The organism is Pedobacter alpinus (assembly GCF_042684645.1).
Classification (GTDB): Bacteria; Bacteroidota; Bacteroidia; order Sphingobacteriales; family Sphingobacteriaceae; genus Pseudopedobacter; species Pseudopedobacter alpinus.
In genome coordinates this window covers 69,374-127,044 of sequence record NZ_JBHULV010000022.1, presented here as the reverse complement: position 1 = coordinate 127,044, position 57,671 = coordinate 69,374, and the positions used below count along the sequence as shown (strand labels likewise).

The following is a 57,671-nucleotide window of genomic DNA, read 5'->3' as shown; positions in this document are numbered from 1 at the left end:
TTGTATTCTTAATTTCCGACATTACAAAAATACTATGTATATGTGCAACAGTGGGCAATACAGATAATTTTTGCTGGTAAAAGGCATTATAACTCTCCATATCTTTAGTAATTACTTTTAACAAATAATCGTACCCACCAGAAACAATATTGCATTCTACTACTTCTGAGAATTTTAAAATACTCTCTTCAAATTCCGAAAAATTATATTTGGTCTGTTTATCCAATGTGATATTGCAAAAAACCATTAAAGAGGCATTTACCAATTTCTTATTAATCACAGTAACATACTTCTCAATAATCCCTTCTCTTTCCATTTTTTTTATCCTATCATGCACTGGTGTAACAGAAAGATTTATCTTTTGAGAAATTTCTTTAAAGGTTAACTGCGCATTTTCTTGCAAAAGCTTTAAAATTTTAATGTCTGTATTGTCAATCATGCCAGTTGGTTAAAGAAAAAAAATCTGCTTGAGAATAAGTTCGTTACAAAATATAGTTTGTTTTTTCTGTTTTATACTATCAAAACTACTTATAAATTCTTCTTTTTCAGAATAAATGTAATAAATATTCTATAATCTTATGTTTGCATAATATTTTATATTGTTATGATTGTAGGAATTCCTAAAGAAATTAAAAATAACGAAAACCGAGTGGCTATTACACCAGCAGGTGTAAAAAGCTTTGTTAATCAAAAACACACTGTTTTTATACAAAAAGGAGCTGGATTAGGTAGCGGTTTTTCTGATGAGGAATATCAGATAGCTGGAGCAGAACTATTAGATACCATTGAAGAGGTTTATGCTATTGCAGAAATGATTTGTAAGGTAAAGGAACCTATAAAAGAGGAATATGATTTAATAAAAGAAAATCAGTTGATTTTTACTTATTTCCACTTCGCATCTTCGCGGGCTTTAACCGAAGCCATGATTGCCAAAAAAGCAATTTGTTTAGCTTATGAAACAGTAGAATCTGATGATAGATCATTACCATTATTAACGCCAATGTCTGAAGTGGCCGGAAGAATGGCGATACAAGAGGGTGCTAAATATTTAGGTAAACCTACCGGAGGACGCGGAATTTTACTAGGTGGCGTGGCTGGTGTTAAGCCTGCGAACGTGTTGATCTTAGGCGGTGGTGTTGTAGGTACCGAAGCAGCGAAAATGGCAGCAGGTTTAGGTGCTAATGTAACCATTATGGATATCAGCTTAAAGCGCTTACGTTATTTGAGTGATGTTTTACCTGCAAACGTAGATACGGTTGCATCAAATCCATATTTAATTGAAGAGGCGATTAAAACATCTGATTTAATTATTGGAGCAGTTTTAATTCCAGGAGCTAAAGCGCCACATTTAATTACCAGAGACATGTTAAAATTAATGCGTAAGGGTACGGTTTTAGTGGATGTAGCTGTTGACCAAGGAGGTTGTATTGAAACTTGTAAGCCAACAACTCACGAAGATCCTATTTATATTATTGATGATGTGGTACATTATTGCGTAGCCAATATGCCGGGTGCTGTGCCTTACACTTCTACAATGGCATTAACCAACGCAACCTTGCCTTATGCCTTACAATTGGCTAATAAAGGTTGGAGAGTAGCTTGTGCAGAAAATGAAGAATTAAGAAAAGGATTAAATATAGTTGTAGGTAAAGTAGTTTACAAAGGTGTTGCAGAGGCTTTCGATTTACCTTTAGTAGAGCTTTTTTAAAAGTTTAGATTGTTGTTTAGGTTTCAGGAGCCCTCTTTGGAGGGCTTCTCTTTTTTAACCAATTTTAATTAAAATAGATCTTGAGGTATCCAAGCTAGTTTTTGTTTAACTCTTTTTTCAAAAAAGCTGTCAAATTTTGTGCTTCCACTTACTTTATCATTTGGATAAACAACCTCTTGAAAAATATAACGCTTTTGCTTTTGCCCGTAAGCGTTATTGTATTCAAACATATAAATCCAATCGTTTTCTGCGTTAGTTTCTTGATAGTTTTTGTTAACTATTTGAGCAGATTTAACAAATTTGGTTTCTATAGTTCTAGAAAACTCTTCCGGATTTTCTTCATACAATTTTCTAGAATCAAGAATAACAGACTTTGTTGTTTTTTTTATAGTTTTTTCTAAATCGCCGTAAGGAGTATCATAAAATGTTATTTTTTCACCTTTTGAATTATAACTAGCAAAAAGCTTCTCTTTACTGTAATAATATGTTGTAGTATCAATAGTAGTTTTTTTGTTCGATTTAGAGATGTTTATCTCCTCCACATAATTTAAAATATTGTGTTTATAATGGTAGTTACATTCAATTTTGTTGTTAGAATTTGGGTATGTACGTAAACTATTCACTAGCTTATTGTTTTGGTATGCAAAAAAATCTGTGTAGTTAGTATAATAACCAATACCATGGCTTTTAACTATTTTACCTTCCTTGTTATATTCAAAGTGAACATCGTTATTAAAGTTTTTAGCACTTGCTCTTGTTTTAATAGAATCTAACAGTCCATTTTTATATATGTAGTAAGTATAGGTTTGGCTAGCATATTTTCCTAAAATCTTGATGTATTTTTGGGTAATGTTACCTTTATCGTTAAACAAATAACCTTGTTCCATTGTTGCTGTAATTTTTAAACTATCTTTTAAGTAATAAATCGAAACTGCCTTTTTTACAATGTTTTTAAAACCATAATCTTTATAACTAATCACCGGAAGGTTTGAATGCGCTGCTTCTTGCGCTTTTAAATGATTAAGTGAGAATATGAGGATAGTAGAAAAAATTAGGGTTTCGAAAATTTTCATTGTTAGTGTATTATTAAGCTTTAGTGGTAACTAAGTTAACAAAAGCAAAAAACCGTATATACCCAAAAACCCGTAAAGGTTTTATTTACGGGTTCTTTTTTTGTGTTTTAAAGGGCTATTTTAGAGCGTGTTTAAAATTTATCTAATAATTTGTTTATGCTTTTTTTGGATACAAATTTAAACAGGCTCTTATTATTCTTTAAAAAGATTTATCTTATAATCCAGCAAATCTAAGCTACCAATTTTACAATGTCTTGGAATTACTGTTTGTGAATTTAGCGCTTTACCTTTTTAACAGTTTGAGCCCAGTTAGTAGTTTCAGCATCAGCTAAATTACCTTTATTTGCTCCTAAAGCTTTAACCCTGCAACCCCAAAAAGTATTTTCTATGATGGAATATAACTCACAATATTGTCTTTGGTATGTGCGCCTCCAAAAAAGTGAATTTCTATAGTTTTATCACTAAATTTTATTGAAGCCATTTTTGGGAACTTCCACAGCATTTATTTTTGAGGAATAGATATTTCAAATACAGTTCCTTCATTTAGCGTAGAATTTATATTTAATGTACCTTTTAAACTTGCTATTAAATGTTTCACTAAAGCTAAACCAAAGCCGTAACCAATTTCCCCACTTGTACCGTCAGTAGAAACAGCTGTTCCATCTAAAATTTCTGCAATAGCTGCATCATTCATGCCAACGCCAGTGTCAGAAACTTTGATTTTTAAATGCTTGTGATTATCTTCTTCAGCTAAATTTAAATCAACCTTTATAGTTCCATTTAATGGGGTAAATTTAATGCTGTTTGAAATTAAATTGCCAATAATTTGTAGTAGCTTATTTTTAAAAAACGGAACTTCAGCAATTTCTTTATTAATGTTAATTTCAAAATTAATACACTTATTATAAACCTGTGGAGCATACAAAGTCTCCAGTTTCTCTTTTAACATTAGTAAGTTAAATTCGTCAGATTTTATTTTGTTAAACTGCTCAACACTTAAAATTTCGTCTGCTAATTCTAATAGTGTGTTGCCACTTTTTTGTATCAGATTTATAAACATTAAAACTTCTTCAAGGTTGTTTTCCTCTCCCTGCATACTAATAACTTGCGCTAAACTAATGATACCGCCAATTGGGCCTCTTATATCATGCGCTACTCTTTTATGTGTTTCTGTGTTTTCTTGTATTTTATTTTTAAGATTTTCTATTACTTTTATTGCTTTTAGTTTATTTACAATTTCATCAGCAATAATTTTAAGCAATTCAATTTTTTCGGGATTTATAGCTTTGGCAAAATCATCCAATACACATAAAGCACCAATATTATGACCTTTATCTGTTGTTAATGGTATGCCAAAATAGTAACGTAAGTTAAGGGTATCTTTAACGTAAAATTTCTCTTTAAATCGGTCGTCAAGGCTTAAATCATTAATTTCAAACGGAACATTATCTAGTATAGTGTATTGACAAACAGAGTCTTCTCTTTCCATTTGTTTAAGATCAATACCATGTGACGATATGGTCCATTGCGTTAATGAATCTACGATATTTATGAGTGAAATTTCTGTTCCGGCAATTTTAGCAGCTAATTTTGTTAAATCCTTAAGGCTATCTTCTAAATTACTGTAATCTAAATCAAATTCAGAAAGGTTTAAAAGCCTATCTAACTCATTATTCGTGTATTTAATCATGGATTTTTATTTTAATACAAGATACGAATTATTACAAAATAACTCGTTTAGCAAAACTTTACACTTAATTTTTACGTTTGCCTAACAAAATAGTTTTATAACGTTCAAAATTTTATTAAAACTAAAATTTATATAATTGCGTAGTACAATTATTAGTTTTTATGTTTTGTACTTTTAATTCAAAATTTACGATGTATTTAATATGAATACCATAATGATTTAATCAGTAATGCTATTAAAAATTTTTTGAAAATCTTTTTTATAAAGGTTTTTATTATCCAAAGTACTTGAACAAATTATCTTGTAAAAAGATTTTGATGTTTCTACAATTCCAATAAAATGGTAGTAATAAATCATAGTTTCATCGTCCAGATAAGTTAAATCTGTACATAAAAATTTTGCAGTTCCGTTGGTACTATTAATTGGACTCGTGATTTTTCTTTCTTCTTTACTTGCTAAAAAGTCTTTAATAAATTCGTCATAAACATCATTTATGCTTTTGTTAGATGGGTCATCAAATAATTTTACAGTTTTTTCTTCTTTAATTACATAGCCCGAAATATCTCTAACCATGTTTCTGAATTGAATAGCTGCATTGTTATTTAATCCTCCGGTTTTACTCATATAGTAAGGCAAACTAATTTTAAATTCTTCTACCGTATATTTTTCCATTAGTGTTTGAGAATTAACTGTTTTGCAAAAAACAAATAGCAAGAAAATTATAAAGTATGGTTTCATTTAATTAAGAATTTTTAAGCAGTAATTTTAATATTTTATAAATATAGAAATATGATTTCAAATTTATTTTATGTGTTATTTGAATTAAATAATTCATCTTCTAAGTCAACAACGTTGTTTTTCTTAATATAAGAAATGTAGCTGGCATAATGAAATAGAGAATTATGTTTTGAAAATAACTAGTAACAAATCCTAATCACTTACTAGCGTTAAAAAATCACTCATAAATTAAAACCAAATTATACAATAAAAAAATCTGATAAATTAGCACCAAAATTCTACTGCTTAATTTGGGTTTAATTTTATTCGCATTAGGGATAATAGTGAAAATCCTTTATTCCTTTTTCGGGAATAAAGATTGTAACGTATAGCCCGACCCGCTCTTTTGCGGGTAATGCCCTTATAATAAATATCTTTTTTACATTAACCTTACCAGTAATTACTTTCATTTTATTAATCGCTTATTTATTGTGAATTAATAGCCTTATTTTTGCGCATAAATTTTTGATGATGTTGGAATTAGCAGGAGAATTGCAGAGAGAAAGATAATGATAGAAGAATTAGATCCACAGAAAAATATTATAATTAAAGGTGCGAGGGTACATAATCTTAAAAATATAGATGTTGCTATCCCTAAAAATAAATTGGTGGTTATTACCGGAATGTCGGGTTCTGGCAAATCATCTATTGCTTTTGACACTTTATACGCCGAAGGGCAAAGGCGTTATGTTGAAAGTTTATCATCATACGCTAGGCAGTTTATGGGCCGTATGAATAAGCCAGATGTTGATTATATTAAAGGTATTGCGCCAGCAATTGCTATAGAGCAAAAAGTAATTACTTCAAACCCTCGTTCTACGGTTGGTACTTCAACAGAAATTTACGACTATTTAAAACTCCTTTTTAGTAGGGTTGGAAAAACCATTTCGCCAGTGTCTGGAAATATGGTTAAAAAAGATTCAGTTACAGATGTTGTAAATTATTTAACTGCTTTGCCCGAAGAAAGTGTAGTTACGGTTTTATGTCCGCTTTACCCGCATAACCAACGTACTTTAAAAGAAGAATTGGCTGTTTTATTGCAAAAAGGTTTCTCTAGAATTATGATGAATGATACCATCAGAAAAGTAGAGGAGGTTTTGGAAGATGCTACAGTAGAAAATGTAGAAATTGAAGACGAACACAAGGTTTTAATTTTAATAGATAGAATTGTAACCAACCAAGAAGAGGAAACTTTAAGCCGCATGGCAGATTCTGTGCAAACAGCTTTTTTTGAAGGTAAAGGAGATTGCTATGTAGATTTTGAAGGCGAACGGAAGCATTTTTCGGACAGGTTTGAGTTAGATGGGATGAAGTTTGAAGAGCCAACTCCTAATTTTTTTAGTTTTAACAATCCTTACGGTGCTTGCCCAAAATGTGAAGGCTTTGGAAAAGTGATGGGTATTGATGAGGATTTGGTTATTCCAGATAAATCTAAATCTGTTTACGATGGTGCAATTGCGCCTTGGCGTGGCGAAAAAATGAAAGAATGGGCAGATGAATTGATTAAAAATTCGTCGAAATTTGATTTTCCCATACACCGCTCTATTAGTGACCTTACCCAAACAGAGAGAAAGTTGTTATGGAAAGGTAATAAGTATTTTAAGGGACTAGACGCTTTTTTTACATTTTTAGAAGAGCAAACTTATAAAATACAGTACAGGGTAATGCTATCTAGGTATCGTGGTAAAACCAGTTGTCCAGATTGTTTGGGAAGTAGGTTAAGGCATGATGCTACTTATGTTAAAATTACCAGCCATTCTATAACCGATTTGGTTTTAATGCCTTTAAAAAAATTATTGCCCTTTTTTGAAGATATACAGCTTGATGAAAGAGATCAAAAAATTGCTAAACGTTTATTGCTAGAAATTAAAAACAGAATTTTGTTTTTGAACGAGGTTGGTTTGGGTTATTTAACTTTAAATAGATTATCAAACACTTTATCTGGTGGCGAATCGCAACGTATCAACCTAGCGACTTCTTTAGGCAGCTCGTTAGTGGGTTCTGTGTATGTTTTAGATGAACCTAGTATTGGTTTACACCCGAAAGATACCAACAGATTAATTGGCGTATTAAAATCGTTAAGAGATGTTGGAAACACTGTTTTGGTGGTAGAGCATGAAGAAGAAATGATGCAAGCTGCTGACCATTTAATTGATATTGGCCCAGAAGCTGGTACTTTAGGTGGCGAATTAATTTTTGCTGGTAATTACGAAGAGATTTTAAAAGACGAAAAAAGTTTAACAGGTAAATACTTAAGCGGACGTGAGAAAATTGACATTCCGCAACGCAGAAGAAAACCTATTGATTTTATTGAAATAAAAGGCGCAAGGGAAAATAACCTTCAAAATATTAATGTAAAATTTCCTTTAAACGTTTTATGTGCCGTTACGGGTGTTTCTGGTTCAGGTAAAACATCTTTGGTTAAAAGGATTTTATTGCCGGCATTGCAAAAAATTATAGGAAATTATAATGGAGAGCAAACGGGGTCTTATGATGGTATAGAGGGTGCAGTAAATCACATTACTGGGGTAGAAATGGTGGATCAAAACCCAATTGGAAGGTCTTCTCGTTCAAACCCGGTAACTTATGTAAAAGCTTGGGACGAAATTAGGTCTTTATATTCCTCGCAATCATCGGCGAAAGCAAGCGCATTAAAACCAGCAGCTTTTTCTTTTAATGTTGAAGGTGGCCGATGTGATGTTTGCCAAGGAGAAGGAGAAGTGAAAATAGAAATGCAGTTTATGGCTGATATTTATTTGCCATGCGAGTCTTGTAACGGAAAGCGTTTTAAACAACATGTTTTAGATGTTACTTACAAAGATAAAAACGTTGCAGAAGTTTTAGAAATGACGATTGAGGAAGCTTTAGAATTTTTTAAAGACGAACATAAAATCACAAACAAACTACAACCTTTGGTAGATGTTGGTTTGGGTTATGTACATTTAGGGCAGTCTTCAAATACCTTATCTGGTGGGGAAGCACAACGTATTAAACTGGCTTCTTTTTTAATTAAAGGTAACAATAGCTCTAAAACATTATTTATTTTTGATGAGCCAACCACTGGTTTACATTTTCACGATATTAAAAAACTACTTAAATCTTTTGAGGCTTTAATAGAACAAGGGAATACCATTATTGTAATTGAACACAATATGGATGTGGTAAAATGTGCAGATTGGGTGATTGATATTGGCCCAGAAGGTGGAAATGAAGGTGGTAAGTTGGTTTTTGAAGGTACGCCGGAGGAACTTGCTAGTAGTAAAGAGTCTTATACTGGAAAATATTTGGCGGGAAGGTTATAGTTTTAAGGAGTTCATTAGTAGTGGGAGTTCATTGGGCTTTGTTTAGTGGGAATAAAAAGTTCATTAGTAGTGGGAGTTCATTGGGCTTTGTTTAGTGGGAATAAAAAGTTCATTAGTAGTGGGAGTTCATTGGGCTTTGTTTAATGGGAATAAAAAGTTCATTAGTAATGGGAGTTCATTAGGCTTTGTTTAGTGGGAATAAAAAGTTCATTAGTAATGGGAGTTCATTAGGCTTTGTTTAGTGGGAATAAAAAGTTCATTAGTAATGGGAGTTCATTAGGCTTTGTTTAGTGGGGATAAAGAGCTCATTAGTCATAAGGCTTAGTTAGTGGAAAGAAAAGGAGTTTATAAAAGGAGGGGGATTAGTTTCTAAATTAGTCATATAGCAGGCACTAATGAACTATAATTAAATTGGCCATAAAGTGAGACTTTTAAACCAATGAACTAATTCGACTGACGGACTTTAACAAGTTACCATAATGTAGGACTAATGAACCAATGACTAATTCAACTAATGAATTAGCCATAAAACAAGCCTCATCAACTAATGAACCAGTGAACTTACATTGAACTAAAATTATGAGTTTTAATAATCTTGATGATTTAGAAGTTTACAAAAGGGCATTTGCTTTATCTGACTTGGTGAGGAGTGAAGTATCAAATTGGAAAGACTTTTTTCTTAAAGACACTTTAGGAAAACAACTCGTAAGAGCCGCAGACTCTATTGATGCGAATATTGCAGAGGGGTATGGAAGATTTCATTACAAGGAAAACAAAAACTTTTGTTATTATAGCCGAGGTTCACTATTGGAAACAAAAGGCTTCATCAATAAGTGTAAAAATAGAGGATTAATAGAAACAGATAAAGCTGATTTAATTTTGAATGAAATAGATCAAATTCACAAAATGTTAAATGCTTATATCACTTATATTGGAAAGAAAAAACAAGAAATTTAAATGACTAATGAAATTTTTCTTATCACAAATTAAGATACTAATGAACCAATGACTAGTGAACTCAATGAACTTTTTTCTTGCCACAAATCAAAATACTAATGAACCAATGACTAGTGAACTAAATGAACTTAAAAAACAATGAAAGAAGAATCAAAACTTATACGTACGCAAGCAAAACGTTCTGAAAACAGAGAGCATTCTGTGCCTTTATACTTAACTTCAAGCTTTATTTTTGAAGATGCAGAGCAAGGCAGGGCAATCTTTGCTGATGAGCAAGAGGGGAATATTTACTCTCGCTACTCTAACCCTAATACAACTGAATTTATAGATAAAGTTTGTATGTTGGAAGGTGCAGAAGCTGGTTTGGCATTTTCATCGGGGATGGCAGCAGTGTTTGCTTCTTTTGCAGGATTGTTAAAATCTGGCGATCATGTGGTTTCTTTCCGTTCTATATTTGGTTCAACACATCAATTATTAACAACTTTGTTTCCTCGTTGGGGCATCACTTCCACTTATGTAGATGCTGCAAATCCTGATGCTATAGAAGCAGCTATTTTACCTAATACCAAAATGATATTTTTGGAAACACCATCTAACCCTGGTTTAGAATTGGTGGATTTAGAATGGTTATGCAAAATCAAAGAAAAATATCCTCAAATCATTATCAATGTAGATAATTGTTTTGCTACGCCTTATTTGCAAAAACCTATTCAATATGGTGTTGATATCGTAAGTCATTCTGCAACAAAATACATGGATGGGCAAGGAAGAGTTTTAGGTGGTGTTGTTTGCGGCAGAGCAGATTTGATCAAAGAAATGATGTTTTTTATTCGCCATACTGGGCCAGCAATGTCGGCTTTTAACGCTTGGTTATTAAGTAAAAGTTTAGAAACCTTGCCATTACGTATGGACAGGCATTGCAGTAATGCTTTGGCTTTGGCCGAGGCTTTAGAGCAAAACGAAGAAGTAGAGGTGGTACGATACCCCCATTTACAATCTCACCCACAGTACGAATTGGCTAAAAAGCAAATGAAGCAGGGTGGCGGCATTGTTACTTTTGTAATTAAAGGTGGATTTGAAAGAGCAAAACGTTTTTTAGATGCTTTAGAAATGTTTTTAATCACTTCAAATTTAGGGGATAGTAGAAGTATAGCTACCCATCCATCATCAACAACACACTCTAAACTAAAAGAAGAAGAAAGAAACCAAATTGGTATATTTCCGGGAACAATTAGACTTTCTGTTGGTTTAGAAAATGTGGATGATATTGTTGGTGATGTTTTAAGGGCTCTGGAGAAATCTAAATAAATTAGTTCATTAGGCTTATTAGTAAGTGACTAAAAAAATTAGTTCATTAGGGATTAGACATGTATTAGTTATAAAAAAGAAGTTTTTAAATTGTTTTGAGTTTGCAAGGTTCTCCTATCTCACATCTCAATACTCAAATCTCAGATAAAAATGAAAATAGAATTAAATAGATTAAACGACGCTGTACATTTTGAAGCAAAAGGCAGCGGAGAAGTAAAAGTTCATATAGATGGCTCTGAAGCTATTGGCGGACAAGGTTTGGGTGTGCGCCCAATGGAATTGGTTTTAATGGCTGTAGGTTCTTGCAGTGCCTTAGATTTAGTGAGCATTTTAAAGAAACAAAGACAAGAAATTACAGATTTTTCTATTGATGTAACTGGAGATAGAAGAGAGGAAATTCCCACAATATTCACAAAAATTCATATCTTATTCAAATTAAAAGGAACTATAGACAAAGCTAAAGCAGAGAAAGCTGCGGAATTAGCGGTTAAAAAATACTGTTCTGTACATGATATGTTGGTTTCTGGAGGTGTTGAGGTAACCTATACTATTGAAATTAATTAGAGAAGAGATGTAAGGTTTAAGGATTTGCTTAATTCTTTGATTAAAAATTATTTTGCCATCTTGTAAAAGTATTCAATCATTTAAAACTAAATCATTCAAAATTAATTAACACACTTGTTATCTAAAAAAACTAAATACGCCATTAGGGCATTAATTGCATTAGGAGAAGCTTTTGGTGGCGAACCACTGAATATTCTATCTATATCTCAAAAAGAAAAAATTCCCAAGAAGTTTTTGGAACAAATTCTTTTGGAAATGCGTAATGCTGGTTTTTTATATAGTAAAAAAGGTGCTGGTGGTGGTTATTCTTTATTAAAAAACCCCGCGGAAATTAATTTGGTACAAGTGATGCGGTTAACAGGTGGACCAATAGCACAATTACCTTGTGTAAGCTTAAATTTTTACCAGCGATGCGATGAATGTAAAGATGAAGAAAGTTGTGGGATTAGAGATACATTTAGAGATGTGAGAGATGCAACCTTAAAGATTCTTACAGAAACAACCATTGCTGATTTGATTAATAAGGAGAAAAATTTAGCAGAGAAAATGATCTCTCTATAAATTTTAAATATGCCGCTATTCGGCTTAATTTAACTTTTTATGCTATTGATGGATTAAGTTTGATTTTGCTTAAGGAGTTAAATTATCAATAATTGTATCATTAACATTAAAATAGGGTAGTGAAATAAAGTAAAAAATTATGCTGCTCTTTGCCTATTACAGCAAGAGCAGCATAAAATAAAAAATAGAAACTATTATTAAATGGTATTTGGCGTATAAACCTTTACAACACCATCTCCCTCGCTACTAATTACCAACAAGCTCTTTTTAGTAGGGCTATCTTTAGCAGGAATAAATAACACCCCTTCTGGCGCATCTCCACATTTTAAAAGTTGTAAAAACTTTGGTGCTGTTGGATTTGTAACATCATAAACAGCAACAGCATCAGCTCTTTCTAAACCTACAAATGCAATGTTTTTATTTCCAACTTTCCCAATAGCTATACCTTCTGGCTCAACTGATTTATCATCGCTACGTCCATCATCATAAACATTAGCTTCAATGGCTTTCTGGTCTAGTTCGTTTTTGCTATCAAATACAATTGCACCTGTATTGCCATTCCACACGCTAAAAGAACGAGCACCAAAAGAATAAAGTGCGTCTAAATCTCCATCATTATCAGTATCCCCTAAATTAGAAATTAAGTTTAAACGACCTATTTGTGCATCTGCTCTTAAAGTTGCAAAATCTGGAAAAATAGTAGGATCTAGCTTTAAATCCTTCATTCTTTTAACATCTGTTAAGCCAGTATATTCCCTTGCAACGCCTTCATTTGCAGTAAAAACGTACGGAGTTCCGTTATGGGTTAAAACAGCTTAAGCATCTGGCATATAAGTTCCTTTAATATTCCATTTTGCCAAAGCAATTTTACTGTCTCTATCACTGATATCCACTTCGTTACCAGCTAAATTATAATCTTTAAATCCTAAAGGAAATATATTGGTAATGGTTTTAGTTTCTAAATTAACTTTAGCAATTCCATTATTTTCTTGTAAGGTTATCCAAGCGGTTTTAGAGTCCTCTGAAATGGTTACATACTCAGGCTCAATGTCCTTTGCAAAATCTGCAACCGAAATCCTTAACCCTGCTGCAACTAAAGCAACTTTTTGAGTAGCAAATGATGCAAAATTTAAAGTTGTTACCGCATATCCATTTTCTACAGAAATAATAGAAACAGTACCTTCGGGATTGTTACTTAAATCGTCATTAGGTTCTCCTTCATTGGCTGTAACAATGTATTTTCCGTTTGGCGAAAAAGTAACCATATCCGGCATTGCACCAACTTCTACTACTTTTATTTCGCTATTATCGGTAGTATTAAGAACAACAACTTTTCCATTAGCTTGTTTATTGATAGCCTCTATAGCAGCAGCTATTTTGCCGTTACTTACCGCAACACTATTTACATAGCCACCGTAAGGTGAGGTGCTGATGGAGGATAGTGTTTTAATACTTGTTGGATTAGAAAAATCTAAGACATCAATTTTATTTTGAGTAGCATTATTAACCACAAAAAGTCTTTTCGTAATTGGATCATAAGCAGATATTTCTGCAGCACCAGTATCACCAATATCAATGGTTCCTATTTCAGCAAAAGTTGCTGCATCTTCATTAATAAAAAACTCTGGTTCGGTACTTTCTTTCTTGCATGCAGTAAATAATGCGAATGCCGTTAAAACAGTAAGTAATTTTAGTTTCATAATTTATTTTTTTGTGCGAATGTAAAGCAGTGAGTTTATCTCAATTTTACTTAAGCATTAATAAATTATCAAATTATAAAGCCTTGCAAATTCTTAATTTAACTTTGAGCATATTACCCCTTTTTATGGCAAAGTTTAACTAAACAAAATTTATTCAAGGTGTTAAACAAAAAAGACCTGCAATCTATTCAAGTGCAGGTCTTTTAATTTAGATTTAGAAAGCGCTAAAATATCGCCTTTGCAATATTGTAAGTTTGTTCTGGTTTACCCATGGTGTAAAAGTGCAGTACTGGCACACCAAAATCCATTAATTCTTTACATTGCTGTATCATAAATTCTGTACCTACTTGCTTAACATCTTTTGGGTTTTTACAATCTTGAATAGCCTCGCTTAAATCTTCTGGTAAGTCTATATGAAATATTTTAGGTAAGGCAACCAACTGCCCAATTGCACTAATTGGTTTTAAACCTGGAATAATAGGCACATTTATATCGTTTTCTCTACATTTTTTCACAAAATCAAAATACTTCTGATTATCAAAAAACATTTGCGTAACAATAAATTCGGCACCCATATCTACTTTCATCTTCAAGTATTTGAAATCTGTTTTCAAATTTGGAGCTTCAAAATGTTTTTCAGGATAACCAGCAACGCCTATACAAAAGTCGCTTTTAGCGCTAATCTCAATATCTTCGTGTAAAAACTTACCTGCATTATGATTTTTTACATGTTGTAAAAGATCTGTAGCATAATGATGTCCACCAGGAGTTGGTACAAAACCCGAATCTGCTTTTCTTGCATCTCCACGTAAAACCAAAACATTATCTATGCCTAAAAACTGTAAATCTATTAATGCGTTTTCGGTTTCTTCTTTGGTAAAACCACCACAAATTAAATGCGGAACAGCATCTACTCCATACTTATTAATAATGGCGGCACAAATTGCAATGGTACCAGGGCGTTTACGGTACGAAACTTTTTCTAATAGTCCGTTATCTTTCTGTTTATAGATATAATCTTCTCTTAAAGAAGTCACATCAATAAACGGTGGTTTAAACTCCATTAAGGGATCAATAGCATCGTAAATCCATTGGATGCTTTGCCCTTTCATTGGTGGCAAAAGTTCAAAAGAGAAAAGTGTTTTACCCTTTGCGTTTTTTATGTGATCTGTAATTTTCATTTTTTTAGGTGGTTGGGTGGCTAATTGGTTAGGTGGTTAGACTTTTTATAGTGGTTAGATAGTTTGTTTTAAATGGTAGACCACTCTATAGTCTATCCTTTAATTGCTTTTTCTCTATAATGTCTAATTAAACCATTAATCAATTTACCAACGCTTTCAATTTTTGCTAAAAAATCCTCAAGTTGATTTTCTGTAATATATTCTAAATCCTTTGAAATATATATTTGTGTTTCTAATTCATATAACCAACCAATTGCGATTGATAAAAAGTGCATTGTTTCTTTATCATGTTGTCTGCCACAACCCTCAGCAATATTTGATGGAACAGAAACTACACATCTTCTGATTTGTGAGATTATACCAAATTGTTCTGCTTTTGGAAAAGAGGCAGTTAGTTCGTAAACGCATGAGGCTAATGCCCTCGACTGTTTCCAAACATCTAAATCCGTATATTTCTGATAACCTGACATTTTCTATAGTTTGTTGGTTTGTTAGATGGTTAGTTTGCTAGACTTTTATAGTTTGTTGGCTTGTTAGACATTATATAATGTCAATATGCGATTTAATGTTCACACTAAATAAAGCCTAACCATCTAACAAACTAACCACCTAACCATCTAATACCCCAAATTCGGACCCATCCACCTTTCTACGGTTTCTATGTCCATTTCTTTACGTAATGCGTAATCTTCTATTTGATCTTTATTGATTTTACCTAAACCAAAATAACGAGATTCTGGGTTAGCGAAGTAAAAACCACTTACAGCTGCTGTTGGGTACATGGCGAAACTTTCGGTAATTTGCAATCCAATTTCTGTATCGGCTTTCAAAAGCTGCCATAAAGTGCCTTTTTCTGTATGATCTGGGCAAGCTGGATAACCCGGTGCAGGACGAATACCAACGTATTTTTCTTTAATCAAATCTTCGTTACCTAAAGTTTCCTCTTTATCATAACCCCAATAATCCTTACGCACCATTTCATGCAATTTCTCGGCAAAAGCTTCAGCTAATCTATCAGCTAAAGCTTTAGTCATAATGCTGTTGTAGTCATCGTAATTTTTCTCAAACTCGGCGACTAATTCATCACAACCATGTCCTGTTGTTACTGCAAAACCTCCAAAATAATCTTGTATTCCTGTTTCTTTTGGTACAATAAAATCTGATAATGCGTAATACGGTTCGCCTTTTGCTTTTTCTGCCTGTTGGCGGAGGGTATGGATGGTAGCCTCACCTCGACCCTCTCCAAGGTAGAGGGAGATGTCGTCGCCTACGGCATTTGCTGGCCAAAAACCAAAAACTGCTTTAGCGGTAAATAATTTCTCATCAACAATGCGTTTTAATAATTGTTGCGCATCATCAAATAACTTTTTGGCTTCGTCGCCTACAAATTTATCATCAAATATTTTTGGATAAGAACCTCTTAATTCCCACGTATGGAAAAAAGGAGTCCAATCTATATACGGCACTAATTCTTCTAAAGGATAATTATCAATCACTTTAGTACCTGTAAATTTAGGTTTAACAGGCGCTAAGTTTTCTAAATTGATTTGATACTTATTGGCTCTAGCTTGGGCAATGGTTAAAAAGTTCTTATCTACTTTCTTTCTATTGTAATTATCTCGAGTTTGTAAATAATCGTTTTTTAGAGTTTTAGTGTATTCGACTTTGGTTTCTTTATTTAATAAATTGCTACAAACACCCACGCTTCTAGATGCATCTAAAACATGAACAACCGCACCATGATAAAAAGGGTCAACTTTTACTGCGGTATGAATACGAGAAGTTGTTGCGCCACCAATTAATAAAGGGATGTCAAAGCCTTCACGTTCCATTTCTTTAGCAAAATGTACCATTTCATCTAAAGAAGGAGTAATTAAACCACTTAAACCAATAATATCTACATTGTGCTTTTTAGCTTCGTCAATAATTCTTGCTGCAGGAACCATTACACCGATGTCAATTACCTCGAAATTGTTGCAGGCTAAAACTACCCCAACAATATTTTTTCCGATATCATGAACATCGCCTTTTACAGTTGCCATTAATACTTTTCCGGCACTGCTGCTACTTCCAACAACTTTACCAGCTTCAATATAAGGCATTAAAATAGCTACAGCTTTTTTCATTACCCTTGCAGATTTTACTACCTGTGGTAAAAACATTTTCCCTTCGCCAAATAAATCACCCACAATGTTCATCCCGTCCATTAACGGACCTTCAATAACTTCAATCGGTTTTTCGTATTGCAAACGAGCTTCCTCAACATCCGTATCTAAATAATCTATAATTCCTTTAATTAAGGAATGAGATAAACGATTCTGAACAGTTCCGTTACGCCATTCTTCGCTTTTAACAGCAATTTTTCCTTTGTTTTTTACAGTTTCAGCATAATCCACCAAAATTTCTGTTGCATCTGGTCTTCGGTTTAGCAAAACATCTTCTACTTTCTCTAATAGCTCTTTTGGAATTTCCTCATAAACTTCTAACATTCCAGCATTCACAATCCCCATATCTAAACCCGCTTTAATGGCGTGGTATAAAAATGCAGAGTGCATAGCCTCACGAACGGTATTGTTTCCTCTAAAAGAGAAAGAAATATTAGAAACACCACCACTTACTTTAGCATAAGGAAGGTTTTCTTTGATCCAGCGGGTTGCATTTATAAAATCAACTGCATAGTTGTTATGCTCTTCTAATCCGGTGGCAACTGTTAAAATATTAGGATCGAAAATGATGTCTTGAGGAGGAAAACCCACCTCATTTACCAAAATATCATAAGAACGTTGGCAAATCTCTTTTCTACGTTCAAAATTATCGGCTTGGCCATCTTCGTCAAATGCCATTACTACTGTTGCAGCTCCGTATTGTTTAATTTTATGAGCGTATTCTTTAAATTTTTCTTCTCCCTCTTTTAATGATATAGAGTTCACAATTCCCTTACCTTGCAAACATTTTAAGCCCGCTTCAATCACTGTCCATTTAGAAGAATCTACCATGATAGGCAGTTTAGAAATATCAGGCTCTGATGCAATCAAGTTTAGGAATTTGGTCATTGCAGCTTCAGAATCAAGCATACCTTCATCCATATTTACATCAATAACCTGTGCACCACCTTCTACTTGCTGACGAGCAATTGATAAAGCGCTATCAAAATCGCCACTTAAAATAAGTTTGGCAAATTTTGGAGAACCGGTAACGTTAGTACGTTCGCCCACGTTTACAAACATGGTATCAGGCTTTATAACAACAGCTTCTAAGCCAGATAAACGCATAAATGGTTCAATTTCTGGTATTTCTCTTGGCGGATATTTAGCCGCTATAGTTGCCATTGCTTTAATGTGCTGAGGCGTTGTGCCGCAACAGCCACCAATAATATTTATAAAACCAGAAGCCATAAAATCTTCTACCAAAACTCCAGTTTCTCTTGCAGTTTCATCGTACTCACCAAACTCGTTAGGTAAGCCCGCATTTGGGTAAGCAGAAACAAACATTTCTGATTTTGCAGAAAGCTCTTCAATATGCGGACGCATATCTTTTGCACCTAAAGCACAGTTTAATCCGATAGATAATAAATCGCCATGACGCATTGAATTTAAAAAAGCTTCAACCGTTTGCCCAGATAAAGTTCTTCCAGATGCATCGGTAATGGTACCGGAGATCATGATGGAGAGCCTCACCCTCGGTCCCTCTCCGAAGGAGAGGGATGCCTGTCCTTGTTGATAAACTGAGGACGATAAGTTGGAAGGAAGCTCTTCTGAGTTCTTTATTTTATCATTGAGTTCTGCTTCATACCTTTTAATCGCAAAAATTGCGGCTTTGGCATTTAAAGTATCAAAAATGGTTTCTACCAACAATAAATCAGAACCACCATCTACTAAACCACGCACTTGTTCATAGTAAGCTTCTTCTAATTGCTCAAAAGAAATGGCTCTATAACCTGGATCGTTTACATCTGGCGACATAGACAAAGTACGGTTGGTTGGACCAACTGCACCAGCCACAAAACGAGGTTTATCAGGATTTTTTAATGTATATTCTGTAGCAATTTCTTTCGCAATTTTTGCACCCTCAAAACTCAATTCGTACGATAAATCTTCCATTCCATAATCGGCCATGGAAATACGTTGCGTACTAAAAGTATTTGTTTCAATAATATCTGCTCCAGCATCTAAATATTCGGCATGAACTGCCTTTATCACATCTGGACGAGTGATATTCAATAAATCATTATTACCCTTTACATCAGATGGGTGATCTTTAAAACGTTCTCCACGGAAATCTTCTTCAGTTAACTTGTAGCGCTGAATCATGGTTCCCATTGCACCATCTATAACTAATATTCGTTTTTGTAATTCTTTTCTGATATCCATATTTTTTATTAGATATGAGAAGTGAGATAGGAGATATGAGACTTTGCAAGATTGCAAAAAAGCTTTCTTTCAAATCTTCCCAAAAGGATGCCTATGGCACAAATCAATATTCTCAAATCTTTTATCGAGAAACATAATGAAGACAAAAAAGATTGCCACAAAGCATTCTCTCAAATCTCGTATCTGTAATCTCAAATCTTTAAAAGCTTAGAAGAAAAGTCGGGGTAGGTAATTAGGACTTCAACTTATCTTTTCCGTCTGCTAGTTAGCTAGTGTCCGAATAGAATTTAGCACCTTGTTTGCACAGGTTGCTAAGACTTCGCAGGGTCTAATCCCTCCGTCTTTCTTTATAAGCGATGCAAAAGTCGTGATATTTTTAATCAAAAACAAATTTCCTTTCCTTGAGAAAATGGTAAAAATCAATTAAAAAATACAGATCTGTTATTTAGAATTATTATAAATAAAATTTGAATGTTTATTTAATAGCTCTATATTTGCATTGTTTATAATTAGTCTAAATAAAAATTATGTTTAAAAAAGTAAATGCTTGGCTACATTTATGGTTAGGAATTAGTTCGGGGATTATTGTAGTTATTGTTAGTATAACCGGTTGCATTTATGTGTTTGAAAATGAAATAAGGGGTTTATATGAACCTTGGCGCTTTGTTAAAGTACAAAACAAAACATTTGTTAAACCATCGGAATTATTAGCTGCTGCATCACCTTTTTTAAAAGATCAAAAACCAACTAGTATTATTTATAATCCTAAAGGAGAGTCTTCAGAAGTAGCTTCTTATAATAGAAAAGAGGGAAGCTTTATTAATATCTATGTTAATCCATATACAGCTAATGTATTAAAGGTAAAATCTGGAAGCAGGAGAAACTCAGAATTTGATTTTTTCAGATTTATATTAAACGGACACCGAGCTTTATGGCTACCTTATCCTATTGGCAGACCCATAGTTGGTGTTGGCGTACTTATTTTTGTTTTTCTTTTAATCTCGGGCCTTATTTTATGGTGGCCTAAAAAACTCAACAAGTCAAATATCAATAAAAGCTTTAAAATTAATTGGGGAGCAAAGTTTAAACGAGTAAATTATGATTTCCATAATGTTTTGGGTTTTTATAGTATGATTTTCTTATTATTTATCTCTTTAACTGGATTGGTCTGGAGTTTCGAGTGGTTTAGTAAATCCCTTTATTGGGTAACTACGGGCGGGAACACTTTGGTAGAAAGAAATCGATTAAAATCAGATACTACTAATTTAAGTGATTTTCAAACATCGAACATAGATAAAGTTTGGTTTTCACTCAGCAAAAAACCTAACGAAGGGATGTATATTACGGTACCTAAAAAACCTGCTGATGTTTTAGGTGCAACTTTATATTTAAGATCTGGGACATATTATAAAACAGATGTTTACAGTTTTGATCAAAAAACATTAAAACCTTTAAAATCATCTGGTCCTTTTGCAGGAAAATATGATCAAGCAAGTATTGGTGATAAATTAAGAAGGATGAATTATGACATTCATATTGGTGCTATTTTAGGAATTCCAGGTAAAATCATCGCTTTTTTAGTCAGCCTGATTTCAGCAAGTTTGCCTATTACAGGTTTCGTTATTTGGTGGGGTAAAAACAAAAAAAGCAAAAGAAAGACTAAAAATCACAAGGATGAAAGGTTAAAAGCAATATCGGAAGAGCAATTAAACATCAAACATACTCCTCCAATAAAAAGAAGAAACGTAGCCATCACTCAATTAAATATTAACAAACAATAATTACATGAAAAACCTTAAACACATTTTATTCACCTTATTAATTACCATTGCAACTCAGCAGCTATTTGCCCATGCATTATGGATAGAAACAAAATCGACTGGAAAAATTGGTCAAACCCAAGAAGTTAAAATTTTTTACGGTGAATTTGTTACCAACGAAAAAGATTCAGTTGCTAAGTGGTTTTCTGATGTTAAAGAATTCTCTTTATGGCTAACATCTCCAGGAAAAGGAAAAATTAAACTAAATACGACCGCCGGTGCTAATTTTTACAGCGCTTATTTTACCCCAGAAAAAGATGGTGTTTATATCTTAAGTGTTGTACATGAGCCTAAAGAACTAGGTGGCACAACAAAATATGAGTTTTCATCATTAGCTACAGTTGCTGTTGGAAAAACTAGTGCAATAAATACTTCTGAAGTTTCGAATGCAATTTACACTTCTGTTAGTGATTCTAAAATTTACAATGCAGACGTACCCGTAAAAATTAAAGCAGTTTTAAACGGAAAACCCTTAGCAAACAAAAATATTTCTGTTTTTTCTCCGGAAGGATGGAGTAAAGAATATACTACTGACAAAAACGGTGAGATTGAATTTTCTCCATTATGGGCTGGTAGATATATTTTAGAAATAAGTAATTACGAAAAAACAAGTGGCGAACATCATAATAAAAACTACACTGCTTTTTGGCAATGTGGTACATCAACTTTCGAAGTCAAATAAAAAATATTAAGTCCTGTTTGCTCTTGCTGGTTGCTGAGAGCATTCAGTCACAAATTATAAAATGATTTTAGAACGGCAATTTTAAAATCATTTTAAAAAACCGTACGGCGGCAACCGTACGGCTAAATAACCGCTGCAAAGCGGCATCCTTTAACCTGAAAATTAAATTAATGCAAATTAAAAAAAATTTGCTGATTGGAGCATTTTGTTTATTCCAATCATTTTTATTCGCTCAAAATAAGTCGGCTCAAATTACTGGTAAAGTAGTTGATCCAGACGGATATCCTATTCCAGGGGCGTTGATAAAACTTCAAAACACAAATCAAACTTCGATAACAGATGTTGATGGATCTTTCCTATTGCAAAAACTAGCAGCCGGAAAGCATCTGTTAAAAATTTCATCCGTGGGGATGATTCCTCAACAAAAAGAAATTACCATTAAAGCTGGAGAATCCCAAACGTTAACCATCAAACTGGCAGAAAATATACAACAATTAGAAACCATTGAAGTTTTTGGCAGAACTGAAACCCAAGAAGTTAACAGACAGGCATTTAATGTTACCGCTATTGATGCTAAAAAACTTTACAATACTACGTTAGATATTTCAAGCGCTCTAGATAGGGTTGCGGGAGTACGAGTGAGAGAATCTGGTGGTGTAGGATCTAATTTTGACCTTTCAATCAATGGGTTCTCAGGTAATAATGTAAGGTATTTTATTGATGGAATTCCAATGGATAATTTTGGGTCATCTTTCCAAATCAATAACATTCCCATAAATATTGCAGAGCGAATTGAAGTTTACAAAGGCGTTGTTCCCATTTGGCTAGGCTCTGATGCATTAGGCGGAGCTGTTAATATTGTAACAGCAAATCGTCAGAAAAACTATGTAGATGTATCATATTCTTACGGTTCTTTTAATACACATAGAAGCGTAATTAATACGGCTATAACATCAAAAAAAGGTCTTACTTTTCAATTAAATGCTTTCCAGAATTATTCGGATAATAACTACAAAGTTCAGGTAGAAGCTTCTAACAACTATACTGGAGCTTACGCCCCATCCGCCACTTTAAGAAGATTCCATGACACCTATCATAACGAAGCATTAATTGCAAATGTTGGTGTAACTAATAAAAGTTATGCTGATAGACTCCTTTTTGGAATTACACTAGGACAGAATTATAAAGAAATCCAAACAGGCGCAAGAATGGCTTCTGTTTTTGGGGGTTGGCACCGAAGAGGCAACATCATTATGCCCACCTTAAAATATAAAAAAGACGATTTAATTAAAGGCTTAAGTGTAGCTATAAACGCCAACTACAATTTTGGTAGCGAAAGAAACATTGATACCATGAATGTCCGGTTCGATTGGTACGGCAATAGTAAACCTAATGGTTCTAGCGGAGAGCGTTCTCGCAGTTTGTACAAATACAACAACAATAATGGTCTAGCTACTGCTATGGTTAGCTATAAAGTTAATGAAAATAGCTCCTTAGCTTTAAGTAATAACTTTAGCACTTTTGATCGAAAAGGAAATGACCCTTTAAATTCCGCAAATAACGAAACACCTAGAAAAACCAATAAAAATGTTTTAGGCATTGGCTATACTTTTGCCATTGAAGATATTTGGAGTGTTAACACTTTTGCTAAATACTATTATCAAGTTACTACAATTGGCAATTTAGCCAATAGAACAACCAATATTGATAAGTTAGGATATGGTGCTGCCTTTAACTACTTTATCAATAAAAATTTACAAATAAGAACTTCTTATGAGCTAACCAATAGACTACCAGAGGCTATTGAAATATTTGGCGATGTAGAAAATCAAGAAGGAAATCCGAATCTTAAACCCCAAGAGAGCGATAATATTAATATTGGGGTAATCTATAATTTCGCTATTAATAAAGGCAATTCTTTTTCTGTTAATGTAAATGGTGCTTACCGTTACGCAACAGATTTTATTTACACCAGGCTGAATCAAAATCAATCTAAAGTTGTTGCAGACAATAGAGATGGTGTAAATACTTGGGCGGTAGATGCGGAACTAAGATATACGCATAAGCAATGGTTAAATGCTGGTTTTACATTAACATACCAATACCTAAAAAATCTTCAAAAATTTGAGATAGACCCCAGTACAGGGCAATATTACTCTATGCAAAGCTTATTGTATTTAAATCAAATGCCAAATATTCCTTTTCTATTTGGAAATTTTGATGCCACCGCAACAATAAAAAATATTGGAAATAATGGCAGCAACTTAAGCTTTGGGACAAATTTATTGTACATAAACAATTTTTACTTGTACTGGCCAGCATACGGAGGGGTTAAAGGTAAATATGGCATTCCATTGCAAGTTGCATTAGATGCCAATGTTGTTTACAGTTTAGCAAACGGCAAGTATAATATAGGTTTAGAAGCAAAAAACATTACTGATGTTTTAATGTACGATAATTTCAGTCTTCAAAAACCTAGCAGAGGCTTTTACTTAAACCTCAGATATTTCATTAGCAAAAAATAAATCCTCATAAATAATAATCTTAATTAAAAATAACATGAAAACTACAATTACAAAGACTCTTGCAGCAATCGCATTAGTAACAACATTAGCTTCTTGCGCTAAAGAAGATGGAGTTAAAAATCCAGGAAATTTTATTTTAGCGGTTACTCCAACAGCATCTACTGGCGTAGCAGATTATTTAGTTACTGCTGGAAGTTTAGATACCGGTAAAGTTTCTATTTTAGGCAATGGAGTAGAACAAGACGGTACCTATCGTTATTATTTGACCACCAATAATAAATTTTTCAGCATGTTATATGGTCAAGGTAACCCTGGCGCCGTAACCGCATATAGTATTCAAAATGGAGATTTAACTAAAATCTCAAATTTTCAAACCGAAACTGTTCAGGCTTTTGCACCTGTAAATTCAGATATCTTATTAACTAAAGTACCAAGATCAATTAATTCTGCGGGAACATACTATACTTATTATCAAGTGAATACAAATACGTTACAAATTGCTAAAGAAGGTACTTTAGATGCAATGGCTCCAGGTAATAATGGAGAGATTGCTCATTTTAGTTGGTTGCAACAAGTAGGGAATAAAGTTTATGCTCCGTTTTTCAGTATTAAAGCAAATAACTTTAGCTCTGCTTATCATGATCAAGCTTGGATAGCTGTTTACTCTTATCCAGATATGACTTTAGAAAAAACTATTAAAGATGACCGCACCAGTTTTATAGGAAGATACTTTACGAATGGGTTAGGGGTAGTAGAAAATGGAGATGTTTATGCTTTTTCTAGTTCTGTAGCTACAGACCGTATTACAAATAGTGATGCGACAACTACTACTATTTATACAGATACTAAGCCAGCTGCAATCACCAGAATTAAAGCTGGAACTACTGAATTTGACCAAAGCTATTATTTTAATATAGAAGCTGCTTCAGGAAATTACTATGTTACTAATTGGATTTATATTGGTGCAAATAAATTTGTTGCTCACATTCAACCTAAAGCTGAAAAAGGTGCATATACTGCGGGTAAAGAATTAGCGATTGTTGACGTTGCTTCAAAAACCGTAACTAAAGTAACTGGTTTACCCGCGAAAGCAGAAATTAGCGCTTTAACAGTAAATAATTATACCCCCAAAGATGGCAGAACCGCGTACATTGGTTTAAACCTTGTAAATACAGAATGCTATGTTTACAAAATTGATGCTGCTAACGCAACAGCATCCAAAGGCTTGAAAGTTGAAGGTGGTAAAATAACCGCAGTTCAGCATTTAGATTAGAAACAACTAAGTCTGCATTTCCTAATAAATGGGAAATGCAGACTTTTAAAAACACTTCTAACATGTGTCAAAAAATCACATTAAGTAGAAAAGGAGCAGCTCATATTAGCTATTGTGCGCAATGTAAGTTCATTTACATCTGGCATAACAACCTTATGCTCATCTTTTCTCTTCCTCAATTCAAATCTTTCAAAAAATACACAGAAAGTCCAAATTTTAATGAAGATTTTTACAGCTTTCCTGATGGAGAAAATAGATTGATTTTACGTACTCCAAACTCAGATATTTGCTTTTCATTTACAGAAGATGAATGGACAAATTTTTATGCCGCAATGGAAGAAGCAGAGTACATGCAAGGAGTTTATCAACTTATATATTAAAAAGTATTTAAGCAAAAAAGGTTGCTCCATTTAAATGAAACAACCTTAAATAATTATTTAAAGATAATTAGCCTTTTAAATGAACCATTAACTCATGCACCTTTACATTTAAACCTTGTGCAATACCCATTCCCAAGTCTTCATCAACCCTAAAGCAGTAACAAAGCTGGCAACCAATAAATAAATCTCTTTTTTTTACCAGTAATTAAGCACATTACTCCAACAATATGATTAATGGTGTTTTGCTTTTGTTCAACATTTATTACTTTTCTAAAAAGGACCCCAGGTTGGCTTTAATGGTAAGATGTACCCTATTACTCATTAAAATCAATACTAGCTGTAAACTTTCCTAGTTAAACCACCAATAATTCCACATCATAATTGGGCTTTTCATATTAGTTAAAGGGTTCTTTTCTGAGAACGTATAAAATTACCAAATTTTAAAAAATAAGATTTCTTGCACTATAATTGAATTAGATAAATGATTATATTTAAACAATGGATGAAACTTCTACTACCCCCAAAAAAAAGCACAAAACAATAAAATGGATTTTCGCATTATTAGGCATAATTACAATTATTGCTTTAGGTGCCGCTTGGTACATCAATAAAAAATGGAAACCTTTACTTACAAATGCGATTCAGAACACCCTTATAGATGCTAGTGATAGCTTATATACAGTAAAATTTTCTGATATTAAAGTAAATATTTTGGTAGGTAATGTTACTGTTGATAGTATTGAATTGATTCCTAATTTAGATGTTTATGATAAACTTAAGGCAAAAAGAATTGCGCCAGAAAACATCTTTCGTTTAAAAATATACAAACTCTCTCTTAAAAACATCAAACCATTTAAAGTTTACAGAGAGAAAAAGTTAGATATTAAAAATATTACTTTACAAAACCCAGAGTTAACTGTCTTTTATACTAAACTTAAAAATCAGATTCAGAAAAAAGAAGATAACAGAACACCCTATCAGCGTATAAAAAATACGTTGAAAGAGTTAAAAATTACCAGTATATTTTTAACAGATGTTAAGTTCAAATACGTTGATCAATCTTATGAGAAACCTAAAATTACTTCGTTTGATCAAATGAATATCAGGTTAAACGATATTTTGATTGATTCTTTAGCGCAATATGATAGCACCAGAATTTTTAGTACTAAAGATATTATTGCAGAAATTAACAACTACTCTTATGCTACACCAGATTCAATGTATAAAATTAACATAAAACATGCATTTGTATCTTCTCAAAACAAACAGTTTAAAATTGGTGGTATTGCCCTTGAACCAAGGTTAAAAGAAATGGCTTTTACAAACAGTTTTAAAAGACAGCAAGAACGTTATAAATTATCTTTTGATTCTGTTTTGGTTAATAACATAGATTTTAACCAATTAATAGATAAAAGAACAATTAAATCTTCTAAAGTTTCTTTACTAAACGGAAACTTAGCCGTATTCTTAGATAGAGGCAAACCTGCTAAACTGATTGATAAGGGCAAAAATTTCCCGCATTTAGCTTTAAGAAGAATTAACTGGGATATAATAGCAGATACCATTGTTATTAAGAACACAAATATATCTTACGCAGAATATAATCCTAAAACAGAAGCTAAAGGCACTTTGTATCTCAAAAATTTAAACGGTCGCATTTTTAATATCACTAATGATTCTTTAGCATTAACTAAAAACGGTTTTGCGAATGCCTATTTGCAAACTTATTTAATGGGTAAAGGTAAATTAGATATAAATATTAGATTTAATTTAACAGATGCTAAGGGTGGCTTTTCTTACAAAGGAACGCTAGGTAGTATGGATATGACAGTTCTTAACTCCCTAACAAAACCTTTAGCTATGCTGAGTACAAACACCGGTAAAGTAAACAGTATGGAGTTTGACATAAAAGGGAATGTTGATGGAGCTAAAGGGAAAGTAATTTTGAGGTACGAGGATTTAAACATTTCTATCATGAAAAAAGATGATGAAAATGATAAACTCAAAAAATCTGGTTTAGTATCTTTAATAGCAAATGCTTTGTTGGTAGATAATGCTAACCCAAAAGGGAAAGACCCATTAAAAGTTGCATATCCATCTTACTCCAGACCTAAAGAAGGTTCTTTTTTTAATTTAATGTGGAAAACTATTTTTGAAGGACTTAAGGTTAATGTAGGTATTACTAAAGAAAGAGAAGATAATCTGAAAAAAAGAGCAGATAACTTTTCACAAGCTAAAGCCGATAGAGAAGAGCGAAAAGAAAAACGAATTAAAAGACGAGAAGAAAGAAAAAATAAATAGATGATAAAAATAAATCATAATTACGGCAAATATTTTGGGTTGTTCCTTTGCGGAGCATTTTTAATTTCTGCTTGTTCAGAAAAAATCACTAACGGGTTAACAGTTGCTACAAGCCTTAAAAAGTTAAGTATTGAAGAAAAAAACTTAGAAAGAATTGATAGTTTATTAGCAACAGCATTAATAAATAATTGGATGGCTGGTGCTACCGCATTGGTAGCGGTTGATGGAAAAATTATTTATGGCAAAGGTTTTGGCTTTAGGGATAGAGAAAGTAAAGCGATGATGCGCCCAATGGATGAGTTTAGAATTGCTTCTATGACAAAACCAATTGTAACCGCTGCTGCAATGAAGTTGATTGAAGAAGGTAAATTAAACCTGCAAGACCCAGTTTCAAAATTTATACCCGAGTTTAAAAACCCAAAAGTTTTAGCCACATTTAATGCAAAAGATACTACCTACACAACAGTTGATGCAAAAAAAGAAATCACAATTGAAGATTTAATGACGCATACTTCTGGTATTGGATATGGTTTTGCAGACCCAAGATTAGCTTTAATTTACAAGAAAAATGGCATTCCTGATTTAGCTTTAGCAGATAGTGTTAAAGTTTTAGATAAAATGAAAAAACTAGGTACTTTACCTCTAGGTGTTCAGCCAAATTCTCGGTTTTATTATGGTTTAAGTACAGATGTTTTAGGAGCTGTAATTGAAGTAGCAAGTGGTAAGAACTTAGGCGAATATGTAAATGAAGTGATATTAAAACCTTTAGGGATGCTTAATACCTATTTCTTTTTACCAGCAGATAAACCAAACAGATTAGCTGTTATGTATGGCGAAACAACAACAGGTAGGTTAGAACGTTTGCCAATTGTTAGCCGAGGTTATAATGTAAATTTCCCTGTTACAGGAGCAAAAACATATTATTCTGGCGGTTCTGGCTTATCTTCTACCATTGAGGATTATGCTAAATTTTGCCAAATGATATTAAACAACGGCAGCTTTGATGGCAAACAAATTTTAAGTGCCATATCTGTTAAAGAAATGACCACCAACCAAATTGGAGACTTAGAAGTAAGTAAAAATAAATTTGGCTTAGGTTTTCAAATTGCAACTGCCGAAGGCTTAAAAAACGGTGCTAAAGTTGGCAAATTAAACTGGGGTGGTGCATTTAATACCATGTTTTGGATTGATCCTGAAAGAAAATCTATTGCTATATTAATGACCCAAGTTTACCCTGCAATACATAAAAACGAATTGTTTAACCAGTTTGAACAACTAGTTAATGATGCTTTGGATAGAAAGCCTACGAAAAAATAAAAATATTAAATCAGGTTAAGCAATTGCTTAACCTGATTTTTTACAATTAGTCAAAATCCATCATCCTTAATATTTTTCTCTATTACCTCGCCATATTTGCCAACTATATCTTTAATATCAGCAGTTTTACCTATAAACAAAAACTGTAATTGGTTATTAGGGAAGTATTTAGCAATAATTTCTTTTGATTTAGCTGTTGTTAAACCATCAACATTTGTTTCAAAGTTATTGATATAACTTTCATCAAAACCGTACCAAAACATTTGTGTTAATAACGAAGCTAACTGTCCGGCTGTTTCATAATCTGGAGGAAACTGACCTTTCACATAGTTTTTAGCAGATGTTAAAGTTTCTTCATCAATTCCTTTTTCTTTGAGTTTCTGTAAAACCTCTAAAGCTTTATCAATTGTAGGTTGTGTTGTTTTGGTGGCTGTAAATGTTGAAACATAAAAGGTTCCCCCATTTTTTAAAGACGAAAAACTACTTCTAGCACCATAAGTTAAACCCGAATTTACCCTTAGCTCATCATTTAGCCAAGATGTAAATCTACCTCCCAAAACCGTATTTATTACTTGTATAGCCACTTCATCTGAGTTGTTTTTACTAATCCCTTTACCGCCAATAAACATAGTTGTTTCTCGGGCATCATCTTTATTAACCAACAAAACTCTGGCCTTTGAGGGCAATGCTGGTACAGCAGCAATTTGAATGTTATTATCTTTTCCTTTTTTCCAATCCGCAAAAAGTTTGGTGATTTTATCTTGCATTTGCTTACTACTAAAATCGCCAACTATGGCTATGGCCGCGTGGTTTGGCTGGTAGTTCTTCGCGTAAAATACCTTTAAGTCCTCAACATTAATATCAGTAATGGTACTTACTTTACCCGATGTTGGGTTACCATAGGGGTGCGCTCCGTAGATAAATTGATCCCAAAAATTTTGAATCACGTTTCTTGGGCTTTCTGTAGCCCTTTGTAACTGTTGTATGCCTCTGGCCTTTTCTTTTTCAAACTCGTCCTTATTAAAAACAGGAGTTGTTAAAACCTCTTTTAAAATGCTGAGTACTTGGTCTTGGTCTTTCTTAGCAAATTTAGCAGATAAGCCCGCTGATTCTTTATTGACATAAGTATTTAAAGAAGCTCCTAAAAAGTCTAAATTTTCTTCAATTTGAGATTTAGTAAAACTTTTAGTTCCGTACATTAACCCGTCAGCAGTTAAAGCAGCCAAACCATTTTGTGCACCGTCATAAACAGCACCAGCAGGTAATACAGCAGATACACTAATGGTAGGCACTTCATGTTGCTCCATTAAATACACAGTTAAACCATTTTTTAAAGTAAACTTCTGATAGGCGGGCAACTTAAAGTTTCCCTGCGCTTGAGTTATAAATGCCGATGCTATTAAAGCAAAAAGCAGTGTTATTGAAAATATTTTCTGCATGTTTTTTTATTTTAATTGATTATCGAGATTCAACTAAGTTCAAACTTGATACTTGATACTTGATACTTTTAAACTTACTCCTCTACATTACTTTTTAACACTCCAACCGTTCTGTTACTTTTCTTAAAATATTCATCGGCAACTTTTTTTATGTCTTCAACCGTTACTTTAGCATATTCATCTGGTGCACTAAATAACTTTTTATAATCGCCAAAAAACAGTTCATAAGTACCTAAATTATTAGATTTTCCGTCAATAGTTTCAATATCGGCATAAAATTTCATCAATTTTTGATTCTTTATTTTTTGCAATTCATCAGCTGTAATCCCCTCTTTTGCAATTTTATTTAGTTCCTCATAAATTAATTTTTCAGCCTCTTCGGTTGATTTATCAGCACTTAAAGAAACATAAATAGAAAAAAGATTTGGGTCAAAACTTTCAGAAAAATCTGTGAAGATATTAGTTGCCACTTGCTTATTATCCACTAAACTGTGGTATAACCTTGATGTTTTTCCGCTACTTAAAACAGAACTTAAAATATCTAAAGCATAATAATCTTTAGACATAGTTTCTGGTACATGAAAAGAAACCATCATATAAGGTGATGCTACTGTTTTTTGCACTGTAATTCTGCGTTCACCAGTTTGTTTAGGTTCCACTAAATGCACTTTAGGTCCGGGTTTTTGGGCTGGAATTGATGCCATATATTTATCGGCTAAACGCTTAACCTCTGCTAATTTTACATTACCAGAAATTACCACAGTACAATTATTTGGCGCATAATATGTTTTATAATAATATTCTAAATCCTCTTTAGTCCAGTTTTTAATATCCTCTTCATAACCTATCACGCTCCAACGGTAAGGGTGTTCTAAAAATGCAACACCATTCACTTGCTCGCCTAAAGTACGCCAAGGTGAGTTTTCTAAACCCGTACTTCTTTCAGACAGTACAACTTCACGTTCAGAATCTACATATTTAGGGTCAATACTTAAGTTTTCAATCCTGTCGGCTTCTAAATCAAACATAGTTTCTAAAGCTGTTGCCGGAAACCAATTTGAATAAACTGTTACATTTTGGGTGGTGTAAGCATTGTTAGAACCGCCATTAAATTCCATGGTTTTATCAAACATTTTAGGTCCGTATTTTTTAGCTCCGTTAAACATCATGTGTTCAAAAAAGTGCGATAAACCTGTTATCCCAGGATGTTCATTTCTAGAACCTACTTTATAAAACAAATACATATTTGCATTAGGGATTGATGCATCTTCTAACACCAAAAACTTCATCCCGTTGTTAAGTGTAAATGTTTTTACATCATCTACTTTGTTTTGGGCAAATGTTTGCAAACTAAAGGTTAGCAATAATCCAACTACTAATTTCTTAACCATAATTTCAATTTAAGCGAAAAGCAATTTAACAAAAACTCAATATCAATCCTACTTTACTGTAATATGTCTTAATAATTTTGCAATCTTTTGGTTTTAAGGCTGTATTTTTTCTTAAAATTTTATCTTTACAAAAAAAACAACCAAAATATGCTTTCCAAAATCAATTTCACACAAACGCAAGCTTACGAATATCTGATAGATCACTTAGTTGATATGGCAGATGTTCACATGAAAGAACTTTTTGAAAAAGACCCACAGCGTTTTAACAAATTTTCTATTCAATTTAACGATATTTTTGTTGATTATTCTAAAAACAGAATAGACGAAAAAACCATGGCTTTGCTTTTAGAGCTTGCTAAAGAGTGTAAATTAGATGAAGCTATAAAAGCCATGTTTGATGGTGATGTGATTAACGAAACCGAAAACAGAGCTGTTTTACACACCGCTTTACGTAACCGCAGCAATACACCAGTTTTGGTTGATGGTAAAGATGTAATGCCAGATGTAAACGAAGTTTTAGGCAAAATGAAAACTTTTTCTGAAGCCATTATTTCTGGCGATTGGAAAGGATACACAGGAAAAGCAATTACTGATGTTGTAAATATTGGTATTGGAGGTTCAGATTTAGGACCAGTTATGGTTACCGAAGCATTAAAAGCGTACAAAAATCATTTAAACTTACATTTTGTATCTAACGTTGATGGTACTCATATTGTAGAAACCTTAAAAAATGTAAATCCAGAAACTACTTTATTTTTAGTAGCCTCTAAAACTTTTACCACACAAGAAACCATGAGCAATGCACATAGCGCTCGTAATTGGTTTTTAGCAAGTGGCGCTGCCGATGCTGACGTGGCTAAACACTTTGCTGCACTTTCTACAAATGCAGATGGTGTGGGCAAATTTGGAATTGACACCAAAAATATGTTTGGCTTTTGGGATTGGGTTGGTGGACGTTACTCTTTGTGGAGCGCCATTGGTTTGCCTATTGCCCTTTCTGTTGGTTACGATAATTTTGAAGAATTACTAACTGGCGCACATGAAATGGATAACCATTTTAAAACTGCCGAATTTGACCAAAACATTCCTGTTGTTTTAGCTTTATTAGGTATTTGGTACAACAACTTTTTTGAATCTGAAACACAAGCCATTTTACCTTACGACCAATACATGCACCGTTTTGCAGCTTACTTTCAGCAAGGCGATATGGAAAGTAATGGTAAATACGTTGACCGTACAGGAGAAAAAGTTAATTACCAAACCGGCCCAGTTATTTGGGGCGAACCTGGCACCAACGGGCAACATGCTTTTTATCAATTAATTCACCAAGGTACCAAGCTTATCCCTTGCGATTTTATTGCCCCTGCGAAATCTCACAACCCATTAGGAGAGCATCATAACATGCTTTTATCTAACTTTTTTGCGCAAACCGAAGCATTAATGAATGGTAAAACAGAAGAAGAAGTGATTGCCGAGCTAGAAGGAAAAAGCCAAGAAGAAATTGATACCATTGCACCATTTAAAGTGTTTGAAGGTAACCGCCCAACCAATTCTATTCTGGTTAAAAAAATAACTCCTAAAGTATTGGGTTCCTTATTAGCCATGTACGAACATAAAATATACACACAAGGAGTAATTTGGAATATTTTTAGTTTTGATCAATGGGGTGTAGAGTTAGGCAAGCAATTGGCTGGCAAAATTTTACCAGAGCTAAAAGACGATACAGAAATTGATTCTCATGACGCTTCCACAAATGGCTTAATTAATTTATATAAAGCTTGGAGGTAATAAATTAATGGCGTTCCCGCCTGCTTAGGCGGGAACGCTTTACGTTCATACGCCTTAATTTAGACTATAGCTACTAAAGATGATACCCTTTTAGAAATTACAGCATAAAGTAAAACTGTTTCCAACTTAATTTATGATTTTTATCTATTTTGTAGATAATATAATGTCTAGAATTTACAGGCATATTCCCATTTAAAAATCGCAATACTTCCCAATTTTTTATACTTTTTGAGACCTCAAGAGCATCAACTTCAAACTCATTTTCAGGCTTTCTATATTCTTTATTTATAATGTCGTAAACATAAATTTCAGGATCAATTTTATTAAATTCACTATTTGTTGTCTCCCAAAAATTACTTTTTATAACGTTGCCATTTGTATCAACATCAAACATAATAATCACACCACCTACAAAATTCCCATAATCTTTGTTTTTAAGAGGAAGCGTTAAACTATCAATATTAGTAATAGGTTTTGCAGCTTTAAATAATGTATTATTAAAGTTAAAGTGGTAGTTATAAATATTAAAATTTTTAGCTGCTTTTAAAGCAGAAATATTACTAACACTCATACCGTAAAAAGAACTGTTAGAACAATTTAGCCCAAAACTTAGCTTACCATTTTTCTCTTGAGCAAATACCAATAATTTATTCCCTATGTTAACATCATAATCGCAACTGCTAATTCCTTCTTTTCTATATCTTGCCTCGGCTGGCCAAGTAAAACTTAAATATTCTGGTTTATTCAATTCTTTAAAATACTCTTCTATTTTAAAGGTAAATGTGTATGTTAATGAATCTTTAGGATAGTTCTTGGAAATAATCTCTCCATAAAAAACATATTTAGAAATATGATACTCTAAGAAAATGTTTGGAGGGGGACAAACACATGCAGTTGAGAATTTACTTAATAAAGTAAAAAGAAAGCATAGTAGAATGTACTTTTTCATGTTTAAATTTAGCAATTTAATACAATGTTTGAAATTCTTTAAGCGCAGGATTACCTAAGTTAGATCTTGCTTTTACTTAAAATATTTAACGGCAGGATAATTGACTAACCCTATTCATCAAATTTTATTTTAAACCTAAATTCATGGAAAAATCAAACATCACTCTTTTTGCATGCACACTGTTGTGTGTTTGCTTTCTATACGCTTGTAATTCTAATAAACCAACAGAACCTGAAGTAAAAAAAATGGAGGAATTTCAGGACAGTTTGAAAAAAGAAGAAGCTCAATTAAATAAAGATATTGAAACCGTTCAAAAATCTATGCAAGATTTAGATAAAGAATTTAAAAAAACAAACTAAGATGAAAAAGCAAAGATATTTATTAAGCATTGCCATACTCCCTTTTTTAATGATGATTTCATTAAACTATAACCAAGGAAAATCTAATGGTAAAGGAAATCAAAAAGAAAAGTCCGATAAACATCAAGGAAAAAATGATAATCATAATGAAAAATATAATGACCATCCACAAAACAAAAATTCCAATAAATCTTATGAGAAAAAAGGTAATGCTGGCAATAAAATTAAAAACAAAGATTTAAATGGAAAAAATGCTAAATGGAAAGTGGATGAGCGTTGGGATGATAAAAAATGGGATGATAACCGTTTTGATACGAGAATGGGTAAAATAAAAGATTTTAAAAAATCAAAATGGGTTAATTCAGTTTATTATCCTGGTATTGTTTGGTTTACAGGAGATAGTTATAACGATGTAAAATATCCTAAAAATCAAAAAAAGGTTAGTGTTTGCCACAAACCTAATGGCTCTAATAATCCTGTTCAAATTGAAGTTTCTGTTAATGCGCTAAAAGCACATTTAAACCATGGTGATTACGAAGGACAATGTAATGATTACGATAGAACCAGATACAGTGATGTTTATTTTGATACAAGAGAAAGCTATTATACACAATACACACAAACTACTGAAACGCTTTCTTTAGGCGAACAGTTATTAGCTTTAGCAATAGATAAACTTACAAACTCTAGACAGCAATTAAATTCACAAAGAACAATATTAACTCCACAAGAAGTGAGTAGAAAAGAAGTGGCTATTATTAACTTACAAAACGATACTTACGTTTTACAAAACTCTTTAGAAAGAGGAAATACAAGAGTTACTCAGGTTAACTATGTGTTTTAAATAAGATAGCATTCCATAAAGTCCAATTAGCGGTTATTAAGCTAATTGGACTTTTTTTTGAGAAATTATTTTTCTAAAATAGCCAACTGCCCAAAATATCATTATGATTAATAAAGTATTCGCTATTTCCTCTTATGGCTTTAAAAACTTGGTCAAATAGTAATTTATAATCTCCGGTTTCTGAAGGAATTTTTTCTTCTACCACATTGCTATTTTCATCAAAAGTGTAAAGCATGCCTTCATTACCATCTTTTTCTTTACCATAAGCTGGAGTCTCCGTTTGGCGCAAGTATTTAGCATTAGCATGTGAAGGGGCTACTTGTGCTTTTATATTTTAAGGCACAAGAAACCCTCGCCCTTTCCCTAATCCCTCATTCTTGTGCCAAACGGGGGTTTACATATTTAAACGCCTGTTCTTTAAGATAAAGAACAGTAAGCCCAGAATTATTGATAAGCAAACTAACACTAAATATGGATAAGATTCTTTAAGTGCAAAAAATTTAGTTTCTGTTTTTTTATTATTTCTTAAATCTAATATATCTGATTCAAGTTCGCTCAAAGCTTTTTTTATGGCTAATTCATTATCGGGTTGTTCTCCTGCTAAAGGAGGAGATGGAAAATTTTCGCTATTAATTGCATAGGGGTTTGCAAAACTTCGAGACCATCCACAATGGCTAACAAAAAACTTATTCCCTTGACCTTTTTTAGAGTACATCAGCCACAATTCGCCAAGCTTTGGATGCACAGAGCAATCATCAATAGTTTCGATTAGAGTGTTTCTACGTTTTCTCCTTTGTATATTTCTTGTACAAATACTTCGATATAAGAATTATAAACATTCCTGACTTGTCCCAAAAAAACGTAATCTGAGTCTTGAAAGTCCTTTTCTTTGGTTACAACTTTACAGTCGCATGCAAATAAATTAAAAGAAGCTATCAAAATGGCGAAAAGAAAAAATAGTTTCATTAGTTTATTTTCTATATTTAAAATACATTGATTGATAAGGTTCTGGCATAGCTTTATTGCCCACCTCTTTGAAATAATAAGTCCACATTCCTCTTACCGTGTGCTTCTTAAATAATTGACTAGTCTCAGCCCAGTATTTACTGTCAATTACCGCAAAATAAGCTTTATAATGATTTTTAAAGCCATCTCTATATCCCATAATGCCATGACCGTAACCTTCATGTATCATTAAACCTCTGATATTAGCCCTCGTGATTTCAAAATCCCCGATATCAAACCCTATGCGATATTTCCCATTATTAAATCCTAAATACTTAGCATTTGCTCCCGGATAATTATTTAAGCTTTTATCCACTCTTCATTCTTGCGCCAAACGGAGAACTTGTTGAGGCCATTAAGACTAATATTATTAAAGTTAATTATATCATTATATCATTATTTTTTTTCATCTCTTCGAAGAGTCTATTATAAAATTCTTTAAATTCATCTTTACTTTGAAGAATATTTAAAATATCGTTTTTAAAAAAAACAACTTTATCTTTCATTTGCAAACTATTTTTATTTTTCGACTCCAAATCTTTAGAAATTACTATAGAAGATTTTAAATTTTGTTGATCCCATATTTTGATTTCACATATTTCAGGCGGCATTTTCATTAAGCTGTCTAAATAGAGATTTTCCCCTTTTACTAAATAAATATTATTGACGACAAATGATCTCTTAACTTTTGCATCTTCTATATCTGTTAACTTAATTTTTTTTTTAAGATTTAATTTTCCATAATTAAGGTTTAACATTCTACTGTTTAAATCATAACTCAAATAAGAATTATAAAAGAAAACAACTTTATAATCGATCATGTTCTTTTTAGTCAATTCGGAACACGAAAAAAAAACTAATAACACAAAAAAGAGGTGCTTTTTTATCAGGGTTTTATCCATAATGGTATAATTTTATAAAAATTTCTCCATGAAAATTCCGAAGGATACGTACCAAGGTTTCTATAAACATTATTCGGTATACTTAATCCAAAAGCTTTCATATAAACACCAGTAAAAGTTGATGTCGCCTTTTCACTATAAATTCCGGAATTCGCAAAATTCATGTTTATATGCCATGAATGCATAAATTCATGTTTAAAAACCAAGTTTCTAAAAACTAATGATTGCCCCTTTAATGCTGGAGCAATTCTTACAATTGAATTATATCGATTTGCAAAACCTCCTCCATAATATCTACTCGTTTCACCCCATGCTGGACCATCAGATGTCATTATGTTCCCATCTTTGATATTATCAATTGCTAAGGTTACTCTAGTGTTCAACTTATCTTCAATTTGTTCAAGACTTAAACCATCTCTTGATCCTATATTATTATCATAATCAAGTCTCATTTCATCCATAGAATTATAGTTTTCTCCGCTTAATCCGCTTCCATCACCATAAAAATACTCAGCTTTTCCCATACCTTTTCCTGTCCAAAAATCCCTTCCATCATTCATTGCATTGATCCCACTTAAAGTCCCTCCTATCAAACCCCCTCCTAAAGCACCCCAAGCGCCTCCTTTTAAACCACTTCCCAAAGCTGAGCCGAAACTTGATCCATTAAGTAATGCGTTGCCGAATCCACCTGCAAATCCACCAGCAAAACCAGCAGCAGAACCAACTACAGCACCCGACATAAAGCCACTACCAACAACTCCCGCAGCAGTTGTCCCTAAAAACCCCGCACTAAATGCTGCGCCACTCAAAGCTGAACTTATCCCAGCTCCAACACCAGCTCCCAAAGCACCCGCAACTGCGCCTACACCAAACTGAACAAGTCCCTTCCAACTAAAATTAGCACCATTAGCTATCCAATTAGAGATTCCACCAATAGCAGCTCCAATTATTAAATGTATAAACTCTCCACTAGGATCCACATGGCTTAGTGGATTATTCAACACATAACCGTAACGATTATAATTTTGCGTATTTGAAGGATCTTGTACAAAATTATCAGGAGCTAAAAAACGATGCAATAATGGATCGTACAATCTACCATTCATGTGTATTAAGCCAACTTTGCTTAAATGCTCATGCCCTGTATAACCACGGTCTAATATCGCAAAATCTGTTAAATTATTGCCATTACCATCGGTTAATTTTACAATATTTCCCCAAGCATCAAAATGTCTTTGTTCTTTGCTAGCACCTTGGTCATCTGTTATTAATAATATACTGCCCAAATAATCTCTGTGCAGATAATACATTTGGCTATTTATTTGTGTGCCAGCGTTGTAGTCTTCTTTCCAAATAGCTGGTGCGCTGTAAGCATCGCCAGCTATATAAAGCACAAATGAGGTGGTACCACTTACTAGGTCTTTGGTAATTTCTACGCTACCATCATCCGAGTAGTGTTTTCTTAACTTACGTAATAAAGGGTCGGCATTTTCATCGCGTTATGAAAACCGAGGACTGTGTCCGGAATTTTTAAAACATCTTTTCAATCGGCAATAACCCCTTTTTATCCTTATAAGTGTTGCAATAATAAATTTAAAGTTCTTTTTTAAAATTATCTTCCATAACCGGACTCAGTCCTCGGTTTCTTGGAAAGATTTAAGTGATCGCTGAAAAAGCGAACACTTAAACCAGAGGGGGGAAATAAAATTATTACTAAAAGTTTACATTTAGTCATCATTTAGAACATGCCGAACAGATCAATTAATTAGTCTCAATTATTAGCATACCAAATTTATATTCTCTTCCATAAATTTTGATAGATTCATTTGGGTCTAGGTAAGCAATAGATTTAATAGATTCCAATTTGATATTCGATAATTTGTGCTTTTTTTCGTTTCGTGACGTTATCATTTCACCATTAAATCTTATCATTAAATTAGTGATAACATTAATACTACTATCAATGAGTTCAACTTTCTTAATTTGTCTTTTTTTAATATTGAAAGATTGAATCATTTCTCTATTAACGTTTAACCAATCTATTTTTAAAATTGGATTAGTTACTTCATTATGACTTAAGTTTAGACTGAAAATATCTCCATACGTATTAAATTTTTTATTTCCAATTAATAAACTATCATTCTGTGCGGATGCTATTTTAAATGATAATATCCAAAATAACGTGGTAATAATGTAATATCTCATTGTTCTAATCCCGTAGTATAATTCCATGTTTTAAAAAACAACAAAAAACGTAAAAAAGTATCATCCAAATTGAATAGAGTTGTTGTATTACCTATATTAAATGTTGTTTCAAACCTATTGACGACAAATGAATTATTTTTAAGATAATCATAAGCACCATGTCCTCTAGCCGTTGTGGTAATTTTACCCTTCAAAATTACTGATAAGTCTTGTGCATTATCAGTTCTGTTACCTAAAGCATCGACAAAAATTTGCTTACCTGGTTTGTCCCAGTGTGTGTGATAAATTGCTTTGGTCCCTGTTAATGGTTTAAATCCACCACCTCCTGGCGGATCTATTCCGTGGGAATGGCGCCAATTTCTAGGAAACCTAATCACCCTGCCATCATCCATTAAAAACCCACCATATTCTTTTCCCCAAAATCTAGATTTTTGAAAATCCGCTTGCATGGCTAGATATTGACGATATGATAGATTTTGTTGACCTAAAGAACTACCACCACCCCATTTCCATGTACCGTAGGAGACACCATGAAATAAAGCTAAAGATAACCCTCCGTTTAGTAGAGCTTGTCCAAGGTTAAAGTCCCCTGATGTTAAAAATTGACCCGCTAAACTAGACAGAGTGCCTCCAACTAATGCTCCTCCTCCTCCTCCAATTGCCGCAGCAAATCCACCGCCTACAGCACCAGAAATACCACCAATTACAGCTCCTTTCAACATAGAATTCACATTCCACCCGGTAGCAAGTCCATTAAATCCTGCTCCGCCTAACGATCCTGCTCCAAAACCTGCAAGAATTGCTCCACCGCCAGCAGCACTAATACCTGCCGCCGCACCACCTGATGCTGCACCGATTAAAGTACCACCGGCAATATATCCAAACATACTCCAACCATTAGCCTTCCCAATTTTATATCCACTATAACCTCAAATCAATGCTCCAATTCCAATAGCTAGTAACGGTATAAACTCACTCCCAAGCTGGTTCGAGCTTGTAGCTCGAACTTTTTACTTTTCTCTTTTAAAATAACCAATTTCTATAACTTGCTTTTTGATTTGTTTGTTTTTATTAGAAACAGTTAAACTAATTGATAATGTTACGAGCTACAAGCTCGCAACAGCTGAGGTCGAATAGCATTTTTTAGAATAATTTCAAGGAATTTGAAATCGACATGCCTTTCCTCATTCTATTAAAAGATAGCGAATCTAACGGTCCATATACTTTTTCTCTTTTCTTATCTATGATCCAATAATTTATTGAAAGACTTGATAAATCCAAATTTGAACAACCAGGATTATTTCTCTGCTTCGCAATTATATAAAAATCATCCGACGCAAATGACTCTACGGTGCAAGGGACTAAGCCTGTAAATGTTGAATCATTAGGTCCTGTTATAAATTGTATAGTCTTGCTTTCGCTAACTAATGAATACTCATTTCCTAAATCTTCTGTATAATCACTGACAGAACAGGAAGCAAGATTAAATAAAACAAAAAAAAGTTTAGCTTTCATAATTACTTTTTTATAGGGTAACTGCCATAGAAATAAATATAATATGGGATTCCTTTGCCTGCCAACCAACTACCGACTCCAGTTCCAAAATTCCTGACAATAAGAGAGAAAGGTGTTTGTTTGGTGTTTTTTGTATAAGGTTTAATGTCAAAATCATAATAATCATAACTCCCAAAAAGAGCCCCATTTAAAAGTTTTAGTCCTATATTTCCATAAACACGTCCATCTTTTGATTTAAATAATGTCTGAAAATAATTTACCCCTTTTCCTCTAAAATCACTTTCTTTTATAAATGCTAAATCAATTTTACCGAGATCTGCATAAAGCGAATTACCATTTCCTTTTCTATACCATTCATTGGCTTCTGATAATGTAATATAGCCGTCCGCATCAGGTCTGTTGTTTTGATATTTAATCTGATCAGTAGAAACCCAATATTCCGGCTGATCCTCTAAATATTTTCTACCTTCTTCAGTAAACCCATATGCAGTTCCTATAACAGAGCCTACAGCCGCACCAATACTCCCGTAAAGTCCACCTAACTTATTTGCATAACCCCAATCCCCATTACTGACTATCATTCCAGTGCCAAAGCCAGTCAAATACCCAGCGGATCCTCCTGCTAAAGTGCCGGCTAAGCCATAAGCAGCGATCGTTCCATTAGAAAATGATCCGAAAAAAGCACTCCCCGCAAGCGCAGGTCCTGCAACTGCAAATCCCCATCCACCCAATCCTCCTGCTACAGCACCGATTCCTATTCCACCCCAAGTTTTTCCGCTACTCCAGTCCCATTTTGTCGGGTTGAATTGCCCATTATTTGCAGCTGTGCCCCCTAAATAAGAAAAAATTGCTGCTCCAATAATTATAGCCTCAACTATAAACTCTCCACTAGGATCCACATGGCTTAACGGGTTATTTAGAACATAACCGTAACGATTATAATTTTGCGTATTTGAAGGATCTTGTACATAATTATCTGGAGATAGGAAACGATGCAATAAAGGATCGTATAACCTGCCGTTCATGTGTATCAAGCCAACCTTGCTTAAATGCTCATGCCCTGTATAACCACGGTCTAATATCGCAAAATCTATTAAATTATTGCCATTGCCATCGGTTAATTTTACAATATTTCCCCAAGCATCAAAATGTCTTTGTTCTTTGCTAGCACCTTGGTCATCTGTTATTGATAATATACTGCCCAAATAATCTCTGTGCAGATAATACATTTGGCTATTTATTTGTGTGCCAGCGTTATAGTCTTCTTTCCAAATGGCTGGTGCGCTGTAAGCATCGCCAGCTATATAAAGCACAAATGAGGTGGTACCACTTACTAGGTCTTTGGTAATTTCTACGCTTCCATCATCCGAATAGTGTTTTCTTAGCCTGCGCTGTAATGGGTCTGCGTTTTCATCGCCATAAAAGCGGTGCGATCTCCCCTGTGCAGCGTTATACCAAAAACTTATTTTTTCTTTGCCTTGTTCTGCAATTTCTACTGGGCTTTTAAAAGCATTATAACTAATTTGTTGTAATCGCCTATCGTTATAATGATCCATAGCAGTTTGCGTAAGGTTATTTAAACCTGTTTGCTGATAGCCGTTATAGGTATAAGTACCCAGTTTACTATTGGTGGTAATAGTACCATTGCTACTATAGCTTTGGCTAAAATTGCCATTATTATCGTTAAAATCTGTTAAGCGGTCTTGGCTATCGTAGGCAAAGTTTTCGTTCCAAGCAAAAACGCTATTGCTTCTGCTCATTAAGTTACCTCTTTGGGCATCAAAACTATAGTTGAGCCGCATCAGCTCTCCTAAAACTCCGGTTATTTTATTTATTTTTATTTCTTCTACAAAACCATATTGATCATAAGTATAGGTTTGCTTAGTGTTATAACCAGCTTGGTAAACTAGGGTTGCTTGACCTCTGGCGTTTAAGCCTGCAATTTCCTGAATGGTCTCCGCAGTACCCATATCTGTATTGCTACTTAATTCTCCATATTGGTAATTGTTTTGAATAGTTTTACTAACTGTTTTACTGCTTAGTTTATCTAATGCTATAGTCTCTTCGGTATCTATCCTGCCAAAAGGATCATAGGTAAAGTTTTTTGTAAAGGTAGCAAAGGGGTTATTTTCTACTTTGCTTATTAATCTTTTATAAGTATCATAAGTGTAGGTATAGTTAGAATTGTTACCATCATTACTTACTGTACTGCTTAAGTTTAAAGAAGTAAGTAGTTTAGAGCTGCTATCATAAGTGTACAAATAGCTCATATTTGTTAAGTCGCCAACAATATGTTTGGTCAATACTTTACCGTAATCGTCATGAGTGTAAGTAGTAGTTCCTTTTGGGGTATTTTCTGTTAATGCTTCCCCAAAATCATTATAGGTATAGTTATATACCCCTGCGGATGGATCGGTCAATTTTGTTTTACGCCCCCAGCCATCTTGTTCTATGGTTTGTACATTACCTGCGTAACTAGAAGATTTTAGGTTGCCATTGGCGAAATAAGTATAATTTATGATGCCTCCAGGATCTTGCGAGGTTACTACTTGGTCTAGTGCATTTTTTGTGGTTGTAACAGATTTTGTTCCATCGTTTACCGTAACGGTTAAACCATTATAGGTAATATTAGTTGTTTTCCCAGTAAATGCAATTGCTTGGCTTAAACGTCCATAGCTATCAAACACTTTTTCGTTCCATTGAGTATAAGAACTGCCAAAAGCAGGTTCGCTCACTTTAACTTCTCGGCCGTATGCATCATACTGGTAAGCTTTTCCTATAAACTGACCAAGAACATCTTTTGTTCTAACTTCCTCCGTTTGCCCTAACGCATTAATTAATGTATAACTTTCTCCACCTTCGTCATCATTATTTTGTATAGACATAAACCCACCGCCAATAAAGTTATAAGAACGATAACTCTTCTTACCTAAATAATCAGTGTTTTCTACCAATCGCCCCCATGAATCATAAGCTGAAGAAGTTACTAGACCAAAAGGATTGGTGACCGTTAAAACATTTCCGAAGAAGATATCATAGGTATAATTAGTTTCTAGTCCATCAATATCTATTGATTTAGTGACAAATTTACCGCTTGCTTCATATTGCATACTAGAAGCTCTTTCTACTCCGCTTGGTATGGTAATACCTTTTCTGGTTATATTCCCGAAACCATCATATTGGATATTTTCTGTTATAAAAGCTGTTCCGTTTCCTTTTCGTTTAATTTGGGTTGGTAAAAAGCCAGTATAAAAATATTGTTCTTCTGTAGTGTAAGTATCTATAGGATTAGTGAGGGTAGTTTTCTTGTTTGTAGGTCTTCCGATATAGTAACTGCTAGTTATGTTGTTATCGTAAGTTATTTCTACTTTTTTAGAACCTTGTCCAGAAAAATCAGAAAACTCTTTTGTTAGGTTATAATAGCTGTCATAAACATTTAATATGGTTGTGTTTGTCCCGTTCAACAAATCTTTGGTGCTAGATAATGTAGGTACATTAATAAATACTTTATTTGGAGTTAAAACTGTTTGGTATGTATAATCAGTTCTATTGATATAATCATTAATTGCTGCACCATCACCTACACCACTTGTACTATTATTAAAGATGGGGTTGCCATTACCATCAAAGGTAGGTGTACTAATATTTGTATTTGTGATTGATGAATTCAGATAAGAAGATTTTGTTGTGAATGATTGTTTTAAAGCTCCTCTTTTTTGCATGTCCATAATCGAGATGTTGAACATTTGGTTTTGGTCGCTTGCATCAACATGCCAATTGCTTTTTATAATTTGGCTAAAACCTAAAAAGCCCAAACCATCGGCATTTGTAACGGCTGCTTTATAACCAAATACTTGTTGAGTTGAATTTAAAAGATAGAATTTCTTTAATTTGGTTACAACCTTTAATCCTGGTGCACTATGAATATCTACAAATGGATAAGTTTGATCCCAACTGTCTTCATAAACTTGCAAATCGTAAGAATTAGGATCGTAAATCAAATCTTTATACTCGACCTGATAAGTAACATCATCTTGACCGATAGACCTAATTAAGGATTTTTCTTTTACATTTTGGGTAAAATTATACATAATCATTCTATTGTCACTCAATACACCAAACTCTAATTTAAAGTTTGTTTTCTGACTGTTTAAAAATAATGGTATAGGGCGATGACGTAAATAAGTACTTTGGTAATCATAGGAACCATAAACAAATTGAGGAAAACCAGAATTAAAAGCGCCAAGGTTATTATAAGTGGTTAGCGCTAAAGAACCTTGAGTTGTTGAATTATATGTATTTATTTTTAAACTTATAAAATCAGTCTTCCCATCATTATTAATATCGGTTGGTATTAATTTTGTTTCCTCTATATTTCCTCCAGATATAATATCATATTTAAATGTAAAAGGCATGTTTTGTAATTGATATGCGAACTCTTTCCCATTAGACATAAATACTGCAAAACTATTGCTATTATTTGCAGTTGGTAAAATGATGTCAATTTTCCCATCACCATTATAATCTCCTAAATATGGTGGTAAAGTGATAGTGAATCTATTATTTATTTGATGTTTTAAAAGTGATAGATTGCCATTATTATCAATTTCATAAACATAAACTTCACCAGCTAAAATTTGGATAATATCTGTTTTACCATCACCATTAAAATCCCCAGAAAAAATATTATTGCTATTTGCGGCTTTAGCTAACATGCCAGTGAGACTTACAAAATTTGTTGCAATTCTTCTGTCTAAGTTAATTAGGTAAACTTTAGCATCTTGTACTAAATGGAAATCTTGTTCGCAGCAATCTGTATCCCACCAATCAGTACATTGTACTCTTCTTTCATAATCTGTTTGACTATAAGGTGTGGTAATTGCAATTAAATCTGTTAAACCATCGCCATTAAAATCACCTGATATATACTTTTTAGGTATTGCAAAACCTTCGGTAGTATAATCATTTAAACATTCAGAATAGTAAGTGTTTGAGGTAGGAGCATTACTCCATGTTTTCTCATATTGCAAAAGCCCTCCTGCGTATGAAACTGTAGAAATAACCTGAAACTTCACTTCATTACTACTTTGATTTTTCACTAGAGATAAACCAGTCCCCGGATATAATTTATTATTAGAGGTTAGCCAATTTACTGGGAAAATTTCTTGAAAATAACCTGTATTTACTTCTTCAATAAAATTATAAGGGCTACTCACGTCTGGGTCACGCATTAACCAATATTTATTTTTTGAATTTGGATACACAACAAAATCTAATGTACCGTTTCCAGTAAAATCGCCCGTAATCACGTCGCTATTATTACTGGCTACCCCTGTTAATCCAATTTGCGCATAACCTGTTGGTAATATGTGTATATAAGAATCAGCATCATAACTAAAAGTAATTGGTTGGAAACTTTTTGTGTTATCACCGTTTAATTCAACAATGCTTTCTACTCTTTCATAGTTTAAATTATTTATTAAGTTATGGTTCAACTCATAGTTTCTATAAGGTATACCGTAGCCATAAACTTTAATTTTCGACAATATTTTATCCAAATAAGTCGAAACACCTGCTACTGCTTGTTGCTCTTTTAATGTTCTGTTTTTATATTCAAAAGTAATTGTATTAATTGCTATATTACCATACTGTATTTGGTCTAAATAAAGCACATTGTATGAATTTGTATAATAATAATTTATTCTTAAACCTTGTGGGTTTTCTAGGTAGTCTATCCCATATTGTAATGTAGAATTAGAATTATAATTACTACCATATACAGCTTTAGAGCCATCAGGGTAAAAAACTTCAAAATAAATTAAACCACCCCCGTAGCCGTAATAACTTCTAGAGACAATTTTTACGTTACTATAATTCTCTGTTTCATAAACTGCCCCTTCTTCTCCATAAATTCCACTTTTTAATATTAATCTCTGCCCATCTAGCGCAAATTTATCTCCTCCATTATTATTTATTGCTCCAATGTAATTATCTAGATTTTTACTAGCTGCAATCCTTGTAATAGACGATAACCCACCTATATTCCATCCATAACCTGCAATACCATTACCTGATTGGCTACTATAAGTCAAACTTATTTTCGGTGCTACCCCATTAACTCCAGCAGGAATAGAAATGGGAACCGCAAATGTTGCACTTCCGGTATTAGAAACATCAATAAGACTTTGAGTTCTTCCTGCATCTATTTGAGCCGTTGGAACACTTGAAGGCTGTGGGTAGGGGTTTGGATTAGGATCTTCTTCTGGATCTATTCCTATAGGATCAATCCCGACCCTTAAACTACCTGCATTAAAAGATTGGCTTTGTAAATTAAATTTCTCAACTTTTTGCTCAGGTACATATCTTATAGTGTCTAATAAAATGAGAGAATCTTTTTTAATCTTCTCTTGTGAGAATGCAATCTTTGTAATAGATAAAATTATAAATAACAGTAGTAATATTTTCTTCATAGCATACTTATATATTTTCTAACTAAATATTTTTATTGTTTAATTATTTTGATAATTTCCTCTCTATTTGATGAGTAAGTTGCCTTTAGTAAATAAGTGCCAGCAGCATATTGTAGAAAAGAAATACTTGCTTCTTTTTGTTTTTCACTACATTTTAAAGAAATTAATTTTATTCCAGACATGGTGAAAACTGTTAATATTTTATGTGTTCTTCATCATCACTAAACCAAGATAAATTGAGTATTTCTAATGTTGGATTAGGATAGGCAGACAACCCACGCTTTAGTAAAGAATTTTCCTCTAGATTATTCTTAAAATTTAGTTCTGTAGATTTATTTACAAGATTACTTGTGGTATATGGCGGTGGGCAGTTTATACATATCCATTTTCTTTCTGTTTGATTGCCAGCAATATCATACTGAAACGATAATTCTTGACCATAGCTGTTAACAATTAGAAAGGATAGAATAATTTTTAAAAGTAAAAGTCTTTTCATAGAATTTATTTAATAAATGTTTACTAGAAACAAATTTCTGTGAAGAAAAAGACAATTAATATTTTAAAAGGAATATTTTATTCGCAATAGAATAAAAATATTCTCCATGTTTAGTAAATTGGCTAACTACTTATGAAAAAAGATGAATTTAGGGCAAAAAATAAGAGAAATAAGAAATAAGCAGAATATTAAGCAAGAAGAACTTAGCGTATTTTTAAGAATAACTCAGGGACAGTTATCCAAAATGGAGAATGGTAAAACTTTTATAAGTTTTGAACAGGTTATTAATATTGCCACATATACAAATACCCAGCTGCACTATTTCCTACCTAATGATTTAGAGAAAATTCAACAGCTTGATTTCAAGATACAATTGGAAACAATGCATCAAGAAATTATGGATCAAAAGGAAACCATTAAGCATCTACTTAAAAATATTAGATTACTTGAACTAGAATTAAGAGATTTAAAAAATTATGATGAATTTAATTAGACAAAGTTTTTCTAAAGTGTAATTACTTTACTAGTAAAGTTAAATCATTAAATCAGCTTAAACTGATAGTTTAGATATAATTGTTATCTAAAAAATATGTTTACATCAACAATAATAAAATATTTGTAGTTTATTTTCCTAAATTATTTTTCTAAAATAGCCAACTGCCCCAAAATATCATTATGATTAATAAAGTATTCGCCATTTCCTCTTATGGCTTTAAAAACTTGGTCAAATAGTAATTTATAATCTCCGGTTTCTGAAGGAATTTTTTCTTCTACCACATTGCTATTTTCATCAAAAGTGTAAAGCATACCTTCATTACCATCTTTTTCTTTACCATAAGCTGGGTCATTCGGTTTTATTCCGGCTAATAGTTGAGGCTCTTGTATGTCAGTACGGTTTTTTATCAATGTGCCATTTATACCATAAAAAACATACGCAGGTTGTTGTTTTACCACCAACATATTAGTAGTTACATATACATTTAGTCCGTTATTATATTTCAAATGAGCATGTGCAACATCATCAACTTCTGTTCCTTCTCTGTATTTACCATAAGTTTTACGAAACTCGTTTGGAATACCAAAAAGAGCAATGGCTTGGTCTATCATGTGCGCACCTAAATCATAAAAAATACCTGCACCTGGTATGGCTTCTTCTTTAAATTTTTTCTCGCTAATTTCGTTTCTGTACCTATCAAAACGCAAATGTGCTTCGGTAATTCTACCTAACCTTCCTGATTTTAATACTTTTCGAACCGCCAAAAAATCGCTATCAAACCTGCGGTTTTGGTATGCTAAAACTTTTAATCCTTTTCTAAAGGCTAAAGAAAAAAGCTCTTCGGCTTCGGTTTTAGTTACCGAAAATGGTTTTTCTATTAAGACATTTTTTCCTGCGTTTAAGGCCGCCTTAGCAAATTCGTAATGTGTATAATTTGGGGTGTTAACAACTATCAACTCCAAATTCTCATCGGCTAATAATGTTTCATTATCTCTGTAAGTTATAATATTTGGATAATCGGCAACAGCATTGTTTTTACTACGCTCTGTTACAGCTACCAGCTCAAAACCGCTGTGAACATCAAAAAATGGTGCATGAAAAATTTTTCCAGACATACCATAAGCCATTAAACCCACTTTTATTTTATTCTCCATTATTGTCTTTGTTAATTTGAAATCTTAAGCTAAAGGTAACATTATAGTTTCTGCCAATCTAAACTCCATATTATCATCAACTAAATAACTGATTGGTTTTTCTGGGTTTTTTATGATTTCTAACAATAAGAACCCCCAACGTTTCCAAAAGTTCTCTACCACTTGGCCGTAAGTTTTAAAAGACCAGTCGTCAAAAACAGGTTTAGCTGTCATGCCACGTAAAGGCATGGCTTCTATAAAAATTTGGTCTTCTGTTGGGATAATATGGTACTCTGGCAATCTGTTAAATAAATAAGCCGAGTAAAAAAGTTTAGCGCACAACTCTTCAAACTGAATGGGATGCAACGTTTTACCTTCTATCTTATTCCAAATTTCTTCGTGGTATTTTTTATTAGCACCATTATCTTGCAGGCACATAATAATTCCGAAGTTTTGGATACGTAAAGAAAAAGTAAGGGTATTTATTTCATCGCGGTAAGCAAATTCATTTTCTTCGTTAGTTACTGGGCACACAAAAAGGCTGTATGGTTTAAAATCTTCAAAAACTATATTATTATTTACTTTTTGCAGCATGGTATGCAACATACCAAACTTGTGTATTAAACCTTGCGACATGTTAAATCCTTCGGCAAAAGTATTTTGATGTTTAATGGCTGTTTGAATTTCTTTAAAAATTACCCCATAAACAGTTTTTGCAATCCATAAAAAAAGTAAATCTTGGTCTAAATTTTTTACCGCTTCATAACCACTTTCAAAAGCAATTTGGATGGTTTTTTCTAAATCGCTAAGCTTTTCTTTTGCAGCATCGCTACATGGCACAACAATATCTGCATAGCTTTGCATGCTTTCATCCAGCATTTTAAAAGGCGTATCTTTTAAATTGTAGCGTTCTGTAAGCCAATTGGCAAATACAGGAAATGGAGTTTGGTCTTTGCTTAATGCTTCGCCGCTTAAGAAACAGTGCGAATTATCAAATCGCATTTTTTTAAACGGATGGTAAAGTTGTGCTGGCATGGTGCAAAAATACAAATGCAAATTAGAATTTGGACTAATATAAGAGCTGGGCTAATAGAATTACATTTAATTAACTATTCGGTAAGATTTTAGGATTAAATAGGGTTGTTGAATGTCTATCAGCTTATCAATTTTTTTGAACATAAAAAAGCCTGAACATTTTTTTGCTCAGGCTCCTAAAATTATTAAAATCAGAAATTACCTACCCATTCCTCCTCCTGGCATTCCTTTCATCATTTTTTGCATTTTTGCCATGGCAGATGGATCAGAAAATTGTTTCATCATCTTTCTCATATCTTCAAACTGCTTTATGAGCTTATTTACTTCGGCTATGTCATTCCCACTACCTTTTGCAATTCTGTTTCTGCGGCTTTGGTTAATGCTATCTGGATTTTCGCGTTCAAATGGCGACATGGATTGGATAATAGATTCTATACCTTTAAAGGCATTGTCATCTATATCGATATTTTTCATCATTTTGCCAACACCTGGTATCATACCCATTAAATCTTTAATGTTACCCATTTTTTTGATTTGCTGTATTTGGCTTAAAAAATCGTTAAAATCGAATTTATTTTTTCTGATTTTCTTTTGTAAAGCTGCGGCTTCCTTTTCGTCAAACTGTTGTTGTGCTCTTTCTACTAAAGAAATCACATCACCCATACCTAAAATACGGGAAGCCATTCTGTCTGGATAAAAAACATCCAGCGCATCCATTTTTTCGCCAGTACCTACAAATTTAATAGGTTTGTTAACAACAGATTTAATAGACAAAGCCGCTCCACCACGGGTATCACCATCTAATTTTGTTAAAACAACACCTGTAAAATCTAACCTATCGTTAAAAACTTTGGCTGTATTTACGGCATCTTGCCCAGTCATGGCATCAACAACAAACAAAATCTCTTGCGGTTGCGTAGCTTTTTTAACTTCCGCAATTTCATCCATTAAGGCATCGTCTAATGTTAAACGACCCGCTGTATCTATTATGATTACGTTATTACCGTTTTTCTTACCATGTGCTATACCTTCTAATGCAATAGCAACAGGGTTTGTAGATTCACGGTTGGTATAAACCTCTGCACCTACTTGGCCCGCTAAAACTTCTAACTGGTCAATTGCAGCAGGGCGATAAACATCACCAGCTACTAATAAAGGCTTTTTACCTTTCTGCGATTTTAAGAATAAAGCTAATTTACCCGTAAAAGTGGTTTTACCAGCTCCGTTTAAACCTGCAATTAAAATTACTGTCGGACTTGCTTTAATATTTAGCTCTTCTACACTACCACCCATTAAAGCGGTAAGCTCATCATTCATGATTTTTGTAAGCAACTGCCCAGGCGAAACTGTGGTTAACACATTTTGTCCTAATGCTTTTTGCTTCACTTCATCAGTAAATGTTTTAGCAGTTTTATAGTTAACATCGGCATCTAAAAGAGCTTTACGTATCTCTTTCATGGTTTCCGCCACGTTAATTTCGGTAATACTACCCTGACCTTTTAATACTTTAAACGCTCCTTCGAGCTTATCTTGAAGATTATCAAACATTATTTAATCCTATTATTTCAAAATGAATTGGGGTGCAATTTATCAATTTTTGATTGAATTATTATGCTTATAGAATAGAGATATGATAATTACTTATTGGTATGATAGCTAAATTGATTTGATTTTTTGAAAAACGACCATTATTTAGGTATTAAAATTTCGTTAATTTCTAATATTCAATACTTTGTAAGTTCATTAATAGGTATAATTACGCAATTTAATTAATGAGATTGATTTAAGTATTATCTAAATTTTTTTTAAAATACATTTATGTAACCGAAACGAAATAATATTTTATTTTAAGTTTAAATTTAAAAATGGGCTTCATTTAAGTTATTTTTGTTTATTAACTAGCTAATCTATTCCCAAAATGAAAAAAATTATTATCCTATCTATGGCTATTGTATTTATAGCCACATTTGCACAAGCGCAAACAGATTCTTTAAAAAACAAACAAAATTCTTATTTAAGCAAACAGCTAAACATTACCGATTCCTTGGCTAAACAAGTAGAGAGCATTATGGCAACTTATAAAACAGATGCTGGTAAATTAATGGATAGCAAAAAATTAGACCCAACAGAAATGAGGGCTAAAATGGATGCTTTAATAGTAGAAAAAAACTTAAAACTTAAAAAAATTCTTACTGCTGAGCAATTGAACAAGCTGTTACCTACTACCGAAAAGAAGAAAGATTAATTTTTACTTACCCTCAAAAATTATGAAAACATTTAAAAAAATACTATTCGCATCACTTATTTTGCTATTTACTATCTCATGTAAAAAAGATGATTTACCTGCTGCCACACAAGAAGGTAAAAATATTATGGCCGCAAAAGTTAATGGTAAAACATGGGTTAAAACTGCTTGTTGGAGTTGCATAGGAGCTGGTGGGGGCTTAAATGTATCATACGAAAATGGTATATTAAGTATAAGAGGTGAACAATTTGTTAGTAAAACAAATGATAATGTAATTGGTATACTAATCCAAAATCCAAAAATAGGAGATAATATTGTAGATGGCTCAAGGATTAATTTAGAGTATAATGATTATGGGAACAAAAAATATTATAAAACTTATAGTAATTCCATAGGTGTTGTTAACATAACTAAAATTGATACCATAAAAAAAATAATAAGTGGTACATTTCATTTTGATGCAGTAAATGAAAACGATTTAAATGATACAGTCTCTATTACCGATGGAAGATTTGATGTAACCTATAACTAAACAATAATATAAAAAACAAACTAAATTTGAGGATTTACCTAATCCTTTTGCTACTGCTTTGCCTAAAACTTAACAGTTATGCACAGCCAGCCGGCTCCAGCAAATTAAACCCAATTAATGTTGGTACACTTAATGCAGGTAATTCTTACACCAATACAAAAAATAACGCAACAGCAAACGGTTTCGGTAATAATATTGGACAAGCAAGTGATGATATTTTCTATAAATTCACAATTTCAATAGCCGCCAAAGTAAATTTATCACATTGCGCATCAGGTTTTGATACCTATATGCACCTTTTAGATATTGATGGAAACACCGTTGCTTCTAATGATGATAATGGTCCTGTATGTGCAGGATTAAAATCTTCTATATCTATTTCGCTGGCAGCAGGAACCTACTTTGTAGTTTCTGAAGGTTATGGGACAAATTCAGGGAATATAACTACAACAATAAATATACTTTTGGCTGGCACAGATATTAATAACCCTTTTAATATTGGGCTTTTAACAAATAGCAATAGCACATTTACTGATACTCGAAATAACAGTACACCAAATGGATATGGTAATAATTATGGGCAAACAAGTGATGATATTTTTTATAAATTCTCGCTTAATGCAACGGCACAAATTAACATTTCACATTGTTCATCAGGCTTTGACACCTATATGCATCTTTTAGATGCAAGCGGTAATTTAATTACCTCTAATGACGATAATGGTCCATTATGTGCGGGCTTAAAATCTTCTATTTCTGTTTCTTTAGCTGCTGGCACATACTATATAGTATCTGAGAGTTATGGAACAAACTCTGGAGCTATAAGTACTTCCATTTCTGCAAGTTTTGCAAATTCATTAACATTTGATACCTATACAGAATTTATAGACTACGAAATGCGGTTTTTAGATAAATCTGACATTACTACAGGTATTTTATACGATAGGGTAAATAATTTGGCTGGTTTAAATGATTTTAATGTTAACAATACAGACACTAGTTCCAATAAACATTTTAAACAAAGTTATTTTGAGATGCTAGGTGCTGCGTACAATAGTAGCAATTGGTTAACCTTAGCAGATATTAAAGATTTAGGTTTGGGAAAAACAATAACAGGGCAAGTGCCTATAGGTCTTTCGTCTTATTCTTTTAATATGATTGATACCAATGCAGTAGCAAATAACCTGTTTTATATGGTAGATAGTGTATTGTATGATACACCAAATAGAACAACCTCTCCGTATCAGCTAGTCAATAAATTTGTTGCTGCACCCTTGTTAGATAGTGTGCCATTGAGTTTCTCATATTATATTGGCACTGAGTTTTTAATAGAACATAGTAATAAAGTGATTAGCACCATACAAATAGATTTTGGTGACGGTGTAGGTTTAAGAACAATATCATTAAATAGCAGTATTCCGGTAAATTATCCTACTTATGGTTTCAAATATTTAAAATTTGTAATTGGTTTTAATGATAATAACGTAATTACTACCTATGCCATGGTTAAATGTGCTGATTTTAATTTAACAATTCCTGAACCAAGTGAAACTTTGCAAAGGGTAGTTCAAAGTGTTGGTAGTACCCAAAATACTATCAATTGTAGCATTGACACACCAAGTTGGATAACCAGTAAAATTGCTTTTCAAGGATATGATGAAACAAGTGCTAGTTTTGGCAGAGGCAATGTGCGAACATACTATGCAATCAATGGTGCTTGTGATGGCATTATCAGAAAACCAATTATTATTATTGATGGTTTTGATCCTGGTGATAGCAGAGACATTGAAAAACTATACAAAGAAGATTTAAATGAAACAGGTTTTGCAACAAATTTAAGGTCACAAGGGTATGATATAGTTATTTTAAACTTTCCCACTTATAAAATTGGCACTCGTTATATTGGTGGTTTATTTCCTAGACCTATTATGAGAGATGGTGGAGCTGATTACATAGAAAGAAATGCGATGACCTTAATTGCGTTAATAGACTCAATAAACACAGTAAAACAAGGCACTGAAAAGCTGACAATTATAGGTCCAAGTATGGGTGGTTTAATTAGCAGATACGCTTTGAATTATATGGAACAGCATTCTATGCAACATAAAACCAAACTATGGGTATCTTTTGATTCACCACATAAAGGAGCCAATATACCAATTGGAGACCAAAAATATTTAGAATTCTTCTCTACTTTAAGTGATGCTGCTAAGGAAAACTTGAAGGATAAAATTGGTTCAGTTGCAGCGAGACAAATGCTATTGCATCACTATACCGATGGTACACCTAACCCTCAAATCCCCATGCCAAATGGTTTTAGAGCACAGTTTTTAAGTTCGCCATATATGGCTAGTTTTCCTAATGGCGATTCAGGACAACCATTTAGAAAAATAGCACTGGTAGATGGTTCTTTAGGAGGAAATGGGGTAAATACAGCAGGAGAAAAAGCATTTACTTTTGACACTAGGCATATTAAAACAAGGTTGTTTTTTATAAAAGTAAAAATAAAAACATTTACTATTGCTTCAGCAAAAATGTATTTCACACCAAGTTATGGAAATACGAATAATGTTTTAACTGCTTGGCGACCTTTTAAAAGCGGTGTAAATAGTGTAATTGCACCATCTAATTCCTCAGGGTACGATACTGCTCCTGGAGGCACTTATGACACACAGGAAATTTTACAACAAGAAGGAACAGGTATAATTGGTTCAGAATCAGCCCACACCATTGCAGGGAAAATATTAAATGTATTTACAGGTGGGGTTTTCAATGTTATCTCTACATTTTATTCGGTTATACCAAATCACAGCTTTATCAATACTAAGAGTGCACTCGCATTTATTGGTTTAAATCAAGATTTATCAGAAAATGTAAGTGTTAGAAATTTAGTTTGTACAGGTGAAACTCCTTTTAATAGCTATTTCGGCTCATTTAACGAAAACAGAAAACATGTTGGGCTGTGGCAAGATGCGGTAAATTGGGTCACCGAAGAAATAAATGGTAATCCTCAGCCACCATCGGTTAATGATAATTCATTTCAAATTCAAGGATCTTCACAAATCTGTAATTCATCAGAAACTTACGGTATTGCCAGTTTACCTACAGGGGCAACAGTTAATTGGACGGTTAATCCTTCTAGCGGTGTTGTAAGTTCTAGCATTTCAGGAAATTCAATAACCTTAACAAAAACCGGAAATGGTCAGGTTAACCTGAGTGCCACAATTGTTACAATGTGTGGAAATTTCAATTTACCCTCAAGAACCATTAATGTTGGTGCTCCCTCTTTAGGTATGCCAAGCTTTACAAACTCGGATAATCAAAGTCCATATTGGTGTTCTAATAATAGTAGTGGCAACTCATTTACAATAGAAACTA

General features: G+C 33.1%; 44 protein-coding genes, 1 pseudogene and 1 riboswitch (1 of these 46 cut by a window edge). Of the genes and pseudogenes, 20 read left to right on the top strand and 25 right to left on the bottom strand.

Annotated features, from left to right (window positions below; all coding sequences use genetic code 11):
• On the bottom strand, nucleotides 1-439 hold the 5' portion of the coding sequence (locus ACFSSE_RS07085; protein WP_379043055.1) for an Lrp/AsnC family transcriptional regulator. 17 nt of this gene lie to the left of the window's left edge; the window shows 439 of its 456 coding nt (coding positions 1-439); the start codon lies at nucleotides 437-439; its stop codon lies off the left edge, out of view.
• A gap of 165 nt (nucleotides 440-604) precedes the next feature.
• Between ACFSSE_RS07085 and ald the strand changes: the two genes are divergently transcribed.
• Nucleotides 605-1,708 (top strand): alanine dehydrogenase, encoded by a 1,104-nt coding sequence (gene ald / locus ACFSSE_RS07080; RefSeq protein WP_379043052.1) that lies wholly within the window; start codon nucleotides 605-607, stop codon nucleotides 1,706-1,708.
• A gap of 68 nt (nucleotides 1,709-1,776) precedes the next feature.
• Here the strand turns inward: ald and ACFSSE_RS07075 are convergent, their stop codons facing one another.
• From ACFSSE_RS07075 to ACFSSE_RS07065, 3 genes are all read right to left on the bottom strand, one after another.
• The gene (locus ACFSSE_RS07075) at nucleotides 1,777-2,781 is read right to left on the bottom strand and encodes a hypothetical protein (protein WP_379043049.1); all 1,005 of its coding nucleotides are present in this window, start codon (nucleotides 2,779-2,781) and stop codon (nucleotides 1,777-1,779) included.
• Nucleotides 2,782-3,283: 502 nt separating this feature from the next.
• Nucleotides 3,284-4,471, bottom strand: a complete 1,188-nt coding sequence (locus ACFSSE_RS07070; protein ID WP_379043046.1) for a GAF domain-containing sensor histidine kinase — start codon at nucleotides 4,469-4,471, stop codon at nucleotides 3,284-3,286.
• Between the two features lie 219 nt (nucleotides 4,472-4,690).
• Entirely contained in the window at nucleotides 4,691-5,143 is a 453-nt protein-coding gene (locus ACFSSE_RS07065) for a hypothetical protein (RefSeq protein WP_379043043.1), read from the bottom strand.
• 614 nt (nucleotides 5,144-5,757) lie between these two features.
• Between ACFSSE_RS07065 and uvrA the strand changes: the two genes are divergently transcribed.
• The 5 genes from uvrA to ACFSSE_RS07040 all read left to right on the top strand — a co-directional run bounded on the left by uvrA (nucleotide 5,758) and on the right by ACFSSE_RS07040 (nucleotide 11,940).
• Entirely contained in the window at nucleotides 5,758-8,550 is a 2,793-nt protein-coding gene (gene uvrA / locus ACFSSE_RS07060) for an excinuclease ABC subunit UvrA (RefSeq protein WP_379043040.1), read from the top strand.
• Between the two features lie 579 nt (nucleotides 8,551-9,129).
• A complete protein-coding gene (locus tag ACFSSE_RS07055) occupies nucleotides 9,130-9,507 on the top strand; it encodes a four helix bundle protein (protein WP_379043037.1) in 378 nt (125 codons plus the stop codon).
• Between the two features lie 138 nt (nucleotides 9,508-9,645).
• Entirely contained in the window at nucleotides 9,646-10,815 is a 1,170-nt protein-coding gene (locus tag ACFSSE_RS07050) for a trans-sulfuration enzyme family protein (RefSeq protein WP_379043034.1), read from the top strand.
• A gap of 150 nt (nucleotides 10,816-10,965) precedes the next feature.
• Entirely contained in the window at nucleotides 10,966-11,379 is a 414-nt protein-coding gene (locus ACFSSE_RS07045; RefSeq protein WP_379043031.1) for an OsmC family protein, read from the top strand.
• Nucleotides 11,380-11,493: 114 nt separating this feature from the next.
• Nucleotides 11,494-11,940, top strand: a complete 447-nt coding sequence (locus tag ACFSSE_RS07040) for an RrF2 family transcriptional regulator (protein ID WP_379043028.1) — start codon at nucleotides 11,494-11,496, stop codon at nucleotides 11,938-11,940.
• Nucleotides 11,941-12,137: 197 nt separating this feature from the next.
• Here the strand turns inward: ACFSSE_RS07040 and ACFSSE_RS07035 are convergent.
• The 4 genes and pseudogenes from ACFSSE_RS07035 to metH form a co-directional block, all read right to left on the bottom strand.
• Nucleotides 12,138-13,640: pseudogene (locus ACFSSE_RS07035) on the bottom strand (choice-of-anchor I family protein).
• Nucleotides 13,641-13,864: 224 nt separating this feature from the next.
• Nucleotides 13,865-14,821 carry a methylenetetrahydrofolate reductase [NAD(P)H] gene (metF, locus tag ACFSSE_RS07030; RefSeq protein WP_379043025.1) on the bottom strand — a complete coding sequence of 319 codons (957 nt, stop codon included), beginning with the start codon at nucleotides 14,819-14,821 and terminating at the stop codon, nucleotides 13,865-13,867.
• Between the two features lie 92 nt (nucleotides 14,822-14,913).
• Nucleotides 14,914-15,291, bottom strand: a complete 378-nt coding sequence (locus tag ACFSSE_RS07025; protein ID WP_379043022.1) for a four helix bundle protein — start codon at nucleotides 15,289-15,291, stop codon at nucleotides 14,914-14,916.
• Nucleotides 15,292-15,438: 147 nt separating this feature from the next.
• Nucleotides 15,439-19,191, bottom strand: a complete 3,753-nt coding sequence (gene metH, locus ACFSSE_RS07020; protein ID WP_379043019.1) for a methionine synthase — start codon at nucleotides 19,189-19,191, stop codon at nucleotides 15,439-15,441.
• Nucleotides 19,192-19,433: 242 nt separating this feature from the next.
• Nucleotides 19,434-19,547: riboswitch (SAM riboswitch) on the bottom strand.
• A 171-nt stretch (nucleotides 19,548-19,718) separates the two neighbouring features.
• On the opposite strand from metH, the gene ACFSSE_RS07015 reads away from it, so the two are divergent.
• The 7 genes from ACFSSE_RS07015 to ACFSSE_RS06985 all read left to right on the top strand — a co-directional run bounded on the left by ACFSSE_RS07015 (nucleotide 19,719) and on the right by ACFSSE_RS06985 (nucleotide 29,489).
• Nucleotides 19,719-20,972, top strand: a complete 1,254-nt coding sequence (locus tag ACFSSE_RS07015; protein ID WP_379043016.1) for a PepSY-associated TM helix domain-containing protein — start codon at nucleotides 19,719-19,721, stop codon at nucleotides 20,970-20,972.
• A gap of 4 nt (nucleotides 20,973-20,976) precedes the next feature.
• Complete coding sequence (locus ACFSSE_RS07010) at nucleotides 20,977-21,693, top strand: DUF4198 domain-containing protein (protein WP_379043013.1); 717 nt, start codon at nucleotides 20,977-20,979, stop codon at nucleotides 21,691-21,693.
• Nucleotides 21,694-21,863: 170 nt separating this feature from the next.
• Complete coding sequence (locus ACFSSE_RS07005) at nucleotides 21,864-24,218, top strand: TonB-dependent receptor (protein WP_379043010.1); 2,355 nt, start codon at nucleotides 21,864-21,866, stop codon at nucleotides 24,216-24,218.
• Nucleotides 24,219-24,252: 34 nt separating this feature from the next.
• Nucleotides 24,253-25,491, top strand: coding sequence for a DUF4374 domain-containing protein (locus ACFSSE_RS07000; protein ID WP_379043007.1), 1,239 nt, complete (start codon nucleotides 24,253-24,255; stop codon nucleotides 25,489-25,491).
• 62 nt (nucleotides 25,492-25,553) lie between these two features.
• Entirely contained in the window at nucleotides 25,554-25,871 is a 318-nt protein-coding gene (locus ACFSSE_RS06995) for a DUF6686 family protein (protein WP_379043004.1), read from the top strand.
• A 498-nt stretch (nucleotides 25,872-26,369) separates the two neighbouring features.
• Nucleotides 26,370-28,172 (top strand): hypothetical protein, encoded by a 1,803-nt coding sequence (locus ACFSSE_RS06990; RefSeq protein ID WP_379043001.1) that lies wholly within the window; start codon nucleotides 26,370-26,372, stop codon nucleotides 28,170-28,172.
• Nucleotides 28,173-29,489: a serine hydrolase domain-containing protein gene (locus tag ACFSSE_RS06985; protein ID WP_379042998.1), complete on the top strand. Its 1,317-nt coding sequence runs from the start codon at nucleotides 28,173-28,175 to the stop codon at nucleotides 29,487-29,489. It abuts the gene before it with no gap.
• Nucleotides 29,490-29,539: 50 nt separating this feature from the next.
• Here the strand turns inward: ACFSSE_RS06985 and ACFSSE_RS06980 are convergent, their stop codons facing one another.
• Nucleotides 29,540-30,928 carry a M16 family metallopeptidase gene (locus tag ACFSSE_RS06980; protein ID WP_379042995.1) on the bottom strand — a complete coding sequence of 463 codons (1,389 nt, stop codon included), beginning with the start codon at nucleotides 30,926-30,928 and terminating at the stop codon, nucleotides 29,540-29,542.
• Nucleotides 30,929-31,002: 74 nt separating this feature from the next.
• Entirely contained in the window at nucleotides 31,003-32,319 is a 1,317-nt protein-coding gene (locus ACFSSE_RS06975; protein ID WP_379042992.1) for a M16 family metallopeptidase, read from the bottom strand.
• Nucleotides 32,320-32,466: 147 nt separating this feature from the next.
• On the opposite strand from ACFSSE_RS06975, the gene pgi reads away from it, so the two are divergent.
• Entirely contained in the window at nucleotides 32,467-34,107 is a 1,641-nt protein-coding gene (pgi, locus tag ACFSSE_RS06970; RefSeq protein ID WP_379042989.1) for a glucose-6-phosphate isomerase, read from the top strand.
• 97 nt (nucleotides 34,108-34,204) lie between these two features.
• Here the strand turns inward: pgi and ACFSSE_RS06965 are convergent, their stop codons facing one another.
• Nucleotides 34,205-35,056 (bottom strand): hypothetical protein, encoded by an 852-nt coding sequence (locus tag ACFSSE_RS06965; RefSeq protein WP_379042987.1) that lies wholly within the window; start codon nucleotides 35,054-35,056, stop codon nucleotides 34,205-34,207.
• A gap of 143 nt (nucleotides 35,057-35,199) precedes the next feature.
• Between ACFSSE_RS06965 and ACFSSE_RS06960 the strand changes: the two genes are divergently transcribed.
• Nucleotides 35,200-35,415, top strand: a complete 216-nt coding sequence (locus ACFSSE_RS06960) for a hypothetical protein (RefSeq protein ID WP_379042984.1) — start codon at nucleotides 35,200-35,202, stop codon at nucleotides 35,413-35,415.
• Nucleotide 35,416: 1 nt separating this feature from the next.
• The gene (locus ACFSSE_RS06955; RefSeq protein ID WP_379042981.1) at nucleotides 35,417-36,259 is read left to right on the top strand and encodes a hypothetical protein; all 843 of its coding nucleotides are present in this window, start codon (nucleotides 35,417-35,419) and stop codon (nucleotides 36,257-36,259) included.
• Nucleotides 36,260-36,332: 73 nt separating this feature from the next.
• On the opposite strand, the gene ACFSSE_RS06950 is transcribed toward ACFSSE_RS06955, so the two are convergent.
• The 11 genes from ACFSSE_RS06950 to ACFSSE_RS06900 form a co-directional block, all read right to left on the bottom strand.
• Complete coding sequence (locus tag ACFSSE_RS06950; protein ID WP_379042978.1) at nucleotides 36,333-36,548, bottom strand: hypothetical protein; 216 nt, start codon at nucleotides 36,546-36,548, stop codon at nucleotides 36,333-36,335.
• 105 nt (nucleotides 36,549-36,653) lie between these two features.
• A complete protein-coding gene (locus ACFSSE_RS06945) occupies nucleotides 36,654-36,974 on the bottom strand; it encodes a hypothetical protein (protein WP_379042975.1) in 321 nt (106 codons plus the stop codon).
• A 255-nt stretch (nucleotides 36,975-37,229) separates the two neighbouring features.
• A complete protein-coding gene (locus tag ACFSSE_RS06940; RefSeq protein WP_379042972.1) occupies nucleotides 37,230-37,580 on the bottom strand; it encodes a hypothetical protein in 351 nt (116 codons plus the stop codon).
• Nucleotides 37,581-37,644: 64 nt separating this feature from the next.
• Entirely contained in the window at nucleotides 37,645-38,085 is a 441-nt protein-coding gene (locus ACFSSE_RS06935; RefSeq protein ID WP_379042969.1) for a hypothetical protein, read from the bottom strand.
• 65 nt (nucleotides 38,086-38,150) lie between these two features.
• On the bottom strand, nucleotides 38,151-39,560 hold the full coding sequence (locus ACFSSE_RS06930; protein WP_379042966.1) for an RHS repeat domain-containing protein: 1,410 nt from the start codon (nucleotides 39,558-39,560) through the stop codon (nucleotides 38,151-38,153).
• Between the two features lie 367 nt (nucleotides 39,561-39,927).
• Nucleotides 39,928-40,371, bottom strand: coding sequence for a hypothetical protein (locus ACFSSE_RS06925; protein ID WP_379042963.1), 444 nt, complete (start codon nucleotides 40,369-40,371; stop codon nucleotides 39,928-39,930).
• Nucleotides 40,368-41,258, bottom strand: a complete 891-nt coding sequence (locus ACFSSE_RS06920; protein ID WP_379042961.1) for a hypothetical protein — start codon at nucleotides 41,256-41,258, stop codon at nucleotides 40,368-40,370. Before ACFSSE_RS06920 ends, ACFSSE_RS06925 begins: the two co-directional genes overlap by 4 nt.
• 256 nt (nucleotides 41,259-41,514) lie before the next feature.
• On the bottom strand, nucleotides 41,515-41,886 hold the full coding sequence (locus tag ACFSSE_RS06915) for a DUF3997 domain-containing protein (protein ID WP_379042958.1): 372 nt from the start codon (nucleotides 41,884-41,886) through the stop codon (nucleotides 41,515-41,517).
• A 2-nt stretch (nucleotides 41,887-41,888) separates the two neighbouring features.
• Nucleotides 41,889-48,356 (bottom strand): RHS repeat-associated core domain-containing protein, encoded by a 6,468-nt coding sequence (locus ACFSSE_RS06910; RefSeq protein ID WP_379042956.1) that lies wholly within the window; start codon nucleotides 48,354-48,356, stop codon nucleotides 41,889-41,891.
• 32 nt (nucleotides 48,357-48,388) lie between these two features.
• Nucleotides 48,389-48,538: a hypothetical protein gene (locus ACFSSE_RS06905; protein ID WP_379042953.1), complete on the bottom strand. Its 150-nt coding sequence runs from the start codon at nucleotides 48,536-48,538 to the stop codon at nucleotides 48,389-48,391.
• An 11-nt stretch (nucleotides 48,539-48,549) separates the two neighbouring features.
• Nucleotides 48,550-48,852, bottom strand: coding sequence for a hypothetical protein (locus ACFSSE_RS06900; protein WP_379042951.1), 303 nt, complete (start codon nucleotides 48,850-48,852; stop codon nucleotides 48,550-48,552).
• Between the two features lie 142 nt (nucleotides 48,853-48,994).
• On the opposite strand from ACFSSE_RS06900, the gene ACFSSE_RS06895 reads away from it, so the two are divergent.
• Nucleotides 48,995-49,345, top strand: a complete 351-nt coding sequence (locus ACFSSE_RS06895; RefSeq protein WP_379042948.1) for a helix-turn-helix domain-containing protein — start codon at nucleotides 48,995-48,997, stop codon at nucleotides 49,343-49,345.
• A 143-nt stretch (nucleotides 49,346-49,488) separates the two neighbouring features.
• On the opposite strand, the gene ACFSSE_RS06890 is transcribed toward ACFSSE_RS06895, so the two are convergent.
• The 3 genes from ACFSSE_RS06890 to ffh all read right to left on the bottom strand — a co-directional run bounded on the left by ACFSSE_RS06890 (nucleotide 49,489) and on the right by ffh (nucleotide 53,064).
• Nucleotides 49,489-50,502, bottom strand: coding sequence for a Gfo/Idh/MocA family protein (locus ACFSSE_RS06890; protein ID WP_379042945.1), 1,014 nt, complete (start codon nucleotides 50,500-50,502; stop codon nucleotides 49,489-49,491).
• Between the two features lie 24 nt (nucleotides 50,503-50,526).
• On the bottom strand, nucleotides 50,527-51,516 hold the full coding sequence (locus ACFSSE_RS06885; protein WP_379042941.1) for a hypothetical protein: 990 nt from the start codon (nucleotides 51,514-51,516) through the stop codon (nucleotides 50,527-50,529).
• Nucleotides 51,517-51,714: 198 nt separating this feature from the next.
• Nucleotides 51,715-53,064, bottom strand: coding sequence for a signal recognition particle protein (ffh, locus tag ACFSSE_RS06880; RefSeq protein WP_379042938.1), 1,350 nt, complete (start codon nucleotides 53,062-53,064; stop codon nucleotides 51,715-51,717).
• 370 nt (nucleotides 53,065-53,434) lie between these two features.
• Here ffh and ACFSSE_RS06875 point away from each other — a divergent pair, with 370 nt between their 5' ends.
• The 3 genes from ACFSSE_RS06875 to ACFSSE_RS06865 form a co-directional block, all read left to right on the top strand.
• A complete protein-coding gene (locus ACFSSE_RS06875) occupies nucleotides 53,435-53,761 on the top strand; it encodes a hypothetical protein (RefSeq protein ID WP_379042935.1) in 327 nt (108 codons plus the stop codon).
• A 22-nt stretch (nucleotides 53,762-53,783) separates the two neighbouring features.
• Nucleotides 53,784-54,293 carry a DUF6252 family protein gene (locus tag ACFSSE_RS06870; protein ID WP_379042932.1) on the top strand — a complete coding sequence of 170 codons (510 nt, stop codon included), beginning with the start codon at nucleotides 53,784-53,786 and terminating at the stop codon, nucleotides 54,291-54,293.
• Nucleotides 54,294-54,319: 26 nt separating this feature from the next.
• On the top strand, nucleotides 54,320-57,671 hold a 3,352-nt coding region (locus ACFSSE_RS06865; protein ID WP_379100832.1), incomplete at its 3' end, for a pre-peptidase C-terminal domain-containing protein.

Bases quoted from the DNA above. Each gene is read 5' to 3' on its own strand.
- ald (WP_379043052.1), top strand. From the start codon at position 605: ATGATTGTAGGAATTCCTAAAGAAATTAAAAATAACGAAAACCGAGTG.
- ACFSSE_RS07075 (WP_379043049.1), bottom strand. From the start codon at position 2,781: ATGAAAATTTTCGAAACCCTAATTTTTTCTACTATCCTCATATTCTCA.
- ACFSSE_RS07070 (WP_379043046.1), bottom strand. From the start codon at position 4,471: ATGATTAAATACACGAATAATGAGTTAGATAGGCTTTTAAACCTTTCT.
- ACFSSE_RS07065 (WP_379043043.1), bottom strand. From the start codon at position 5,143: ATGGAAAAATATACGGTAGAAGAATTTAAAATTAGTTTGCCTTACTAT.
- uvrA (WP_379043040.1), top strand. From the start codon at position 5,758: ATGATAGAAGAATTAGATCCACAGAAAAATATTATAATTAAAGGTGCG.
- ACFSSE_RS07055 (WP_379043037.1), top strand. From the start codon at position 9,130: ATGAGTTTTAATAATCTTGATGATTTAGAAGTTTACAAAAGGGCATTT.
- ACFSSE_RS07050 (WP_379043034.1), top strand. From the start codon at position 9,646: ATGAAAGAAGAATCAAAACTTATACGTACGCAAGCAAAACGTTCTGAA.
- ACFSSE_RS07045 (WP_379043031.1), top strand. From the start codon at position 10,966: ATGAAAATAGAATTAAATAGATTAAACGACGCTGTACATTTTGAAGCA.
- metF (WP_379043025.1), bottom strand. From the start codon at position 14,821: ATGAAAATTACAGATCACATAAAAAACGCAAAGGGTAAAACACTTTTC.
- ACFSSE_RS07025 (WP_379043022.1), bottom strand. From the start codon at position 15,291: ATGTCAGGTTATCAGAAATATACGGATTTAGATGTTTGGAAACAGTCG.
- metH (WP_379043019.1), bottom strand. From the start codon at position 19,191: ATGGATATCAGAAAAGAATTACAAAAACGAATATTAGTTATAGATGGT.
- ACFSSE_RS07015 (WP_379043016.1), top strand. From the start codon at position 19,719: ATGTTTAAAAAAGTAAATGCTTGGCTACATTTATGGTTAGGAATTAGT.
- ACFSSE_RS07010 (WP_379043013.1), top strand. From the start codon at position 20,977: ATGAAAAACCTTAAACACATTTTATTCACCTTATTAATTACCATTGCA.
- ACFSSE_RS07005 (WP_379043010.1), top strand. From the start codon at position 21,864: ATGCAAATTAAAAAAAATTTGCTGATTGGAGCATTTTGTTTATTCCAA.
- ACFSSE_RS07000 (WP_379043007.1), top strand. From the start codon at position 24,253: ATGAAAACTACAATTACAAAGACTCTTGCAGCAATCGCATTAGTAACA.
- ACFSSE_RS06995 (WP_379043004.1), top strand. From the start codon at position 25,554: ATGTGTCAAAAAATCACATTAAGTAGAAAAGGAGCAGCTCATATTAGC.
- ACFSSE_RS06990 (WP_379043001.1), top strand. From the start codon at position 26,370: ATGGATGAAACTTCTACTACCCCCAAAAAAAAGCACAAAACAATAAAA.
- ACFSSE_RS06985 (WP_379042998.1), top strand. From the start codon at position 28,173: ATGATAAAAATAAATCATAATTACGGCAAATATTTTGGGTTGTTCCTT.
- ACFSSE_RS06980 (WP_379042995.1), bottom strand. From the start codon at position 30,928: ATGCAGAAAATATTTTCAATAACACTGCTTTTTGCTTTAATAGCATCG.
- ACFSSE_RS06975 (WP_379042992.1), bottom strand. From the start codon at position 32,319: ATGGTTAAGAAATTAGTAGTTGGATTATTGCTAACCTTTAGTTTGCAA.
- pgi (WP_379042989.1), top strand. From the start codon at position 32,467: ATGCTTTCCAAAATCAATTTCACACAAACGCAAGCTTACGAATATCTG.
- ACFSSE_RS06965 (WP_379042987.1), bottom strand. From the start codon at position 35,056: ATGAAAAAGTACATTCTACTATGCTTTCTTTTTACTTTATTAAGTAAA.
- ACFSSE_RS06960 (WP_379042984.1), top strand. From the start codon at position 35,200: ATGGAAAAATCAAACATCACTCTTTTTGCATGCACACTGTTGTGTGTT.
- ACFSSE_RS06955 (WP_379042981.1), top strand. From the start codon at position 35,417: ATGAAAAAGCAAAGATATTTATTAAGCATTGCCATACTCCCTTTTTTA.
- ACFSSE_RS06945 (WP_379042975.1), bottom strand. From the start codon at position 36,974: ATGTACTCTAAAAAAGGTCAAGGGAATAAGTTTTTTGTTAGCCATTGT.
- ACFSSE_RS06935 (WP_379042969.1), bottom strand. From the start codon at position 38,085: ATGATCGATTATAAAGTTGTTTTCTTTTATAATTCTTATTTGAGTTAT.
- ACFSSE_RS06925 (WP_379042963.1), bottom strand. From the start codon at position 40,371: ATGAGATATTACATTATTACCACGTTATTTTGGATATTATCATTTAAA.
- ACFSSE_RS06920 (WP_379042961.1), bottom strand. From the start codon at position 41,258: ATGTTTGGATATATTGCCGGTGGTACTTTAATCGGTGCAGCATCAGGT.
- ACFSSE_RS06915 (WP_379042958.1), bottom strand. From the start codon at position 41,886: ATGAAAGCTAAACTTTTTTTTGTTTTATTTAATCTTGCTTCCTGTTCT.
- ACFSSE_RS06910 (WP_379042956.1), bottom strand. From the start codon at position 48,356: ATGAAGAAAATATTACTACTGTTATTTATAATTTTATCTATTACAAAG.
- ACFSSE_RS06905 (WP_379042953.1), bottom strand. From the start codon at position 48,538: ATGTCTGGAATAAAATTAATTTCTTTAAAATGTAGTGAAAAACAAAAA.
- ACFSSE_RS06900 (WP_379042951.1), bottom strand. From the start codon at position 48,852: ATGAAAAGACTTTTACTTTTAAAAATTATTCTATCCTTTCTAATTGTT.
- ACFSSE_RS06895 (WP_379042948.1), top strand. From the start codon at position 48,995: ATGAATTTAGGGCAAAAAATAAGAGAAATAAGAAATAAGCAGAATATT.
- ACFSSE_RS06890 (WP_379042945.1), bottom strand. From the start codon at position 50,502: ATGGAGAATAAAATAAAAGTGGGTTTAATGGCTTATGGTATGTCTGGA.
- ACFSSE_RS06885 (WP_379042941.1), bottom strand. From the start codon at position 51,516: ATGCCAGCACAACTTTACCATCCGTTTAAAAAAATGCGATTTGATAAT.
- ffh (WP_379042938.1), bottom strand. From the start codon at position 53,064: ATGTTTGATAATCTTCAAGATAAGCTCGAAGGAGCGTTTAAAGTATTA.
- ACFSSE_RS06875 (WP_379042935.1), top strand. From the start codon at position 53,435: ATGAAAAAAATTATTATCCTATCTATGGCTATTGTATTTATAGCCACA.
- ACFSSE_RS06870 (WP_379042932.1), top strand. From the start codon at position 53,784: ATGAAAACATTTAAAAAAATACTATTCGCATCACTTATTTTGCTATTT.